Origin of the sequence: Kitasatospora griseola, from assembly GCF_014648555.1 — a bacterium.
Classification (GTDB): Bacteria; Actinomycetota; Actinomycetes; order Streptomycetales; family Streptomycetaceae; genus Kitasatospora; species Kitasatospora griseola.
This window is the reverse complement of sequence record NZ_BMRI01000007.1, coordinates 52,156-97,625: the sequence shown is the minus strand read 5'-3', so window position 1 is coordinate 97,625 and position 45,470 is coordinate 52,156. Positions and strand designations below refer to the sequence as shown.

At 73.8% G+C, this 45,470-nt stretch carries 40 protein-coding genes; 10 read left to right on the top strand and 30 right to left on the bottom strand.

Translation table 11 applies throughout. The features are described from left to right. The 20 genes from IEZ12_RS11435 to IEZ12_RS11340 form a co-directional block, all read right to left on the bottom strand. Positions 1-1,822, bottom strand: a 1,822-nt coding sequence (locus tag IEZ12_RS11435) for a LamG domain-containing protein (protein WP_189271936.1), incomplete at its 3' end; no start/stop codon positions are given. Beyond that, a complete protein-coding gene (locus IEZ12_RS11430) occupies positions 1,819-3,186 on the bottom strand; it encodes a baseplate J/gp47 family protein (RefSeq protein WP_189271935.1) in 1,368 nt (455 codons plus the stop codon). The genes IEZ12_RS11435 and IEZ12_RS11430, both read right to left, overlap by 4 nt. Continuing rightward, complete coding sequence (locus IEZ12_RS11425) at positions 3,179-3,805, bottom strand: hypothetical protein (RefSeq protein ID WP_189271934.1); 627 nt, start codon at positions 3,803-3,805, stop codon at positions 3,179-3,181. The genes IEZ12_RS11430 and IEZ12_RS11425 overlap by 8 nt, the downstream gene beginning before the upstream one ends. A 1-nt stretch (position 3,806) precedes the next feature. Next, the gene (locus IEZ12_RS11420) at positions 3,807-4,184 is read right to left on the bottom strand and encodes a hypothetical protein (RefSeq protein WP_189271933.1); all 378 of its coding nucleotides are present in this window, start codon (positions 4,182-4,184) and stop codon (positions 3,807-3,809) included. After that, the gene (locus IEZ12_RS11415) at positions 4,184-6,067 is read right to left on the bottom strand and encodes a hypothetical protein (protein WP_189271932.1); all 1,884 of its coding nucleotides are present in this window, start codon (positions 6,065-6,067) and stop codon (positions 4,184-4,186) included. The genes IEZ12_RS11420 and IEZ12_RS11415 overlap by 1 nt, the downstream gene beginning before the upstream one ends. After that, positions 6,058-6,486 (bottom strand): hypothetical protein, encoded by a 429-nt coding sequence (locus IEZ12_RS11410; RefSeq protein ID WP_189271931.1) that lies wholly within the window; start codon positions 6,484-6,486, stop codon positions 6,058-6,060. The genes IEZ12_RS11415 and IEZ12_RS11410 overlap by 10 nt, the downstream gene beginning before the upstream one ends. Next, positions 6,483-6,992: a hypothetical protein gene (locus IEZ12_RS11405; RefSeq protein WP_189271930.1), complete on the bottom strand. Its 510-nt coding sequence runs from the start codon at positions 6,990-6,992 to the stop codon at positions 6,483-6,485. The genes IEZ12_RS11410 and IEZ12_RS11405 overlap by 4 nt, the downstream gene beginning before the upstream one ends. A 7-nt stretch (positions 6,993-6,999) precedes the next feature. Continuing rightward, a complete protein-coding gene (locus IEZ12_RS11400; RefSeq protein WP_189271929.1) occupies positions 7,000-10,470 on the bottom strand; it encodes a hypothetical protein in 3,471 nt (1,156 codons plus the stop codon). Next, entirely contained in the window at positions 10,467-10,706 is a 240-nt protein-coding gene (locus tag IEZ12_RS11395; RefSeq protein WP_189271928.1) for a hypothetical protein, read from the bottom strand. The genes IEZ12_RS11400 and IEZ12_RS11395 overlap by 4 nt, the downstream gene beginning before the upstream one ends. Before the next feature lie 30 nt (positions 10,707-10,736). Next, a complete protein-coding gene (locus tag IEZ12_RS11390; RefSeq protein ID WP_189271927.1) occupies positions 10,737-10,976 on the bottom strand; it encodes a hypothetical protein in 240 nt (79 codons plus the stop codon). A 31-nt stretch (positions 10,977-11,007) separates the two neighbouring features. Continuing rightward, positions 11,008-11,412, bottom strand: a complete 405-nt coding sequence (locus IEZ12_RS11385) for a hypothetical protein (RefSeq protein ID WP_189271926.1) — start codon at positions 11,410-11,412, stop codon at positions 11,008-11,010. A gap of 32 nt (positions 11,413-11,444) precedes the next feature. Beyond that, positions 11,445-12,782 carry a hypothetical protein gene (locus IEZ12_RS11380; RefSeq protein ID WP_189271925.1) on the bottom strand — a complete coding sequence of 446 codons (1,338 nt, stop codon included), beginning with the start codon at positions 12,780-12,782 and terminating at the stop codon, positions 11,445-11,447. A gap of 148 nt (positions 12,783-12,930) precedes the next feature. Beyond that, on the bottom strand, positions 12,931-13,734 hold the full coding sequence (locus tag IEZ12_RS11375; RefSeq protein WP_189271924.1) for a hypothetical protein: 804 nt from the start codon (positions 13,732-13,734) through the stop codon (positions 12,931-12,933). 204 nt (positions 13,735-13,938) lie between these two features. Then, positions 13,939-15,369, bottom strand: coding sequence for a DUF2252 domain-containing protein (locus IEZ12_RS11370; protein WP_189271923.1), 1,431 nt, complete (start codon positions 15,367-15,369; stop codon positions 13,939-13,941). Between the two features lie 381 nt (positions 15,370-15,750). After that, positions 15,751-16,602, bottom strand: a complete 852-nt coding sequence (locus IEZ12_RS11365) for a PaaX family transcriptional regulator (RefSeq protein WP_229847441.1) — start codon at positions 16,600-16,602, stop codon at positions 15,751-15,753. 46 nt (positions 16,603-16,648) lie between these two features. Beyond that, on the bottom strand, positions 16,649-19,021 hold the full coding sequence (locus IEZ12_RS11360) for a bifunctional salicylyl-CoA 5-hydroxylase/oxidoreductase (RefSeq protein ID WP_189271922.1): 2,373 nt from the start codon (positions 19,019-19,021) through the stop codon (positions 16,649-16,651). After that, positions 19,018-20,691, bottom strand: coding sequence for an AMP-binding protein (locus IEZ12_RS11355; protein WP_189271921.1), 1,674 nt, complete (start codon positions 20,689-20,691; stop codon positions 19,018-19,020). The genes IEZ12_RS11360 and IEZ12_RS11355 overlap by 4 nt, the downstream gene beginning before the upstream one ends. After that, positions 20,688-21,614: an acyl-CoA thioesterase gene (locus IEZ12_RS11350; RefSeq protein WP_189271920.1), complete on the bottom strand. Its 927-nt coding sequence runs from the start codon at positions 21,612-21,614 to the stop codon at positions 20,688-20,690. The genes IEZ12_RS11355 and IEZ12_RS11350 overlap by 4 nt, the downstream gene beginning before the upstream one ends. Beyond that, positions 21,614-22,117 (bottom strand): cupin domain-containing protein, encoded by a 504-nt coding sequence (locus IEZ12_RS11345; protein ID WP_043907673.1) that lies wholly within the window; start codon positions 22,115-22,117, stop codon positions 21,614-21,616. Before IEZ12_RS11345 ends, IEZ12_RS11350 begins: the two co-directional genes overlap by 1 nt. Before the next feature lie 104 nt (positions 22,118-22,221). Beyond that, entirely contained in the window at positions 22,222-23,028 is an 807-nt protein-coding gene (locus IEZ12_RS11340; protein WP_189271919.1) for a fumarylacetoacetate hydrolase family protein, read from the bottom strand. A 138-nt stretch (positions 23,029-23,166) separates the two neighbouring features. Here IEZ12_RS11340 and IEZ12_RS11335 point away from each other — a divergent pair, with 138 nt between their 5' ends. After that, complete coding sequence (locus IEZ12_RS11335; protein WP_189271918.1) at positions 23,167-23,601, top strand: RidA family protein; 435 nt, start codon at positions 23,167-23,169, stop codon at positions 23,599-23,601. Positions 23,602-23,714: 113 nt separating this feature from the next. Here the strand turns inward: IEZ12_RS11335 and IEZ12_RS11330 are convergent, their stop codons facing one another. Beyond that, positions 23,715-24,953: a S53 family peptidase gene (locus tag IEZ12_RS11330; protein ID WP_189271917.1), complete on the bottom strand. Its 1,239-nt coding sequence runs from the start codon at positions 24,951-24,953 to the stop codon at positions 23,715-23,717. 319 nt (positions 24,954-25,272) lie between these two features. Between IEZ12_RS11330 and IEZ12_RS11325 the strand changes: the two genes are divergently transcribed. Then, entirely contained in the window at positions 25,273-26,361 is a 1,089-nt protein-coding gene (locus tag IEZ12_RS11325) for a hypothetical protein (protein ID WP_189271916.1), read from the top strand. A 57-nt stretch (positions 26,362-26,418) separates the two neighbouring features. On the opposite strand, the gene IEZ12_RS11320 is transcribed toward IEZ12_RS11325, so the two are convergent. The 5 genes from IEZ12_RS11320 to IEZ12_RS11300 form a co-directional block, all read right to left on the bottom strand. Further along, on the bottom strand, positions 26,419-27,384 hold the full coding sequence (locus tag IEZ12_RS11320; protein ID WP_229847440.1) for a serine hydrolase domain-containing protein: 966 nt from the start codon (positions 27,382-27,384) through the stop codon (positions 26,419-26,421). A gap of 50 nt (positions 27,385-27,434) precedes the next feature. Continuing rightward, positions 27,435-28,346, bottom strand: a complete 912-nt coding sequence (locus IEZ12_RS11315; RefSeq protein WP_043907665.1) for a DUF6895 family protein — start codon at positions 28,344-28,346, stop codon at positions 27,435-27,437. Next, positions 28,343-29,023, bottom strand: coding sequence for a hypothetical protein (locus tag IEZ12_RS11310; RefSeq protein ID WP_189271915.1), 681 nt, complete (start codon positions 29,021-29,023; stop codon positions 28,343-28,345). The genes IEZ12_RS11315 and IEZ12_RS11310 overlap by 4 nt, the downstream gene beginning before the upstream one ends. Before the next feature lie 48 nt (positions 29,024-29,071). Continuing rightward, a complete protein-coding gene (locus IEZ12_RS11305; RefSeq protein WP_043907663.1) occupies positions 29,072-29,254 on the bottom strand; it encodes a hypothetical protein in 183 nt (60 codons plus the stop codon). Positions 29,255-29,648: 394 nt separating this feature from the next. Further along, the gene (locus tag IEZ12_RS11300; RefSeq protein WP_189271914.1) at positions 29,649-30,005 is read right to left on the bottom strand and encodes a YciI family protein; all 357 of its coding nucleotides are present in this window, start codon (positions 30,003-30,005) and stop codon (positions 29,649-29,651) included. Between the two features lie 192 nt (positions 30,006-30,197). Between IEZ12_RS11300 and IEZ12_RS11295 the strand changes: the two genes are divergently transcribed. Beyond that, positions 30,198-31,691, top strand: a complete 1,494-nt coding sequence (locus tag IEZ12_RS11295; RefSeq protein ID WP_189271913.1) for an MFS transporter — start codon at positions 30,198-30,200, stop codon at positions 31,689-31,691. A 59-nt stretch (positions 31,692-31,750) separates the two neighbouring features. Here IEZ12_RS11295 and IEZ12_RS11290 read toward each other — a convergent pair whose 3' ends face one another. Both IEZ12_RS11290 and IEZ12_RS11285 read right to left on the bottom strand, forming a co-directional pair. Then, complete coding sequence (locus IEZ12_RS11290) at positions 31,751-33,310, bottom strand: PLL family lectin (RefSeq protein WP_189271912.1); 1,560 nt, start codon at positions 33,308-33,310, stop codon at positions 31,751-31,753. Between the two features lie 168 nt (positions 33,311-33,478). Then, entirely contained in the window at positions 33,479-33,757 is a 279-nt protein-coding gene (locus IEZ12_RS11285) for a hypothetical protein (protein ID WP_189271911.1), read from the bottom strand. Between the two features lie 343 nt (positions 33,758-34,100). Between IEZ12_RS11285 and IEZ12_RS11280 the strand changes: the two genes are divergently transcribed. After that, a complete protein-coding gene (locus tag IEZ12_RS11280) occupies positions 34,101-35,081 on the top strand; it encodes a helix-turn-helix transcriptional regulator (protein WP_189271910.1) in 981 nt (326 codons plus the stop codon). Between the two features lie 24 nt (positions 35,082-35,105). Here IEZ12_RS11280 and IEZ12_RS11275 read toward each other — a convergent pair whose 3' ends face one another. After that, a complete protein-coding gene (locus IEZ12_RS11275; protein ID WP_189271909.1) occupies positions 35,106-36,128 on the bottom strand; it encodes a zinc-dependent alcohol dehydrogenase family protein in 1,023 nt (340 codons plus the stop codon). Positions 36,129-36,292: 164 nt separating this feature from the next. Here IEZ12_RS11275 and IEZ12_RS11270 point away from each other — a divergent pair, with 164 nt between their 5' ends. Continuing rightward, the gene (locus IEZ12_RS11270; protein WP_444542890.1) at positions 36,293-36,868 is read left to right on the top strand and encodes an Rv1733c family protein; all 576 of its coding nucleotides are present in this window, start codon (positions 36,293-36,295) and stop codon (positions 36,866-36,868) included. 169 nt (positions 36,869-37,037) lie between these two features. Continuing rightward, entirely contained in the window at positions 37,038-38,453 is a 1,416-nt protein-coding gene (locus IEZ12_RS11265) for an MBL fold metallo-hydrolase RNA specificity domain-containing protein (RefSeq protein ID WP_229847439.1), read from the top strand. 30 nt (positions 38,454-38,483) lie between these two features. Here IEZ12_RS11265 and IEZ12_RS11260 read toward each other — a convergent pair whose 3' ends face one another. Then, the gene (locus tag IEZ12_RS11260) at positions 38,484-39,527 is read right to left on the bottom strand and encodes a zinc-dependent alcohol dehydrogenase family protein (RefSeq protein ID WP_189271907.1); all 1,044 of its coding nucleotides are present in this window, start codon (positions 39,525-39,527) and stop codon (positions 38,484-38,486) included. A gap of 190 nt (positions 39,528-39,717) precedes the next feature. Here IEZ12_RS11260 and IEZ12_RS11255 point away from each other — a divergent pair, with 190 nt between their 5' ends. From IEZ12_RS11255 to IEZ12_RS38205, 4 genes are all read left to right on the top strand, one after another. Beyond that, a complete protein-coding gene (locus IEZ12_RS11255) occupies positions 39,718-42,093 on the top strand; it encodes a glycoside hydrolase family 65 protein (protein WP_189272088.1) in 2,376 nt (791 codons plus the stop codon). Between the two features lie 172 nt (positions 42,094-42,265). Next, positions 42,266-43,573, top strand: coding sequence for a cytochrome P450 (locus IEZ12_RS11250; RefSeq protein ID WP_189271906.1), 1,308 nt, complete (start codon positions 42,266-42,268; stop codon positions 43,571-43,573). A 49-nt stretch (positions 43,574-43,622) separates the two neighbouring features. Further along, positions 43,623-44,753 (top strand): acyl-CoA dehydrogenase family protein, encoded by a 1,131-nt coding sequence (locus IEZ12_RS11245; RefSeq protein ID WP_189271905.1) that lies wholly within the window; start codon positions 43,623-43,625, stop codon positions 44,751-44,753. Positions 44,754-44,757: 4 nt separating this feature from the next. Further along, positions 44,758-45,470: GNAT family N-acetyltransferase (locus IEZ12_RS38205; protein ID WP_505744211.1), on the top strand; the 713-nt coding region annotated here is incomplete at its 3' end.

The following is a 45,470-nucleotide window of genomic DNA, read 5'->3' as shown; positions in this document are numbered from 1 at the left end:
CCGGCCCGCAGGAGACCCAGCCGAAGCCGGCGGCGTGCGCGTGCACACCGAGTTCGGCGGTCGGGACGGTGCTGTGGTGCAGGCTCAGGGCCCGGCCGACGGCGTGCAGTCCGGGGCCGGCCGGGTCGTAGGCGTGCAGCACGGTCAGCTCGTCGCCAGGCGCCTTGGGCAGCCGGGCGAGCAAGGCGTCCAGTGCCTGCCGGGTGGTGAGCTGCATCAGCCGGTTGTCGTCGTTCCCGTCGAAGCCGAGACCGGGCGCGTTCCCGTGGGGCGAGATCCACAGCGGGTCGAAGTCGGGCTCGTCCGCGGCGGTGCCGACGGCCTGCTCCTCGGTGGGCAGCGGGTCGCCGTCGGCGGCGATCCGCCGGCCGGGGGTGAGCCGGGGCGGCAGCACCCGCAGCACGGCGGAGCCGGAGGCGATCCGGGCGGTGGTCTCGTCGACCACCAGGAGGTCGGAGCCGTCGCCCGCGAGCCGGTTGAGGGCGTTCTGGAGGTTGTCGGGGGTGGGGAGCAGCCAGCTCTGGAAGATGGCGAGCCGGTCGCGGTACTGCTCGTCGCTCTCGCCGGTGACGGGGGCGAACGAGGTGCGGGCGAGGTCGGAGATCCGGACTTCCTCGACCAGCCCGAGGTAGGGCACGTCGGCCGGGACGCCCCCGGGGGGCTGGTGGGCGGCGCCGATCACCAGGGGCTGCCCGGAGGTGAGCGGTCCGAGCTTCTTGATCAGGGCCCGGTCCACCTCGGCGCCGTCGAGGTACAGCCTGGCGTCGGCTCCGGGGCCGGTGCGGCGCAGGGTGGCGGCGAGGTGGTGGAAGCGGCCGTCGGCCAGGTCGAGGTCGGCGAAGAGATCGGTTTCGGCGGCGCCGTCGGAGACGGTGAAGCGCAGGTTGTGGTCGATGCCGCGCCACTTGCCGAGGGTGAGCGTCCAACCGGTGGGCGGGGCGGACGCGTTGGGCGGATCGCGGCGGGCCAGCACGGTGCCGGGGTCGGCGGCGGTCCGGTCGGGGCGGACGACGGCTTCGGCGGTGAAGTCGGCGGTGAGGTCGGGCAGGTCGGCGACGGTGATGGCGCCGCCGGGCGGTTCGAAGCCGAAGGCGGGCCCGAACCGCCCGGCCCGGTCGGGCCGGGCGCTGCCGGTGACGGTGCTGTGGGCCGGGTCCAGGTGCCCGCTCGCGTCGACGGGGGCGGGTTCGTCGAGGTGGAGGAGTGCGAGGGTGTGCTCGTCCGGCTCGTGCCGCTGCGGTGGGAAGCGGGGCGCGCCGAGGTCCTGGCCGAGCAGGTCGAGTCCGGCGCCGCGGGCGTGCTGGGCGAAGCGCTGGCGGGCGACGTCGGCGCTGCGGCGGTCGAGGTCCTGGTAGTCGCGGCCGATCGTCCACAGCAGCCGGGCGAGGGTGCCGAGCAGCGCGGTCAGCTGCCAGTCGTCCGGGTCGGTCGGCGCCGGCGGCTGCGGGGCGAGACCGGTGATCCGCAGGCCGGGTCCGAACTCGGCTGCGGCGCCGGGGAGTTCGACGGCCAGCTGGTCGCCGGCGGGCCAGCCGGCGGGGAAGGTGACGTCGGCGCTCTCCGCCGTCGCGCCGGGGCCGGTGGTGCGGGTGAAGGTGACGCGGACGGTCAGCGGTTCGGCGGAGGTGTGCGCGGGGGCGAGCAGGTGGCGCGGGGCGTCCGGGTCGCGGCCCCAGCGGGCCCGGTAGGCGGAGAGACCGTCGTACTGCGGTGTCAGGACGCCGTCGGCGCCGGCAGTGAGGGGCAGGGCGAGGCGCTCCAGGCCCCGGGCGTAGGCGGGCGTGAGGCCGCCGGCCATCACGTCCAGGAAGTCGGCGGTCATGCCCTCACCACCTGGAGGTCGATCAGCGGGCTGTCGAGGTCGAAGGCGGCGATCTCGTCGGCGGCCAGGGCGAGGTTCTCGCCCACGGACAGCTCCTGGGCGTCGCCGTAGACCGCGCCGCCGTGGCCGACCTCGCCGAAGACGGGGGCGCCGCGGCGCAGGCGCAGGTTCTGCACGTCGGCGACCCCGGCGACCGCCCGGGCGGTGAGCACCAGGTCCGAGTGGAGCAGGCCGTGGCCCAGGCGCAGCCGCCCGACGGCGGTGTGGACGGCGTCCAGGATCTCGCCGCGGATGGCGTCGGCGTCGTGGCCGGGCTCGACCACCAGGGTGGCGCGCAGGCCGACGTCGACCTGGTTGGCGGGCCTGAGGTCGGGGAAGATCGAGACCGGCCGCCACTGGCGGACCACGTCGACCACGGCGGGGCGGACGGCCGGGACGTCGCCGTCCTCGGGGAGCCAGGGCCAGCCCGGTTCGACGGCGACGACGATGTCGAAGAAGTACGGGGAGCCGGTCTGCCGTCCGGCGGTGAACTGGTGCTGCCCGAACGCGTAGGTGTTGAAGGCGGCGCTCGACGTGTCGATGCCGCCGAGCGGGTCGAACAGGGCGGCGTCGCGCACCCCGGGGATGTCGAGGAGCTCGCTGAGCACCGCGTCCTGGGTCCACACCGTCCGGGGCACGCCGAGCAGCCGGGCGCGGTGGGCGTCGTCGGGCTCGTCCAGTTCGCCGCCGGTGATCGGCCCCTGGGCGGTGACGGTGACGGTGGCCGGGCCGAGGGCGAGGTGGACCTCGGCCCAGTGCGGCTCCAGTTCGAGGTCCGCCCCGTCGGGCGGGTTGCCGCCGGGCCCGCGCTCCACCGCGCGGACGCCGACGGTGGCGGTGGGGGAGGCGGCGTCGAGGGTGGCGGAGGCGGTGGTGCGGAGCTCGACGAGGGGCTTCCCGGCGGCGGGGACGGTGCGGACGGCGGCGCCCTGGGGGACGACGACGGCGCGGTCCGGGCCCTGGTCCTGCACGGCCAGGACGACTTCGCCGGTGGCCCACAGCTGCCGCCGGGGCCGGCCGAGGTCGAGGCCGAGCAGGGTGAGCGCCTCGCCCTGCGCGGTGGTGACGAAGTTGGCGTAGTACTGGTTCTCCAGCGCGCGCCAGAGTTCGTGGACGTGGACGGCGGCGGCGTCGAGCACCTTGCGCAGTGCCGAGCCGGAACTCAGGTCGACGTCGCTGCCGAACATGGCGCGGGCGCGGGCCTGCTGGTCGGCGACGATCCGGTCGATGCCCTTGAGGACGAAGCCGTCCGCGGTCACGCCGTAGCCGTCGTCGGCGGGGGGGTCAGGGCCGACCGGTCGGGTGGGAGGGGTCTGGTCAGTCAAGGCGTCCCCCTGAGGTGAGGGTCAGCGTGGAGCCGGCGACGGTGTCGAGGATCGCGTGGACGGTGTACCGGCGGCTCGCCCTGGCCGCCTCGACGATCTGCTGGAAGGCGGCCGGGTCGAGGTCGGGCCGCAGTTCGAGGAACCGCGGGTCGTCCTCGAAGAACACCTCCCGGACGTCGGCGACCCGGCGGTCGGCGCCCAGGCAGCGGACGAGTTCCATCCGCAGGTACTCCTTGCGGGCCGGGAGGTCGAGCGCGTAGCGGCCGAGGGCGAGCCGGTCGAAGCCGAAGCCGGTGTTGAGCCGGTCGCTGCCGAGCTGGGTGTCGACGGCCAGCAGCAGCGCCTGGACGAGGGCGTCGGGGCCCGCGTTCTCGGCGGGGCCGCCGGTCGCCGGGTCGGTGACGAGATCGCCGTCGTCGAGGGCGAGGCCGTGGCCGAGGCTGGGCGCGCCGGAGCCGTCCGTCGGCGTCGCACCCGGCAGGCCGGGGTAGCGGGCGGCGAGCACGGCGGGGTCGGTCAGCACGCCCGGGTCGGCGAGGACGGCCGGGTCGGCGAGGATGCCCGGGTCGGCGAGGATGCCTGGGTCGACCGGGCCGGTCGGGTCGCCGGGGAACGTCATGTCAGCTCGCCTCCAGGATCTGCTGGCCCGCGTCCGTGATCGTCCAGGCGCCCTTTCCGGTGCCGCTCACGGTGTCGCCGGTCGCGGTGTCGAGCAGCGCCGGCTGCCCGGCGACGGTGAGCTTCACGGTGAGGCCCACCGGCCGGGTGGGTGTGGTGACGCAGGGCTGCGGCTGCCCGTTCGGGAGGGCGGCGGGGCAGGGCGTGATCATGCCCGGGACGGGTGCGGCGGCGCTCCCGAAGGCGAATCCCGCCTCCGCGCCGGCCAGCAGGACGCCCGCCTTGCTCACGGTGAGCGCGGTGCTGCCCGGCCCGGGCAGTCGGCACGCACCGCCGTGCACACAGGTGATGACTGCTCCTTCGACCAGGACGAATGACATCAGCCGATCGCCACCTTCCCTTTCTTCAGCGTCAGGCCGACTCCGCCGGCGCTGACGCTCGCCTGTTCTGCGGTCACGTTCAGTCGGGACGGCCCGACGGCCACCTGCACCTGGTCGGCGGAGACCGTGACGGAGGTCTGGCCCGCCGTCACCGTCACCTCGGCGCCGGCCGCGGCGGTGAGGTCGACGTCGCCGCCCGGGCCGATCCGCAGCTCGGTGCCGGAGGCGTGCGAGAGCTGGAACTCCGCGGCGTCGCCCTCGGCGGGCCGGTCCCCGACGGCGGAGCAGGCGGCGGCGCCGACCACCACCTTCAGCCCGGCCGCCTCGATCACCCGGCGGCCGTCCGCCGCGGTGAGGTCGTTGGCGCCCTTGCCGATCGGGCGCGGGTCCGGGCCGGGCGAGACCTCGGTGGGCAGGCACAGCCACCAGTCGCCGGCCTTCGCGGCCGGACGGGCCATCGCCGGTTCGTTGCTCCACAGGAATCCGCCGACCACCGTGTCGGCCCGGGAACCGCGGACGCCGTGCAGCAGCGCGCGCATGCCCGGGTACACGGGGACGCTCAGGCCGGTGTTGTACCAGGCGAACGGCGCCGCCACCGGCTTGCCGTGCAGCACCGGACCGCCGGGGGCCACGGCGAGGTCCACGCTCGGCGCGGCCGCCAGCGGGCCCGCGCCCTGCCCGTACCGGAGATCGGCGACCCGCCGGTCGGGCTTGGCGGCGGAGACCTCGCCGACGTCGACCGACGGCGAGACGGCGCGGGCGTCGCGGATGCGCTGCGAGATCGCCTCGACGACCGCGGTCGGGCTGCCCCGGCGGGCCGCCTCGGTGTTCCGCCGGTTCGCGCCGTCGCCCCCGCCGCCGGTGCCGAGGCCGATGCCGCCCGGTGCGGCGGTGAAGGAGGCCGCCCGGCCGGTGCAGACGTAGCCCTCGCGGGAGGAGGAATGGGTCAGCTCGATGATCCGGTAGCCCCGCAGCGGGTTCTCGAACCCGGCCACGCCCGCCGCGACCAGCTGGCCGGTCCGCAGCTCCGGCGTGCCCAGCACGGTGAAGTCGAACGCCGCCACCGAGACGTCGTCGGGCAGGTCGCCCGCGACCCGCAGGGTGGTGGCGGTGGCGGCCCGGACCGGCCGGAACGACGCCAGCCGGGCGACCGTTCCGGTCGCGGGCGCGATCAGCGCGTCCTCGCCGGCCAGCGCCGACAGCGCGGCCGACGGGTCGGCCGGGACGGACGGGCCCGGCCCGCTCGGCGGGTGGGTGACGGCCGTGCCGAACTGCACGGTGCCGTCCTGCACCAGGAACTCCGCCCCGCAGTCCCGGGCCAGGTCCGTCAGCAGCTCGAAGTCGTTGGGGCCGTCCAGGTTGAAGTCCTGCGGATCCCCGGCCGGGGAGGCGCCGGTCGCGAGGGCGCCGCCGCTGCGCTCGACGATGGCCTTGGCGGCGGCGGCCGGCGTGGTCTGCACGGAGTGGTAGTGCACGAGCCCGTCCCCGTCGGCCGCGCCGGTGGCGGCGAGCAGCCGGTGCGCGGCCTCCTCGTCGCCGGTCAGGCACACGCCCAGCGGCGGGAACCGGGGCGAGACGCCGATCCCGGTCACCCGGCCCCGCAGCACGGCCTGCCGGGAGCCCGGCGTGTCCAGGTACCCGAGGGTGATCACTGTCGGGACGCCGCCGCCCGCCTCGCCGCGCTTGTCGTCCAGCGCGCCCGACAGCGCCCGGTGGGCGGCCAACGGCAGGGTGGCCAGCTCGACGGTGAAGCCGCCGGCCTGGCTGAGCGCGTGGTCCACGGTGATCGCCGCGTCGCTCAGGATGCCCGCCGACGTGGCGTCGTTGGACACCGTGAGGCCCAGCGTCGGGAACGCCACCCGGTACCAGAGGATCACGCCCATCGCTGCGCCACCCCGATCACGATCTCGGTGCCGTAGTGGCCGGGCCCGTTGAGGTTGCCCCGGGCCACCTTGGCGGTCAGCAGGCGGATCGCCAACTGTCCTGCGGTGTGGACGAGTTCGGGTTCGACGACGAGCTTGCGCAGGAACACCGTGCGCGGCCCGGCCGCCCCCTGGCGGACCACCCGGAGCACCAGGTAGCCCGGCGGCGCCACCGCTGTGGGCGCCGGGGCGGGGGCCGCCAGGTCGTACAGCGTCTCCGGCGGGTCGGAATCGGGCGCGGCCAGCTCGGCGTACAGGCCGAAGTCGTAGACGGTGGCGCCGACCGGGCAGCTGAACGCCTGCGGAAGACCCTCGTCGGGCTCCACCGGCAGCCGCTCGAACTCCAGGGCCGGGACGGTCGGAACGGCGGACGTGGTCACAGCTTGCCTCCCAGCTGGCGGCGGACGGGAATCATGTCGCTGACGGTGGGCACGGCCGCGATGCCGGCCGCGAGCAGCATGTCGGCGGCCTCGCCGATCAGCGCGGACAGGCTGGACCGCGGGACCTGCTCCAGGGTGATGTTGGCGTCGATCGCGTCGCGCTTCTGGTTGGACTGGGTGAACCGCAGGCCGGTGATCTGCATGTCGAGGCTGATCGTCATCCCGCACACCACCGGGAGCCCGGCCAGGTTCATCAGCGGCGCGGTGGCGGGCGCCAGGGCCCGCGAGGTCAGCGCCAGCGCCTCCAGGCCCTTCTTCATCAGCAGCCTGGTCCGGCCGACCAGCACCGCCTCGACCGTGATGGTCCTGGTGGTCGGGGAGACCAGCTGCGCCAGCCGGCTGCCCGCGATCTGGGCCACCTGGTAGCCCTCGTCGACGGTCAGGCTGGTGACGGTCAGCAGCGGCACCGGGCCGATCAGCACGGGGACGTTCAAGCCGGACAGCATGACGGGCCTACCTCTCCGGTTTCGGTACGGCGCGGCGGCGCAGCGGCGGCTGCTGGGCCGGGGCCTCGACGGGCTCGTCCGGCAGCGGCTCCGCCTCCGTGTGGATCCGGGTCTGCGCGGGCTCCGTATGGATCCGGGCCTGCCCGGGCGGCGGCGCGTCCACGTCCGTCGGGGCTCGCAGCTGCGGCCCGGCGACCGGCCGGCGGTTCTTGACCCTGGTCCGGATCCAGGTCTGCATCTCCTCGATCAGCTCCGCCTCCAGGGCCTGCGACCTCGCGAGGTCCGCGGCATCGGGGTAGTAGTACCGGGCGTTCGGCCAGGTCGCGAAGGTGTGCTCGCCCTTGGACGCGTTGGCGGACGCGTCCATCAGGCGGAGGTTCTTCCGTCGGACGGCGAGGCTGTTCTGCTCGGCGGCGGTCAGCAGCTCGAAGCCCTCCATCCGGGTGATCCGGCTCAGCGAGACGACGTGGTCCACCTCCAGCCGGCCGGAGGAGACGCCCAGCGTGCCGACCTGGTCGACCTCGCCGGAGGCGACGACCTCGGCCCGCTCCCGGGACGCGTTGAAGACCTGCCGCATCCGGACGAGCGGATCCACCCGGAGGGCGATCACGACCTCCTCGGCCTGCGCCATCGCGCGGTGCGCCTCGGCGATCTCGCCCTTCCCGGCGACCCGCTCCCGCACGCCGCCCGGGCGCGTCACGAACTCGCCGGAGAGTTTGTCGAGTTCCGCCTCGATCTCCGCGATCCGGGCGTCGTCCCGGGCCCCCGTCGGGGTCTTCGGCCGGGCCCGCAGCTCCCGCAGCAGCGCGTCCCGTTCCGCGTACAGCGCCCGCAGGCGTTCGCTCGCCTCGGCCAGCGCCTTCCCGGCCCGGAGCTGCTCCGGGGTGGGCGGGCGCCAGGCGTGCAGCTCGGCCACGATCTCCTCGAACACCGCCGCCGACCGCTCCGCGGCGAGCCGGTCGACGTACCGCATCGCCACGGCGTCGTCGATACCGCGCTCCTCGGCGATCTTGACGATCTCCTTCACCCGGGCGTACGCGGTGGTGATCGCCTCCTGCTCCGCCGGGCTCAACCGCGTGATGTCGCCGAGGAGTTCGGCGATCCGGGCCTCGCCGCGCAGGGCTTCGACGGTGGCCACGTGCTTCTTGGCGAGGTAGTACATCGCCTCCATCGGCCCGGTCGGGTCGACCAGGAAACCGCCGTGGAGCCGGCCGGCGAACTCGCCCAGGACGCGCTTCAGGCCCTGCTCCGCCGCAGCCCGCGCCTTCAGCACCTCCGCGAGCCTCGGCTCCAGGCCCTCGACCTCGTCGATCTTCGTGAGCAGGTCCCGGTAGCGGGCCGTCGCCGTCGCGGCGTCCTTCGCCTCGCCGAACTCGTGCAACTCGTTCCGGAGCGAGAACAGGCCCTTGGCGTTCGCCCCCCGCTTCAGCAGGGCGACCGCGGACACGTGGAGTTCCAGGGCCACCGAGGCCACGGCGAGGGCGACCCAGAGCAGCGAGGGCTCGTTCGCGATGAACCTCAGGTCGTACTCGGCGGACGCCTCCTGGTACTCCTCGATCGCCCGCACCGCCTGAGCGGTGGTGATCGCGAGGTTCGCCAGCACGGCGGCCGCGGCGACCCAGCCGCCGACCGGCACCAGCGCCGCGAGCAGCAGCGTGATGGCGACGACGGCGGCCTCGGTGAACACGTGGAACCTGGCGATGCCCTCGATGTGGTCGTCGACGATCCAGGCGTAGACCGTCCTGTCCTTGACGCCCAGGCTGCGCTTGGTCGCCTCCACCAGGCCCGGCTGGCTGAAGACGCGTTCGGGATCCTGCGCCAGCTCCTGCCGGACGGTCTCCCCGTCGGCCTGCCGCCGGTCCGCGACCTCCAGCAGGTAGGCCCGGGCGGCGTCCGCGTCGAGGTGGGAGAGCTTCGCGCGGTCGGTGCCCCGGCCCAGCCGCTCGGGGTCGACCAGCAGGTCGTGGCCGGAGGCGATCGCGGTCTCCCGGTCGGCCCGGGCGCGCAACTCGGCGGCCTCGATCCGGTTCAGGCCCTCCTTCGGGACGTAATCGCCGAGGGCAGGGTTGTATTCGACCTCGCCCTCCAGGTGGACGGCCCGGGTGTACTCGGCGGGGGCGGACGTCCGCGCGATCGCGGCGACCATCGTCTCGACGTACCCGGGGGTGCGCAGCCTGCGCCGCTCCTCCTGGAGCTGGTGGTCGATGTGGGCGAGGATGTCGAGCGCGATCCGCACCGCCTCGGCGCGGAACTGCCCCAGGTAGGCGTTGACCGAGGCCTCGAACGCCTCCTCGGTGAGGCTGCACCGGGCGAGCGCCTCGGTCAGGCGCCGGTGGGCCTCCAGCTGCTCGTCGGAGGGCGGCGGGGGGTGCTCGGCCATGCCGAAGGACTGCTGCTCGTCGAGGTTCTTCGAGGTCCGCCACAGCAGGTAGAGCTCCTCCCGGCCGAACAGCGGGGCCGCCGCTGCCGCGGTCCGGGCGGTCTCGGCGGCGCGGGCGCGCTCGTCCGCCAGGAACCGGTCGACCGAGGCGTCCAGCTCCGTCCAACTCCCCGGCTCGGCGGTGACGGTGTCCAGGTAGGCGGCGCGCTGCTCCGGCGTCATCGCCGCGAGCCTGCGCCCCAGCCGCACGGACGCGGTGAGGTCCGGCACGGACAGCGGCCGGTCGCCCACCAGCAGGGCCCGCCGGACGTCCTCGGGCAGGTCCGCGACCTCCCGGCGCAGATGCTCCTCGACGACATCCGCCTGCACGCCGCGCCGGCGGGCCGCCGCCTCCGGGCCGGTGCCGGCCTTCGTGCCCGCCGGCAGGCCCATCGCCTGCCGGAGCCGCTCCTCCGTCTCCGCCTCGATCCGCTCCCGCTCGGCCTCGGGCAGCAGCGCCGTCTCGGTCTCGGTGGCGTCGGTGACGGTCAGGTCGAGGTAGCGGCGGTCGGCGTCCTGCTTGGTGACGGACCGCCCGCGCTTGTCCGTCCAGTGCCACCAGGCCAGCCGCCGTTCCACCTCCTGCGGGTCCGTGATCCGGTAGTACTGGCGGACGAACTCGCGCAGCAGGTCGTCCTGGTCCATCTCGTGGTCCACCCGCACCCGGAACCGCAGCCGGGTGGGCCCGCGCATTGCACCCGCCGACGTCCGGCGCTTCGCACCGGACCCGGCCCGGTCGGCGGTCCGCTCCCGCCGCGGCAGCCGGTCGGGCGGCGGCGGGGGAGCAGCGGCGGTCTCCGTGCCCTGGTCCGCCGCCGACTCCGACAGCGAGAACGCCAGCAGCGGGCCGCCGCCGGCCGGCGGGCCGGCCATCGGCGCGGGCGGCGCGGGGGCTGCGGCGGCCAGCAGGTTCGCCCCGGCCAGTGCCCGGCCGACCGCCTCCAGCAGGACCTGCTCCACCTCCCGCGCCACGTCCGGGGGCAGCTGCGCCGGACCGGCGTCGAAGACCACCGCCTCCGGGGGGTGGACCCGGACCCGCCGCAGCTCGGCGCCGCTCATGGCTCCTGCTCCCACTGCGGCAGCCGGCCCGCCAGTTCGGGCTGCTCCTCGGGCTCCGGCTGCGCCGGCTCGCACGGCGGGCGGTTCACCCGGTTCGCCGCCAGCAGCTCCCCGGCCTGGCGGAGCCGGGCGGCGAGCGCCTCCTCGACCGCCCGGCCGAGCTCGGCCAGCCGGTCCGGCGACGGCGTGCCGACGACCGTCACGGTGATCGGGAACTCCCACTCGATCCGGGGCATGCGCTCGGCTCTCCTTCGTCCCCGGAGGGCTCAACTCAGCGCCCGGTAGAGGGCGTCGTAGACGGTGTTGGCCGCGACAGCTCCGGTCGCCCGGCCGGTGCCGCCGACCAGCACCACGTGGATCGGGAAGACGTAGTGGATGTCGGCGCCCCCGGTCGCCTCGTCCGGTCCGGCCGCCCGGATCGCTCCGGCCGCCCCGTTCGCTCCGGGCGGCGCGGCGGCCTGCCCGCCGTCCGGTTCGGGCATGGTGCCCTGGTACCCGTCCGACATGGGATCCTCCTTCCGCGCGACTGACGGCCGGTCAGCCCGGCAGGGCCGGAACGGCCTGCAGGCAGACGCAGTTGAACGTGGTGGTGGGCACGCCGTCGATCACGATGGTGGTGGCGACCGAGGTGATGTAGCAGTCGTTGAAGGCGATGCTGTTGAACGTCCAGTCGTTCCCCTTGGCCTCCTGCACGGCGATGGTGAACGCGGCGCTGTTCAGCGCCATCGTGGTGAGGGTCGCCACCGCCGTGCCGATCGCCTTGACCGCCATGGTGAAGGTGAACGCCTGCGGCTGGACGATGTGCGCGACGTTGTCCGCCTCCAGCGAATGCAACGGCTGGACGGGCACGTTGAAGGTCGGGTTGAACGAGTCGATCGGCGTCACCGCGACGCCGTTCAGCATCACCGTCAGCCGGGTGTCCCATTTCAGGGCGTCGGGCATGGTGTCTCACTCCTTCTGGTGTTCCTGCTCGCTCAGCCCTTGAGCACGAGGTCGATCGTCAGCCGGTGGATCGCTCCCGCGTAGACCACCTCGACGCTCATGTCGACGGACCGGTTCGCCCGGGCGGTGCTGATCTCCTCGGCCTCGACGGGGATGAGGTCCGCCGTGTCCTTGTCCAGCAGTGCCAGCAGCGGGATGACGACGCCGAATCCGTCGATGACCTGCCGCGCCACCAGTGGCGACAGCACCGCCTGCACGACCGTCTCGACGGTGCGGAGCCCGACCCGGGACAGGCGCACGTTGCCGAGCGCCGGGATCAGGGCGGCCTTGATCCGGAAGTTGATGTCGTCGAGGACGCGGACGATGTCGACGTACTTCTTGTCGTGGCTCCAGTCCGAGGTGTAGCCCTCGCCGAGGTACAGGGCCTGGCCCGGCAGCAGCACCGGCTTGGTGATCCAGTTGACCCCGACCTGGTTGAAGGCGTCGATCTCGTTGTCCGAGAACACGTCGGGCATCGCGACGCTGATCGGCTTGAGCAGCAGCGAGATGTGCGGCTCGCAGCCCGCGATGACGCCGGCCAGTGCCGCGGCGACGTCGTCCGGAGACTTGTGGGCGATCAGCACCATCCGCTCGTCGATGAGCGGCGGGACGACGAGGGTGGCCAGCTCGTCGGTGCTCACGCCCTGATCGAGCATGGCCACGCCGATCCGCTCCTTGCCGTCGCCGAGATCGGCCGTCACGTGGTTCTTCAGCTTCGTGAGGGCGTCCGTGTTGTCCGAGCTGTTCGAGGCGAGCGGGGTGCGGGCGAGCAGCACGATCTGGACGTCGAGCTTGTCGACCTCGGTCAGGCCGTCCTCCCACTTGGGGGAGTCCGGCGCCAGCGGGACGCCCCAGACCACGGTCGGGGGCGGGGTCTGCGCGAACGCCGTGCGGATCGCCGTCGCCAGGTCGCTGTCGCTCTCCTGGGTGACTTTCGTTCCGACGCTGTAAGTGGCGCTCAGCTCGCTGTCCAGGGTGAGATCGAAAGTGGCAGCGGCCCCCGTGGACGGCGTGCTCACGGCGGTCACCGTGTGGACCTCCGACTGGACGTGGCCGGCCTGCGTGGCGTCGGTGAACCGCACCAGCACCGGTGCCGGAACCTTCGCTGCCACGGTGGCCTTTTTGTCTCCCTTGGTCGCCTGCGCCGTCAAGGTGGTCCCGCCGAGGGACTTGAGCTTCTCCGCGGCCGAGACCGGCGAGGTGAACCGCACCGGGTCCGTGGTCGGCGTACCGAATCCGGCCCGGCCGACGATGGCGATGTTGCCGAACGCCCGCACCGCCGGTGCGAACAGTTCGCTGCGGGTGTTGACCGTGATGTATTTGACCGGCATCGACCGCTCCCTACGTGATGCGGTGACGGCGCGTCGGTCCGGGCCGATCCTGGGCCGGACGAGAACTCGTCCGGGGCGGTCCCGGCCGACAGGCTTCGAAGGTGGTCTGCAGGTTTCGGGTCTTCAGGTTCCAGGGGCGCCCTCTCGCTCAGGTCGTGGTCTCGAATGCGGCTACGAAGCCGTCCGTGGCCAGCAGGTCGGTCACCTGCTGCTCCAGGCCGGCGGGTTCGGGGTTCGGAAACGTCGCAGCCCTGGGGAAGACCGCCAGCCATGCGCCGGCGGCCAGCACCGCCCCGCCGTCGTACTCGTCGGGGTGCGGACGGGACTCGTCCAGCGCCTGCCGGCTCTGCACCAGGCGGCGCAGCGCGCCGGCGAGGTCGTCCAGGTCGGGGAAGACCAGCGCCGAGATGTGCAGTCGGAAGGTGCGGCCGGGCGCGGCGGGGTCGAAGGGCGGGGGCTGCGCGTAGTGCAGCCGGTAGAGCCGGGGGAAATCCGCCTGGAGTTCCTGGTAGTCGGCCACGTGGGCACGGCGCATCAGGTCGGCGAGGTCGAGGAACGCGAACCGGGCGGCGAACTCCTGCTGGGAGAGCCCGGTGAGGTCCTCGGAGGCGAGGGCGTCCAGCGCGCCACTGGTCAGCGCGACCTGGGCGGTGACCCGGGTGTCCAGCGCGACGTCGATCCAGAGCGGCGGGCCGGTGCGAGGGATCTCCAGGACGGCCCGCGCCTGGGCGGTGTCGGGCAGCAGCTTCTCCCAGTTCGCCCGTACCGTCAGCGGGTCGTCGAGCGGAACCTGGAACTGCGTCGTCAGGACGTGGGGGGCCTCCAGGACCCGCACTTCCAGGGTGCTGGGCTCGTACACGGACGCCAGCAGCGAGCGCAGCCGGTTCTTGTCGGGGTCGTCGGCGGGTACCAGCAGGTCCTGGATCCGGGGCGGATCCAGGTATCGGATCATCAGCTGATCGCAGAATGTGTTCATGCCAAATCCCGCGTGCGTCGCGCACTGTGCATGGTGAATCGCGCGGACCGTCCGTCACGAAGCGCACGGGGGGTGTCGCTTCGGACCGGACGCTCGGTTCACGGCCACCCTACGCCGCCCCTTTTCGACCGGACAGCCCTGACGGTCAGTGGCTCCCGCGCCCGGCGTCCGGTCCGGGCGCTAGTGCTCCGGCAGTTCCTGGGCAGGCAGTCGGCCGGCCCGGACGGCGTCGACCAGCGCCCGGTGGTCGCGTTCGTTCCGGTCGGCGTACGCCTCGGCGAACGGCACCAGGGCGCGGTCGAACGCGTCGCCGTTGCCCAGGTACGCGGCGATGGCGATCCGGTCGCCGGAGCGGGCGTGGGCGCGGGCCAGGGTGAAGCCGCAGATCTCGCCGAACGCCTTCATGCCGGCCGGCAGCAGGTCCTCGGCGACCACGATGCCCTTCCAGTCGCGCAGTTGGCGGACGTAGAAGTCGCGGCGCCGGCCGTCGATGCCCAGCGCCCGCTCCCAGCCCAGGAAGATGTCGCTGGCGGCCTGCATCAGCCGCTGGCCGGAGACCACCCGTTCGCCCTGGTTGTCGTACTCGCCGGAGCCGAGGTGGGCGGCCAGGACGGACTGGTCGGCCTCCTTGGCCTGGAGGAACAGCGGGTCGCGGCCGTCGCGGCCGAGCAGCAGGAAGATCCAGCAACGGGTGCCGACACTGCCGACGCCGACCACCTTGCGGGCCACGTCGACCAGCCGGTAGTCGGCCAGCAGGGTGCGCCGGTCGGAGGCGAGGGTGCGGCCGTAGCGCTCGATCATGCCGTGGAACTCCTGCTCCAGCGCGGCGCGTTCGATCTCCGGCAGCAGTTCGTCGATGGGCACCAGCAGCGGCGGGTCGGGGGCGATCCGCACCTCCCCGTCGATCACCCGGGTGAGCTTGTCGAAGACCTGGAGGCTGTCGCGGGTACGGGCCTTCGCCATGCTGCGGTCCAGCGCCTTCCGGCCGCGCTTGCGGAGGTGCTCGGTGGCCAGCGCCCGGAGCCGGTCGGCGTCCATCCGGCTGTACCAGACGTCGAGGTTGCGCATGCCGGCGAAGCGGATCATCGACTCGCGGTAGGCGCGGACGGTCGCCCGGACGATGCCGGCCCGCACTCCGTCGTCGAAGTCGTTGGCGCGTCCAGCGATCACCAGGCTGGCCGCCAGCCGCTTCACGTCCCACTCCCAGGGGCCGGGCAGCGTTTCGTCGAAGTCGTTGATGTCGAACAGCAGTTGACGCTCCGGCGAGGCCAGCAGTCGGAAGTTCAGCAGGTGGGCGTCACCGCACAGCTGGGCCCGGATGCCGGAGTCGGGCGAGCCGGCCAGGTCCGAGGCCATGATCGCGGCGGCGCCCCGGTAGAACCGGAACGGCGACTCCGTCATCCGGGCGTACCGGATCGGCACCAGCTCCGGCACCCGGGTCGCCGACTGCGCCTGAAGGATCTTCAGCGGGTCCGGACGGTTCTTCCCGGGCCGGAACTCCGCGTGGCTCGAACGCGGGGCACGGCGCCGGGCCGCCCGCCCGAGCGCCGCCCGCTCCTCGGGCGTCGCGCCCGGCACGGCCCGGATCGCCGTGGTCGACTCCTGTGCCATCAGAGGCCTCCTCGCGGTTCTTGCGGCCGCCGTTCTCGATGCCCGGCGGGCGCCCACCCCCGATCATCTCGGCACCGGCCGGATCCGGCCTGTCGGAGTGGTGCGGCTGTGTCGGTCGCGCCCGGTGACCGGCGGCCCGCGACGAGGGGGACGCGACCGACAGCGCGCCGCCGAGGGCGCCGAGGGCGACGGGCCGTCCGGTCCGCGCGAGTTGGGCCCGGACGAGGCGGGCCGGCCGGCGCTCGCGCGGCTCCGCAGCCACTCGGCGGGCGGCCGGGCGGTGACTCACTGTGTCGAGCGCCGCCGGCAGGCAGTTCGGACACCGTGCGACACCCGGGGCCACCCGCCCGTCCGGCCGCTGCCCGCGCTCACTTCGGCGGCTCAGCGCCCCCTGACGGACCAGTAGGGTGCGGCGTGCGCCAGGGCGCGGCCCTCCAGGGCGGCGACCAGGCGTTCGAAGAGGTGGAGGGCGGCAGGGCCGGACCAGTCCGGCGGCAGGACCTGCGGGGGCAGGCCGGGGTCGCGGAACGGGAGCTTGCGCCAGTCGTCGACCACCGACAGGTAGCCGACGAAGGCGTCCCGGCCGTCCACGAACGCGGCGGTGGCCAGCAGGTCGGCCTCGGCGGTCCGGTCGGTGAGGAACTCCCGGTAGCGGCGGTCGATCTCGGCCAGGTCCCAGCCCTTGCGGACCATTCCGGCGAGGTCCTGCCCGCCCACGTGGTCGCCGGTGAAGACGGCGCACTGGTCGGTCAGGTCGAGTTCGGCGATGGCCCGGACGGCGGCGGGGAGCATCCGGGCGGGAGCGATCCACACCGCCGCGCCGATGTTGCCGAAGCCGAGCGCGGCCAGGTGCGCGGTCAGCTGGTGGCGCTTGGCCCGGGCGGACTCCGGCACCGAGAAGTTGACGAGGCACCAGCCGTCGGCGAGGTCGGCGGGCTGCCGGGCGTGCCAGATCACCTCGTCGCCGGCGGCCAGCGCCTCCAGCGCGGCGGGCGTCAGCGCGTAGCCGCGCACCCCGGAGCGGGTCTGCGGCTCCAGCCAGCCGCGCTGCTTGAGGCGGAACACCGCGGTGCGGACGCTGGAGGCGTCCAGGCCGGCCTGGGTGAGCAGCTCGACGGTGCCGGCGATCGGCATCCAGTTGCCCAGCTTGCGGACGACGGCGCCGAGGAAGGTCACCAGCACGGTCCGGGAACGGCGCGCCGCGGCGGGCCGGGCCTCCATCGTCTCGCTCATCCCACCGAGTATGGCGGACGCCGAACCGATGATCGGACCGCGCTGGTCATGCGGACACCTCGATCCGGCCCGGCGTCCACCGCAGGTGCACCGTCCCGGGAGCGCCGTCGCGCAGCAGCGACAGCCGCGGCGGGATCCGGTCGGTGCGCGAGGTGGGCGGCCGGCGGCGACCGGCCCGCCACTGCACCGGCCACTCGGCGCCCGCGCCCCGGTAGTCCTGTTCGGCGGCCGCGTGCAGCGTCCACTGCGGGTCGTACAGCTGGGTGCGGCCCAGCGCGCACAGGTCGGCGCGCCCGGCCAGCAGGATCGAGTTGACGTCGTCCCAGGAGGAGATCGCGCCCACCGCGATCACCTGCACCCCGGCCGGGGCGGCCACCCGGTGGCGGATCCGGTCGGCGAACGGCGTCTGGTAGGAGCGCCCGTAGGCCGGCCGCTCGTCCTTGGCGACCTGCCCGGAGGAGACGTCGATCGCTGCCGCGCCGTGCTCGACGAAGGCCCGGGCGATCTCCACCGCATCCTCCGCGGTGGTGCCGTCCGGCAGCCAGTCGGTCGCCGAGATGCGCACCGTCACCGGGATCCGCTCCGGCACGGCCCGCCGGACCGCGTCGAACACCTCCAGCGGGAAGCGCAGCCGCCGCTGCAGGCTCCCGCCGTACTCGTCGGTGCGGCGGTTGGCGACGGGGGAGAGGAAGGAGGAGAGCAGGTAGCCGTGCGCGGCGTGCACCTCGATCAGGTCGAAGCCCGCGTCCACCCCGCGTCGGGCGGCTGCCTCGAAGTCGGCGACCACCCGGTCCAGATCGGCCCGGGTCGCCTCGCGCGGCACGTGGCAGCCCGGCCCGTACGGCAGCGCGGACGGGCCGATCACCTCCCAGTTGCCGTCCGGCAGCGGCTCGTCGATGCCCTCCCACATCAGCCTGGTCGAGCCCTTGCGGCCGGAGTGTCCGAGCTGCAGGCCGATCTTCGCCGAACTGCGCTCGTGGACGAAGGAGGTGACGCGCCGCCAGGCCTCGCGCTGCCCGTCGTCCCACAGGCCCGCGCAGCCCGGGGTGATCCGGCCCTCGGGGGAGACGCAGACCATCTCGGTCATCACCAGGCCCGCGCCGCCGAGCGCCTTGGAGCCCAGGTGCACCAGGTGGAAGTCGCCGGGCACGCCGTCCGTCGCGGAGTACATGTCCACCGGCGAGACGATGATCCGATTGTTCAGTTCCAGTGCGCCGATCCGCACCGGCTGGAACATCGCCGGGGCCGCCGCCGTCCCCTGCCGTGCGGCGAACTCGCCCTCCACCAGGGCCGCGAACTCCGCGTCCCGCTCCTTCAGGTTCTCGAAGGTGATCCGGCGCGAGCGGGTCAGCAGGTTGAAGACGAACTGGGCCGGCTCCTGGTCGGCGTACATGCCGATGTTCTCGAACCACTCCAGCGAGGCCTGCGCGGCCCGCTGCGTCGACTCCACCACCGGCTTGCGCTCCGCCTGGTACGCGGCCAGCGCCTCGGGCACGGACGGCTGCTCGTGCAGGCAGGCCGCCAGCGCCAGGGCGTCCTCCATGGCGAGCTTGGTGCCGGAGCCGATCGAGAAGTGCGCGGTGTGCGCGGCGTCGCCCAGCAGCACCACCTCGCCGTCGTACCAGCGTTCGTTGCGGACGGTGGTGAAGTTCAGCCAGCGCGAGCGGTTGGACAGGACCTGATGGCCCTTCAGCTCCTCGGCGAAGATCTCGGCGATCCGGGAGACCGCGTGCTCGTCCGACTCGCCCGGCCCGAACTCCCGCCCGTCGGTGCGGTCGAAACCGGCCCGCCGCCACACCTCCTCGTGCATCTCCACGATGAACGTCGAACCCGCCTCCGAGTACGGGTAGCCGTGGATCTGCATGGTGCCCCACTGCGTCTGCTTGACGAAGAACTGGAACGCCTCGAAGACCAGGTCGGTGCCGAGCCAGATGTACTTGTTGCGCCGGCGGTCCAGCGACGGGCGGAACACCTCGGCGCGCTCGGCCCGCACCGCGGAGTGCACCCCGTCCGCGGCCAGCACCAGGTCGTGCCCGGCCCGCAGCTCCTCGACGCCCGGCGCCGTAGTGCGGTAGTGGACGCGCACGCCGAGCTCCGCCGCCCGCTGCTGGAGGATCCGCAGCAGCTCCTTCCGGCCCATCGCGGCGAAGCCCTGCCCGCCGACGGTGAACCGGTGGCCGCGGAAGTCGACGTCGATGTCGGTCCAGCGGGCGAAGCCGCGCTCCATCGCGGCGTGCACCGTCTCGTCCGCGCCCGCGATGCCGGTCAGCGTCTCGTCGGAGAACACCACGCCGAAGCCGAAGGTGTCCTCGGGGGCGTTGCGCTCCCACACCGTCACCCGGTGCGCCGGGTCCAACTGCTTCATCAGCGAGGCGAAGTACAGCCCACCGGGCCCGCCGCCGACCACCGCGATCCTCATGCCGTGCCCTCCACTGCCGTACCGTCGCCCGCCGTGCCCGCCGCCGAGTCCCCGACGAGCCGGCGGAGCCGGAAATGCTGGAGCTTGCCGCTCGGATTGCGCGGCAGCGCCTCGACGAACCGCACCTCGCGCGGGTACTTGTACGGCGCGAGCTGCTGCTTCACGTGGTCCTGGATGCTCCGGGCGGTCGCCGCGTCCGCCGCCACGCCCGCCCGCAGCACCACGAACGCGCAGACCACCGAGCCGCGTTCGGCATCGGGCGCGGCCACCACCGCCGACTCCAGCACGTCCGGGTGGGTGTCCACGGCGGCCTCCACCTCCGGGCCCGCGATGTTGTAGCCGGACGAGACGATCATGTTGTCGCTGCGCGCCCGGTACCAGAAATAGCCGTCCTCGTCGCGGACGAAGGTGTCCCCGGTGACGTTCCAGCCGTTGACGACGTAGTCCGCCTGCCGCTCGTCGTCCAGGTAGCGGCAGCCGACCGGGCCGATCACCGCCAGCCGGCCCTCGACGCCCGGGCCGAGCTCCTCGCCGTCCGGGCCCAGCACCGCGGCCCGGAACCCCGGCACCGGCCGGCCCGTCGCACCGGGACGGATCTCGTCCCCGGCCGCCGAGACGAAGATGTGCAGCAGCTCCGTCGCCCCGATGCCGTCCACCACCCGCAGACCGGTCTCCGCCCGCAGCCGCTCCCACACCTCCCGGGGAATGTGCTCACCCGCGCTCACCGCGACCCGCAATCCCGAAAGCCGCTGCGCCAGACCGGACTTGACGATCTGCCGGTACGCGGTCGGCGCCGTCGCCAGCACCGTCACCCCGTGCTCCGCGACCAGCGCCGCCAGCTCCGCCGGCGTCGCCGACTCGGTCAGGAACGCGCACGCCCCCGCCCGCAGCGGGAACACCACCAGCATCCCCAGCCCGAAGGTGAACGCCAGCGGCGCCGTGCACGCCACCAGGTCGTCCGGCCGCAGCCGCAGCGTGCACCGGCCGAAGGTGTTGTCGATCGACAGCAGATCGCGGTGGAAGTGCACCGTGACCTTCGGGACGCCGGTGGTCCCCGAGGTCGGCCCGAACAGCGCCACGTCGTCCGCCGCCGTGTCCGCCGCCGCGAACCGGCCGGCCTTCCCGGCCGCCCGCCGCACCAGGTCGTCCGCCGCGTCGCCGCCGACCGCCACCACCGCGAGGCCGGGCAGACCGCGCACCTCGTCCAGGCCTCTCACCTCGTCCAAGAAACGGTGGTCGACCAGCGCCACCGCCGGCCGGGTCTTCGCCACGATCGGCCCCAACTCCCGCGCACGCAACGCCGCCATGGTCGCCACCGCGATCCCGCCGGCCCGCAGCACGCCCAGCCAGGCCGCCACCGCCCACGGATTGTTCGGCGAACGCAGCAGCACCCGGTTGCCCGGCACCAGCCCCAGATCCTCGGTCAGCACCTGCGCGACCTGCGCCGACCGCGACTGCAACTCGCCGTACGTCCACACCTCCCCGCCCGGCGTGCGCAGCGCCGGCCGGTCCGGACCGAACTCCGCCACCTGACGGTCCAGCAACTCGACTGCGGCGTTCAGCCGTTCGGGATACTTCAGCAGCTCGGTGGTGAACTCCAGCACCGGCCACTGCCCGACCGGCGGCAGGTGGTCGCGCGCGAAGGTGTCACGGAAACCGGACTCCGTCATCTGCCGTCCCCCGCCCGGATCATGCCCTCCTGGACCACCGTCGCCAGATGGACCCCGTCCGGCGTGAAGAACCGCCCCTCGCCGAGGCCCCGGCCCGACTCCGCCGCCACCGCCTGCTGCGCGTACAGCAGCCACCCGTCCAACACCCCCGGGCGCGGCGGACGGTGGAACCACATCGCATGGTCCAGGCTCGCCGTCACCAGCCCCGGCCGGGCCCACGCCAGGCCCAGCACCCGCAGCACCGGCTCCAGCACCGTGTAGTCGCAGACGTACGCCAGCGCCGCCGCGTCCCGCTGCGCCTCGCTCAACCCCTCCACCGGCCGCAGCGCGTCGAACGGCCGCACCCAGACCGCCTGGTGCGGCGCCCGCCCGCCGTCCACCGACAGGTACACCGGGCCGGGCACGTGCCGCAGGTCGAAGCTGCGCCCGGCCGACCAGTAGTCCCTGGAGGCCTCGGTCATCGTCCCGCCCTCGCGCTCCGCCAAGTACGCGGCGGAGCCCGGCAGTTCCTCGGGCCCGGGCAGACCGTCGGCGGCCCAGTCGGGCAGCGCGGCGGCGAAGCTGCCGCCGCCCTCGCCCGCCGCGAAGTTGGCCAGGCACACGTACAGCGCCTTGCCGCGCTGGTAGGCGCGCACCTGCCGGGTCGCGTAGCCGCGGCCGTCGCGCAGCAGCTCCACCTCGTGGCGCACCGGTTCGCCGATCTCGGCGGGCCGCATGAAGTAGGAGTGCATCGAGTGCAGAACCTTGCCGTCCTCGACCGACCGCATGGCCGCGGCCGCCGCCTGCGCGACCAGGTCGCCGCCGTACGCCTTGGGCCACGGGCAGGGCTGGGTGACGGCGGTGAACGCGAGGTCGAAGTGCTCGGGCGCGACGGGCTCCAGGGCGACGGCCGCGCCGAAGAACTCCGAGGTGGTGTCGGCCATCAGGGCCGGTCCAGCCAGTCGGGCAGCTCCGCGTCCGGCACCTCGGGCAGGTTGACCACGATGTTCTCCGGGGTGCGGGTGGTCATCCAGGTCAGCGGGCGGTTGCGGTCGACGTTGCACTCCACGTGCGGCATGAACGGCGGGACGAACACCCAGTCGCCCTCCGCCAGGTCGACGTAGTCGGCGAACTTCGCGCCGAAGTAGATCCGGCCCCGGCCGGACAGCACGTAGCCGCCGGTCTCCGCCTCGCCGTGGTGGTGCGGCACCGACCGGTAGCCCGGCTCGTTGCCGACCTTGCCGAACCACAGGCGGGTGGCCGGGGTGTGCTGGATGCTGATGCCGGAGATCCGGGTGGCGCCGGCCGACTGCCCGGTGTCCCCGGGCTCGTCGCCCGCCCTGGTCACCACCGGGACCACCAGGCCGCTCTCGGTGGCGTACATCGAGTTGTCGCCGTCGAGCAGGTACGAGCTGTAGTCGGGGGAGTTGCCGGGGGTGGGGTCCATGGGAAGCTCCTCGTCGTGGCTGGGGGTCGGTTCGAGAGGGTTCGCTCTGATGGATCGTCGGCTCTGCCGTGGCCGGCGGCGGTGCGGCTCGCCGGTCGCGGCGGTCAATCGGTGAGGCGCACCGTGTTGCGCAGCGCGCCGATGCCTTCGATCGACGTCTCCAGCACGTCGCCGTCGGCCAGGAAACGCTGAGGGTCGCGGGCCGCGCCGACGCCGCCGGGCGTGCCGGTCAGCACCAGGTCGCCCGGGCGTAGCAGGGTGAACGAGGAGACGTACGCCAGCAGGTCGGCGGCGTCGAAGACCAGCGTCCTGGTGCTGGCGCGCTGCACCTGCTCGCCGTTGACCCGGCAGACCACCGCCAGCCCGGCCGCCGGGTCCACCTCGTCCGGGGTGACCACCTCCGGGCCGACCGGGCAGGACCCGTCCCAGGCCTTGCCCTGCAACCACTGCGTCGTCCGGTTCTGCCAGTCCCGCACCGAGACGTCGTTCGCCACCGTGTAGCCGGCGATCCCGGCCAGCGCCGTCGTCCGGTCGGCGCGGTGCAGTGGCGCGCCGACCACCACCGCGAGCTCCGCCTCCCAGTCGACCTGCAGGCCGCGCGGCAGCACCAGGTCGTCCTGCGGGCCGGTCAGGGTGTCGGCGAACTTCGCGAACAGCGTGGGGTGGGCCGGGAGTTCACGCCCCATCTCGCGGATGTGCTCGGTGTAGTTCAGCCCGCAGCAGAGCACCTTGGCGGGCGTGGGCAGCGGCAGCACCGGGACGGCGCCGGGGATCTCCGCGCCGGCCCGCACCGGGGCGCCGGCGCGGAGGAACGCCGACAGGTCGGGGGCCGGCAGCGCGTGCCAGACCTCCCCGTGCCGGACGGCGGCGCTGGTGCCGCCGCCCGGGCGGCCGACCGTTGCGAGACGCATGGGAGAGACCTCCACTTCGGCACCGCTGTCCGCCACCCGGTGCCGGGCGCGTTGTTTCAATGGTTCTGCGACCGTCACAGAACTGTCAATAGCTGCTACGGTGACGCACCGACGGCACCCGACCCGCAGGAGTCCTCCATGGCGAGCTACTCGGCCCCCGTTCCGGTCAACCCCGCGTCGCTGCCCGAGCCGCGCGGTTACTCGCACGGCACGCTCTGCGGCAACACCCTGCACCTCGGTGGCCAGACCGCCCTGGACCGGAACATGCGGATCGTCCCCGGCGGCATCGTCGAACAGTTCCGGCAGGCCTTCGGCAACGTCCTCGCCACCCTCGCCGAGGCGGGCGGCCGTCCGCAGGACCTGGTCAGCATCACCCTCTACCTCACCGACATCCCCGACTACCAGGCGCACGGCAAGCAGATCGGCGAGGTCTGGCGCGAGCTCGCCGGCCCGGTCTACCCGGCGATGGCCGGCATCGGCACCACCGCGCTGTGGCAGCCCGAGGCGGTGATCGAGATCCTCGGCGTCGCGGTGATCCCGGACGAGCGGCTGATCCGCCCGGAGTCGTCCTGATCTGTCACGGTCGATCGATATTCGGGACACGGCAACGCCGAAGGGCGGTGGCGCGCAGGGGAGGGGATTCCCTGCGCGCCACCGCCCTCCGGCGGGTCGCGGGTGGAGCGTCGTCAGCCGGCGAAGGCCGCCGTGCCGTGCGGGGTGCCAAGCCCGGTCGGGCCGTCGTAGCCGGTGGTGGCGGTGCACAGGTAGCTCGGCGAGCAGCTGCCGTTGGAGCCGGTGGTGACGTCGTACAGGGAGCCGGTGTGCGCGTACGGGAACGAGGACGGGTAGGAGCCGGTGGACGGCGTCCCCGCCAGCGCGTACACGCTCGCGATGATCGGCGAGGAGGCGCTGGTACCGCCGTACACCGCCCAGCCGCTGCCGCCGTACGTCTGGTAGACGGCGACGCCGGTGGCCGGGTCGGCGACCGCCGAGACGTCGGCTATGGCGCGCTTGGCGCAGCCGGTGTCCTTCTGCCAGGTCGGCTTGGCGTCGTAGGCCGAGCAGCCGGATCCGGTGCCCTCGGTGGAGCTGGTGTACCAGACCGACTCGCCCCAGCCGCGGGTGCTGGAGTTGCGGCTCAGCGAGGTGCCGCCGACCGCGGTGACGTACTTCGAGGCGGCCGGGTACTGCGCGCCGTACGCGCTGTCGCCGGAGGAGACCGTGATGGCCACGCCCGGGTGGTTGAAGTACGAGCTGTCGTACGAGGTGTCGGACGAGGACTCGCCGCCGCCGTAGCTGTTGGACACGTACTTGGCGCCCAGCGCGACCGCCTCGTTCACCGACTTGCCGAGGTTGGCCATGGTCGCGCTGGTCGCCTCGACCAGGATGACGCGCGCGTTCGGCGCGACCGCCGAGACCATGTCCAGGTCGAGCGAAATCTCGCCCGCCCAGCCGGAGTTGGGGCTCGGCAGCGAGGAGCCGCCGGTCTGGTTGACCTTCTTGAAGCAGCCGTTCGCGGTGGTGCAGGCCGGCAGGCCGTACTGTGCGCGGTAGACCGCCATGTCGGCCTCGGCGTTCGGGTCGTCGTACGCGTCGACGATCGCGATGGTGGCGCCCGCGCCACCGTTCGCCGGCAGGTTGTACGCACTCGTCAGGTCCGACGGGCCGTAGCCGGACGGGGTCGCGTTCGGCGTGACGCCGAGGGCGTGGACGTGCTGGGCCGCGTTGGTGACCTTCAGCGCGTGGCAGCCCATGGTGTCGCCCTTGGCGAGCGTGTCGCACGCCCGCACCCAGGACACCCCGCCCTTGCTGTACGTGGTGGGCGCGGACCGGGCGTCGGCCGGCGAGGCCGCGGCCAGGCCGGTGAACGCGGTGAGGGCGAGCGCGGCGGCACTGATGAGGGTGGGCGCGGTGGGGGTACGCAAGGAACTGCCTCCAGGGGTCGGAGCACAACGGAGAGGCCGCCGGCGGCGGACGGGCCGAACACGCGGCGGGGCAGGCAGGAGCGGCAGCATGACTGGGGGCACCGGGGCTCCTGCACCGGGGGTGATCGCACGGTTGAGCCGTCACCGACGCTAGTGATGGTGTCCCGTCAACTGCAATGAGCGGCAAGGAGATTGGACCCGTCCTTTACCGCTCGGGGGTCCCAGGTGACGGTTCCTCCATACACAGAACCGCGGAGGTAAAGGACGCCTGTGTTTCTCATCCGGGAACTGGAGCTCCACCGACGGCCGGGCGCTGCTGATGGTCACCCCGGACAAGTCCCCCACCCCGGTCGAGTACACCCTCCAGGGCCTGGCCGGGAACTCGGCGACCGGCCAAGCCGGCACCCTGGTGCCGGCCGTGATCCGGGGCACCGGCCTGACGGTGGGCAGACGGATCAACCTGGAGAACAGCTCCACGAGCAGCCGGAATCCGGTCTGGCCGCAGTCGGTGAACGCCGACGGCACCGCACTGAACGTGCTGGTCGACACCAGGAACCTGGCACCCGGCCACTACGACCTGGTGCGCGACGGCATGGGCTACACCCAGGGCCAGCCCTCGCCGGGCTACGTCCCGAACGCGTTCGAGGTCACCGCGGCCGACAACCCCGCCAAGTCCCGCTTCGTGCCACTCGACCCGGCCCGTCTGCTGGACACCCGTGACGGCACCGGCGCCCCCAAGGCCCGGGTCGGCGCGGGCCAGAGCGTCGGCCTGCGGGTGGCGGGCGTCAAGGGCGTCCCGGCGGACGGCGTCACCGCCGTGGTGATGAACCTGACGGCCGCGTCGCCGACGGCGACCGGCTGGATCACCGTTCACGCCGACGGACGGCCGCTGCCCGCCACGTCGAACCTCAACTTCACCGCGGGCCGGACCGTCGCCAACCTGGTGACCGTCCCCGTGGTGAACGGCAAGGTCGACCTGCGCAACAGCGCCGGCACCGTCGACCTGATCGCCGACGTCGCCGGCTACTACTCGGCGACCGGCACCAGCACGTTCTCCCCGGCCACCCCGCAGCGGCTGCTCGACACCCGCGACGGGACCGGCGCCCGGCAGGGCGCCGTCGGCGCGGGCGGCCTCGTCAGCGTCCAGGTCGGCGGCGTCGGCGGCGTCCCGTACGGCGCGACCGCCGTGCTGCTGAACGTCACGGTCACCAACCCGACCGACACCGGCTACCTGACCGCCTACCCGCACGGCACCGACCGCCCCGGCACCTCCAGCCTCAACTGGACGCCGGGCCAGACGGTTTCGCACCAGGTCCTGGTCCCGGTGGTCGACGGCCGGGTGGTGTTCTACAACTCCACCGGGACGGTGAACGTCACCGCCGACCTGACCGGCTGGTTCACCGCCTGACCGACCGACAGCACCCCGCGGGCCGCCGACGCACCCAGCGCCGGCGGCCCGTGGGCGTTACAGGTCCCGGAAGATCCGGTAGCCGGTCTGGATGAAGCGGCCGTCCAGCCGGGGGCCCGCGTTGGTCAACGCGGCCAGGGCGGTGCCGCGCCGGGGGCAGAAGGCGATGAAGGAGGTGCAGCCGCGGGTGCCGCCGGAGTGGAAGAGGACATCGCCGTCGGGGGTCGGGCGCAGGTTCCAGACCAGGCAGATCCGGTCCGTGGAGCGGGGTTTGACCAGGCGGGGCCGCTGGACGTCGCGCAGCGCGGCGGTCAGGGCAGTGGTGGGGGCGGCGGCCGGGTCGAGGTGGACGGTGAGGTAGCGCAGCAGGTCCCGGGCGGTGGAGCGGACGGCGCCGGCGCCCGGCAGGGCGGGGATCTGCCAGGGTGGCAGGGGGCGTTGGCGGAAGTGCCCGACGGCGGCGCCGGGTTCGCAGTCGGTGCCGGTGAGTCCGAGCGGGGCGCTGATCCGGGAGGTGAGCAGCGCCGGGTACGAAGTGCCGGCCCGTTCGGCGAGCGTCCGGCCGAGCAGGCCCACGCCGTAGTTGGAGTAGTGCACCCGGTCACCGGGCGGATTGCGCAGGCGGGTTCGGTCCATCGCCCGGTCCAACTCGGCGACGGAATACGCCGCGTACGGGTTGGTGAACCAGGCGGGCAGCGCCGAGCGCCGCAGGCCGGGCGGCAGGCGGGGGAGTCCGGAGGTGTGGGTGGCCAGGTGGAGGAAGGTGAGCGGCACGTCCGCGACGGTGACGGTGTCCCGGTGCCGGACCTCGCCGCGGGCGGCCAGTTCGGCGAGCAGCAGGGCGGTGAACGTCTTGCTCACCGAGCCGAGTTCGAAGCCGGTGTCCGGTGTCACGGGCTCGCCGGAGCTGCCGTCGGTCCGGCCGTGGCAGAGCAGCCGCTCGCCGTCGGGGCAGACGACGGCGAGGGCGACGGCCGCGCCGCGCGGCACGGTGCGGGTCAGGGTGGCGAGCTGCGGATCCACCGGGCGCACCGGACTCGCCGGGTTCACCGGACTCACCGGGTTCACCGCGCTCACCGGAGCGCGCGGGCGAGAGTGAGGGTGCCGGCCAGCACGCCGACCACGGCGGTGTGCTCGTTGTCCTTGAACGCCCGCTCGGGGTCCTCGTCGACCGGGTCCAGGTCGCGCGGCAGCAGACCGTCCGCGCGCTGGGCGGCGACCAGCTGCTCCCAGTTCTGCGGGTCGCAGACCGGCTCGGGCAGGCAGGCGTCCACGATCAGCAGTTCGCCGAGCAGGTCCCACTGCCCGGTCTCCCGCCAGATGTCGGCCCACACCGGCAGCCAGGCGGCCAGGTACTCGCGCAGCGGTGCGGGCAGCCGTTCGGGCAGCGCACCCCAGTCGGTGAGGTGGAAGACGGTGTGGGTGACGCTGTAGCCGGTCGTCCAGTCGATCGCCCAGGGTTCGGGGCGGGCGCCCAGCCAGGTCGCCGCGGCGAGCGCGTCCCAGTCGGGGCGGCTCCCCAGCCCGATCACGTGCCGGGCGTTGGCGATGGCCAGGCGCCGGTTCGGCATCGTCTCCACGGCGTGCGTGGCGCGCAGCCCGTCGAGGCCGGACAGCAGTTCGTCCAGCGCCGGGTGCCGGTAGCCGGAACGGTGGAAGTGCAGGTACGTCTCCAGCGGGTCGCTGAGCAGCATGTGCCGGAACTGCCGTTCGTACAGCAGCTCGCCCTGGCGCAGCTGCTGCCAGCCGAAGTCCAGCAGCACCCGGGCGCGTTCGCGTTCGGTGGGGCCGGAGACGGTCTCGCGCAGCACCAGGGAGGCGGCCAGGGCGCATTCGCCGATCGGCTTGTACGCGTTGTCGGGGTCGGAGAGGTCGGCGCCCCCGTCGGGCGGCAGGGCGCCGTGGCCCTGCTCGTGCGCGGTGTGCAGCCACTCCAGCGCGCGGGTGGCCAACCGGTGGGCGTCCCCGAGCACGGCCGGGTTCATCCGGCGGCCAGGTGTGCGGCGACGGTGAGGTCGAGGGCGCTGCGCGCGGTGCCGTCGCCGGTCAGCGCCAACTGGCGCAGCAGCGGCGGGAGTTCCAGCGTGGACGGGGTGCCGGTGCGGTGCAGCCAGGCCAGCCAGCGGACCAGTCGGGCGGAGGTGCGGTGGTCGCGCCGCAGCACGGCGCGGGCGGCGCCGCGGGCGAGCGCGAGCGGGTGCTCCCGGGCGCGTTGGTGCACCGGGCCGTCCAGGGTCGGCAGGGCCAGGCAGGAGAGCTGCGCCATCCGCACCGACCAGTGCTGCCAGCCGTCCTCGCCGGGGTCGGGGGGCGGGGGCGGGGTGGGGGCCGACACGGGGTAGCCGGCCCGGGTGAGGAGCTCGGCGGTGGCCCGGTCGCGCCAGGTGTGGATCCCGGACTCGTCGGAGGGGAATACCCGGAACGCCTCGGCGACGATCTCGGTGGTCTCCGGCGGGGTCGGGGCGCCGGTGAGCAGGGCCGGGGCGAAGACGTCCGGGCCCAGCACGCGGACGCCGGCCAGCAGGGCCTGCGGCTCCGGCGCGGCGGGAGCAGGGGTGGGAGGAGCCGCGCCCTCGGCGCCGGTGAGGGCGTCGAGGGTGCGGCCTGCCGCCCACTCGGTCGCGGCAGCGAACTCCCGCTGGGGCGATTCGGCGAACGGCATAGGTGGACCACTTTCTTCCGATGATTCCGATCTGATGCCGGGTCGGTGCTACTTCTTCTCCTTGGGACCCTTCGGGGAGAGCAACAGGGCGAGCAGCAGCAGGCCGATGGCCTCGGGGCGGTACAGCGGCGCGTCGCTGACCGGCGACTCGTCCTCGGTCATCAGCGCCTTGACGGTGCCGAGTTCGGGCGCCGTGGCGCGGTGCGGAGCAAGCACGGTCTGGGCAAGCATCGGATACGCCTCCTTGGGGAAGGACGGACGTCATCGTCGGATCGACGATGTCCTTCCCCCACGCTAGGCGGGCTCCTGGAGCGACGCATGTGGAGTCCTGGCCGCCCGGAAGTGTCATGTCCGGGGCATGATTATGTGTCATGGTCGCGGCAAGCGGGAGGGTGGCCGTCGGGCGGGCGATCGGGGGAGCGGTCGCCCCCTCGTCGCCCGGGATTCCAGGCGACGCTGCTCGTGCTCGGCGCGGCTCGCCGTCGCCCGCGCATCCCGGCGGGCGTGGGTCGGCAGCATCGGCGCCGACCGGCCCGTCACGGCCGGCGGACCGGCGTGCCGAGGGCCTGCGGCGCGAGTGCGCGCAGCAGGCCCTCGAAGTCGGGTGCTGTCCTGTCGCCAAGTGTCAGTCGGAGAACAGCACTTGACGCACCTCCACGCCCAGGCCGGGAATCGCGGCGTCCGGGATCTGCGCCGCCAGCTCGACCGCCCGCTCCTCGTTCTCGCAGTCCACCAGGTAGAAGCCGCCCAGGAACTCCTTCGCCGCCAGGAACGGACCGTCCGTCACCACCGGCTGCCCGCCCCGCACCGACACCACCACCGACTGCGACGGGTCCGCCAGCGCCTGGGTGAGGATCAGCTCGCCGGAGTCCTTCAGCGCCTGGATGAACCGGCCGTGGCCGCTGCCGAGCCCGGCCTTCTCCTCGTCCGTCAGCGCGTCCAGCACCGCCGGGTCGATGTGCAGGCCGATCAGGAACTTCATCTCGCACTCCTCGTCGCTCGCGGGCCCCGGCCGGGGCCCCGCCCGTTGGTCGGAGCCGCCGACGCCGTCCTGACATCCCCGCCGGGAAAACTCCGCGAGATTTCCGGCTCCCTCCGGCGGCGGGATGTCAAGAACCGCGCCTCCGCTCCGACCGGACGACGGAACAGTCGAGAGAAAGAGGAGCGTTCGAACATGCGAGTCGACCGGGCACGGTGGGGGCTGGCCCTGCTCATGCTGCCGACACTGATCGTCGCGATGGACGTGACGGCACTGCTACTCGCCCTCCCGCGGCTCAGCGCCGACCTGGGGGCGGACAACGTCGAACAGCTGTGGATCAGCGACAGCTACGGACTTGTGGTGGCCGGCCTGGTCATCACCATGGGCACCCTCGGCGACCGGATCGGCCGCCGGCGGCTGCTGCTCACCGGCGCGGCCGCGTTCGCCGTGCTCTCGGTGGTGGCCGCGTTCGCCGTCGATCCGCTGATGCTGATCGTGGTCCGGGCCCTGCTGGGCGTCGCCGGCGCGACGCTCGCCCCGTCCACGCTGTCGCTGATCACCAACATGTTCCGCGACGAGCGGGAACGCGGCCGGGCCATCGCGGTCTGGGCCACCGGCCAGTTCGCCGGCGGCGCGCTCGGGCCGGTGCTCGCCGGAGTGCTGCTCCAGCACTTCTGGTGGGGCTCGGTGTTCCTGATCGCCGTCCCGCCGATGGTGCTGCTGCTGGCCGCCGGGCCCGCGCTGCTCCCGGAGTTCCGCAGCGACCGGGCCGGCCGGCTGGACCCGGTCGGCGTCGGGCTGTCGCTGGCCGCGATGCTGCTGCTGGTGTACGGCGTCAAGCAGCTGGCCGTGGACGGCATCGCGGGCGGCTCGTCGCTCGGGCCGGCGGTCGCGCTGCTCGTCGGCGCGGTGCTCGGGCTGCTCTTCGTCCGCCGCCAACTACGGGTCGAGGAACCGCTGTTGGACCTGCGACTGCTGCGCAGCCGGCCGTTCGCGGCCGTCCTGGTCGGGCTGGTGCTGGCCGGTGTCGCGATGGCCGGCACCGGCCTGCTGGTCACCCAGTACCTGCAGAACGTGCTGGACCACTCGCCGGCCGTCTCGGCTGCGCTGTTCGCGCCCATGGGCCTCGGCGTCGCCGTCGGCACCATGACCGCGCCCGCGCTGGCCCGCCGGATGAAGCAGACCACCGCGATCGCCGGCGGCCTGGCCTGCTCCGCGCTCGGCGGGCTGCTGCTGGCCGCCGTCGACGGCTCGCTGGTGCTGGTGATGACCGGCATCACCGTGCTGGCCCTCGGCACCGGCCCGCTGTTCGCCCTCGGCACCGGCCTGGTCCTCGGCTCCGTCCCGCCGGAGCGGGCCGGCTCGGCGGCCTCGATGTCGGAGACCGGCAACTACCTCGGCGGTTCGCTCGGCTTCGCCCTGCTGGGCGTGCTGGCCGCCGTCGTCTACCGCCACCGCATGGACGGCGCCTCCGACTCGTTGGCCGGCGCGGTGGTCACGGCCCGCGAACTCCCCGCCGAGCAGGGCGCGGTGTTCCTCCAGCACGCCAGGGAGGCCTTCACCGGCGCGCTGCACGTCACCGGGTTCGCGGCCGCCGGGATCTTCGCCGTGCTGGTCGTTCTGGTTCTGACTATGCGTCAATCCAAGGTAGTGGCACCGGAGATGGAGTTGGAAGCGAGTCGCGGGTAACGCGAGGCGCCGGGCAGTCGGCTTCGACTGCCCGGCACCGGTTGGGCGGCGCTGCGCGGCTACAGGTCCCGGAAGGTGCTGAAGGCGGAGGCGATACGGCTCTGGAAGGCGTGGGTGACGGTGCCGGAGGCGGTCTTGCCGAAGACCTCCAGCCGGCCGTCCTGGCTCTCGCCCGCCACCGGGTTCGTCGCCAGTGCGCCGCCGAGCGAGCTCCAGGAGGTGGTCCAGGTGCTGTTCGGCGCCACCTGGTGGAGGTTCCACACGGTGCCGTCGGCCTTGCGGGCGAACATCTCCAGGTTGCCGTTGCGGCAGAGCACGACGGCGGGGTCGCCGACGAAGCCGTCGCCGGCGAAGGTCGCCCAGTTCGACCAGGTGCTGTTCGGCGCGACCTGCCAGCTGGTGGTGATCCGGCCGTCGGCGGTGCGGGCGAAGATCTCCTGGGAGCCGTTCTGGCCGATCCCGATCACCGGGTCGGAGACGACGTTGCCGCCGTGGTCGAACCAGCTCGTCGTGAAGGTGCTGTTCGGCTTCACCTGCCACCGGGACATGATGTGCCCGTTCGTGGTGCGGGCGTACACCTCAAGGCTGCCGTTGGCGCCGTAGGCCACGGTGGGGTTGCCGACGAAGTCGGCGCCGTCGAAGGTCAGCCAGTCGTGCCAGGCGCCGTTCGGCGTGTCCTGCCAGCTGGTGGTGATCCGGCCGTCGGGGGTGCGGCCGAAGATCTGCTGGCGGCCGTCCTCGTTGGCGGCGACCGCGAGTTCGGAGGCGACGTTGCCGCCGTGGTTGAACCAGCCGGACCAGGTGCTGTTCGGCTTCACCTGCCACCTGGACACGACGCTGCCGTCCGTGGTGCGGGCGAAGATCTCCTGGGCGCCGTTGGTGCCGCGGCCCAGCACCGGGGTGCCCGCCACGTTCGCCGCGTTCGGGATGGCGGTCCAGTTCGACCAGGTGCTGTTCGGGTTCACCTGGTACTTGGTCCGCACCCCGCCGTTGCCGTCGTTGTCGATGAACTCCAGCGTCTGGTTGGCGTTCATGCCGAGGTGGGGCCGGCCGATCAGCTGGCGCTCGTAGTTGGTCACCGGGCTGTCGACGATCTTGTTGTAGCGGCGGGCCTGGTAGTTGCTGTTGGGCCAGCCGTCGATCGTCCCGTCGTTGATGGAGGCGTTCGTCACCTTCTTCACCGGGTCGGTACCGAAGGAGTAGTAGCTGAAGTGGATGTGGTCGCTCGCCCAGGCGTTGAAGATGATGACGTGGTTCGTGGTGTCGAGGAGGATGTCGCCGGGCAACAGGTCCTGGCGGTCGATCGAGGTGGACAGCTGCGACAGGGTCCTGGTCGAGTCGTCGCTGTTGAGGTGCCACGCCATGTCGACGTAGCCGGAGCAGTCACGGCGGTAGTTCCGGTCGCCGGTGGGGCCGGGCGAGTAGCCGCCCTGGTCGTAGGGGCCGGGCTGGTTGTCGACCCAGTACTGGGCCCGTTCGATCACCTCGGAGCGGCTGATGGGGCCGCCGAGGTCGGAGACGAACGCGGCCTGGGCGGGCCCGGAGACGGTGATCAGCAGGCCGGCGGTCACGGCGGTGACGGCGAGCAGACTGAGGAGGCGTCGGAGCAACCTGATCATGACGAGAGAGCTCTCTTCCGTTTCTTCGAAGGACTCGTGGGGGCAGCGCGGCCGCACCGACGGGCCGGGACCCGAACGGGGCATGCGCGGAACAGCGGCCCTGCGGAACGCAGGCCGTGCGAGAGGAAGGAAGGACGGGGCGCGGCAGGCAGGCGCGCAGGCCCGTCGCTACTCGGCGAGGCGCCAGTCGCGCAGCTCGTCCGAGGTGTCGAGTGCCCGCGCGCAGATGGATCGTGCGCTCCGGCGGGCGGCGGTCTCCTCGGCGGCGAGGAGGAACAGAGCCACGCCGATCCGGCCGGGTGCGACCCGCACCCGCACGTGCTCCAGGCGGTCGTCCGCCAGGGCCTGGCGCCACAGGTGGCCGGTAAGCCACTGGGGAGCGACCACCAGGGCGGACGGACCGACGAGTTGACTCAGCGTCAGGCGCAGGATCGGCTTGTCGGTCATCAGCCCCAGCCGAACCCGTTGTCGGAGTCGCCGGAACCGGCGCGGAGCGCGAGCGAACCGACGGTGGCGGGGGACAGCTGGGCGACGCTGGACATGGACGGACTCCATTCATGGGTGCGGTGGACGGACGTCGGACGATCGCGACTCCCGGCCCCGGATCCCCGGGGCGGCGCTTCCGACATGCATCAGCCTGCCGAACCGGCGCCGCGCTGTCAGCGGTCCGCGCCTGGCCCCAACGGGCCTGACCCCAACGGGACAGGCATGGGGCAGTCTTGCCCGGGGCTTTACCGCTGGGCAGACTGGTCCGACAATGGTTTGAGCACCTACCGCGGGGGGCGGCAGAATGCTTGAGTTACTCGGTCTCTCCGGCCTGGCCGAGCGTCTCTACCAGGCGGTCCTCACCGATCCGGCGCGCAGCGTGGCCATGCTGGCCCACGACACCGGAATGACGGACCGGCAGATACGCTCCGCGCTCGACGAGTTGGCGGACCTGGCGCTGGTCAGACCCTCCGCCGCCGCGGACGGGACGCTGCGGCCGGTCAGCCCGGCGGTCGGCCTGTCGGCGCTGCTGGCCGCCGCCGAGGACGAGGCCGCCGCCCGGCAGCGGCAGATCGAGGCGACCCGGGCGGCGATCGCCGCACTCGCGGCCGAGCACGAGGAGCAGCGCCAGCACCGCGCGGAGCCGGCGGTCCGACTCGACGGGATCGACGCCGTCCGGGGCCGCCTGGAGGAGCTCGCCGCGAACGCCGTGACGGAGTGCCTGTCGCTCAACCCGGGCGGCGCGGACCGGCCCGACGCGCGGGCGGCCTCCGCGCAGCTCAACGAACAGGCGCTGCGCCGGGGCGTCGGCATCAGGGCGATCTGCCGGGAGAGCTTCCGCAACGACCCCGACACGCTGGCCCACGCGCGCTGGCTGACGGACCTCGGCGGCGAGATGCGGACCGTCCCGATCGTGCCGACACCGCTGGTGATCGTCGACCGCAGGGTCGTCATCGTCCCGCTCGACCCGGCCGACCCGCGGCAGGGCGCGCTGGAGCTGGACAGCCCCGGCATGCTGTCCGTCGCCTGCGCGCTGTTCGACCAACTCTGGTCCGCGGCAACCCCGTTCGGCTCCTCCGTCACGGTGGACGGGCAGGGCCTCACTTCGGCCGAGCGCACCCTGCTGGAGCTGGCCGCGGCCGGCCACACCGACGAGGCGGCCGGCCGCAAGCTCGGCGTCTCCGGCCGCACCGTCAAACGCCAGATGGCCGACCTGATGGCCCGGTTGGACGCCGACAGCCGCTTCCAGGCCGGAGTGCGGGCCGCCCACCGCGGCTGGCTCTGAGCGGCGGAAGCGTGCCGTGGCGGTTCACTCCGCCAGCAGGACGGCGACGCCGGTGACCCGGTCCGCGGCGAGGTCCGCGAGGGCGGCGTCGGCGCGGTGCATCGGATAGCGGTTGACCCGGACGGTCGGGCGGACGTGCGCCGCCTCGGTGAGGAACGCGTGGCCGTCGGCGCGGGTGTTGGCGGTGACGCTGCGCAAGGTGCGCTCCTGGAACAGATGTTGCTGGTAGTTCAGGGCGGGGATGTCGGTGAGGTGGATGCCGGCGACCGAGAGGGTGCCGCCGCGGTCAAGTGCCGCCAGGGCGACCGGCACCAGCTCGCCGACCGGGGCGAACAGGATCGCGGCGTCCAGCGGCTCGGGCGGCGGGTCGTAGGAGTCGCCGGCGAAGCCCGCGCCCAGCTCCCGGGCCAGCTCGCGCGCCGCCGCGCCGCGGGTGAACACCGCCAGCCGGGCGCCCCGGGCCAGCGCCAGCTGGGCCGTCAGGTGGGCGGACGCGCCGAAACCGTAGATGCCGAGGAGACCGCCCGGCGGCAACTCGGCCCGGGCCAGGGCGCGGTGGCCGATGATCCCCGCGCACAGCAGCGGCGCGAGCTCCTCGGCGGGCGGGCCCTCCGGCAGGCGGTAGGCGAAACGGGCGTCCGCCGTGACGAACCCCGCGTAGCCGCCGTGCCGGTCCCAGCCGGTGTACGTCGACCCCGGGCACAGGTTCTCCCGCCCGCTGCGGCAGTACCGGCAGCGCCCGCACACCCCGGCCAGCCAGGCCACCCCCGCCCGGTCGCCGACCGCGAACTCCCGTACCCCCGCACCCGCCGACGTCACCCGGCCCACCACCTCGTGGCCGGGCGTGCAGCGCGGCACCCTCGGCGGCAGGTCCCCCTCGGCGAGGTGCAGGTCCGTCCGGCACACCCCGCACGCCTCCACCTCGACCAGGATCTCCGTCTCGCCGGGGACGGGCGGCGGCCGCCGCTCCCACACCAGCGGCCCGGGCCCGGCGTCCACCGGCCCCGGGCGGGCCACCACCCAGGCGCCGTCCCGCACGGTACGCATGCGTCCTCCCGGCTGTCGGATCCTCCCTTCAGCGTGCTCCGACCCCGCGGAGGGGACGAGTCGGCCCGGCGACCCGGGCCTGTTGTCGGGCCGAATAGGGCCGACCGGACCATGCGGCGGCACCACCGTCCCCGAAAAGCTGGGGGAGAACAGGGCCAGGACGTGTGGCGAGGAGGCGGGCGGCATTGCATGCGCATCCGCAGCAACGGAAGAACCCACTGAGGCGGAGCAGTGACCGCCTGCAATGGTGGGCGGCGCGAACGCTGCTGCTGGTGGCGATCGGCGGAGTCCCCGCGGCGATCGCCGTCGGCCTCGCGGTCCACCAGGACCAGGCCCGGGTCGTCCGGGAGGAGAGCACCGACCGGCACCCGGTGACGGCACAACTCGTCGCGGACGTCCCGGCCGCGGTCGGCATCACCACGACCCGCGCCGCCGTCGCCTGGAACTCCGACGGCGCCGACCACCTGGCGAGCGCGGTCGTCCCCTCCGGGCAGCGGGCCGGCACCCCGGTGCAGATCTGGGTGGACGACCGCAGCCGGGTCGTCCCGCAACCGGCCGGCACCGGCGAAGCGATCGCGGTCGCGGCGACCGCCGCACTCCTCACCGTCACCGCCGTACCGCTGCTCAGCATGCTCACCTGGAAGGGCACCCTGCACCTCCTGAACCGCCGCCGCTACGCGGGCTGGGACGCGGAGTGGCAGCAGATCGAACCGCAGTGGACGCGACGCCAGCCGAGTTGACTGCCCGGTGGGGCGGTGGCGTCGGCCGAGCCGAGCTGATCCGCTCGGGCATGCGCGGCAGTGGCGTCGACCGGCGAGGTGGCCCGGGGCGGGTTGCAGGGCGTTCGGTCGGCTGTGCCCGTGGGGTGGGGTGGGCGGATGCTGGGAGGCGGAGCTTTGGGAGGCCGTCATGGAGAATCAGCCCGCCCCGATGCCGCGGCCGGGGTTGCTCACGTTTCTGGGCGGGGTCGGTACCGTCACCGGGAGCAAGTTCCTGGTGGAGACCGACCATGCCCGGGTCATGATCGACTGCGGGCTGTTCCAGGGGTTGGCCGAGCTGCGGCGGCGCAACCGGCGGTCGCTGCCGCTCGATCCCAGGGACGTGCACTGCGTGGTGCTCACGCATGCGCACCTGGACCACTGCGGCTACCTGCCCAGGCTGGTCGCGGACGGGTTCCGGGGGCCGGTCTTCACCACCCCGTACACGGCCCGGATCGCCGAGCTGATCCTGCGGGACAGCGCCCACCTGCTGCAGGAGGACGCCGACCACGCCAACCGGCACGGCTGGTCCAAGCACCGGCCCGCGCTGCCGCTGTACACCGAGGAGGACGTGGAGCGGGCGCTGGCGCTGTTCGACCCCGTCGCGCACCACGCGGAGATCGAGATCGCGGACCGGACGGTGCTGCGCCTGCACCCCGCCGGGCACATCCTCGGCTCGTCCTGGGTGCACCTCACCCTGGAGGACGGCCACACCCTCGCGGCCAGCGGCGACCTCGGCCGCCCCGTCCACCCGCTGCTGAACCCGCCCGACCCGTTCACCGGCGCCGACGTGCTGCTGATGGAGTCCACCTACGGCAACCGTCGGCACGAGGAGACCGCCGCCCGCGCGCAGTTCGCCAACGCGCTCGACCGGACGCTGGCCCGCGGCGGCACCGTCGTCATCCCGTCCTTCGCCGTCGACCGCACCGAAGTGGTGCTGCACCAGCTCGCCGAACTCCGCCGCGCCGGGCGGCTGCCGATCAGCGCCCCCGTGCACGTGGACAGCCCGATGGCGCTCGCCACGCTGCGGATCTACCAGGACGCGTTCGCCGACCGGGCCCCCGAGTTGCGGCCCGAGGTGCTCGCCCGCGGTGAGGCCGCGATCAGCCCGGAGCCGTTCCGGCCGGTCCGCTCGCCGGCGGAGTCGCGGCAGCTGGAGCAGTCGCACCTGCCGTCGATCCTGGTGTCGGCGTCCGGCATGGCCACCGGCGGGCGCGTCGTGCACCACCTGCACCGGCTGCTGCCCGACCCCCGCAACACCGTGGTCGTGGTCGGCTACGCCGCCGCGGGCACCCGCGCCCGCGACCTGGTCGACGGGGCCCGGGTGCTGAAGATGTACGGCGGTTACGTGCCCGTCCGGGCGGAGGTCGTCGACGTCCCCGCGTTCTCGGCGCACGCGGACGCCGCCGAGATCGTCGACTGGCTGCGCCCGGCCCCCGCGCCGTCCGCGACCTACCTGGTGCACGGCGAACCCGAGGGCGCGCAGGCGCTGCGCGACCGGATCGACCGCGAACTCGGGTGGACGGCCGTGGTGCCGCGCTCGGGCGAACGGGTGCTGGTGCGCTGAGACTCGCTCCCCGGCGGGGCGGGCCGCGGGTCAGGGCCGGAACAGGGCGACCTTGAGCGCGCCGGTGCCCGCCGCGTCGGCGAACACGTCGTACGCCTCCGGCATCTGGTCCAGGGCGAAGCGGTGCGTGACCAGTCCGCCCGTCGCCAGTCGGCCGGCCGCGAGCAGGTCCAGCAGCAGCGGGGTGGTGCGGGTGTCGACCAGGCCCGTGGTGACGGTGACGTTCCTGATCCACAGCTCCTCCAGGTGCAGCACGGCGGGCCTGCCGTGCACTCCGACGTTGGCCACCCGGCCGCCCGGACGCACCAGCCGGGTGCACAGCTCGAAGGTGTCGGGGACGCCGACCGCCTCGATCGCCACGTCGACGCCGAGCCCGTCGGGGGAGAGCGCGCGCACCGGCTGCTCCGCGCCGTCCTCGGCGTGCAGCACCTCGTCCGCGCCGGCCCGTTCGGCCGCGGCCAGCCGGCTCGCCACCAGGTCGACGGCGACGATCCGGCGCGGGCTGTACAGCCGCGCGGTGGCGATCGCGGCCAGCCCGATCGGGCCTGCGCCGACGATCGCGACGGTGTCGCCGGGGCCCACCCGGCCGTTCAGCACGCCGACCTCGTACGCGGTCGGCAGGATGTCGGCGAACATCAGCGCCGTCTCGTCGTCGACGCCGTCCGGCAGCCTGTGCAGCGAGCTGTCGGCGAACGGGGTGCGCACGTACTCGGCCTGGGTGCCGTCGACCAGGTGCCCGAGGATCCACCCGCCGCCGCCCGTGCACTGGCCGTACGTGCCGTGCCGGCAGTACCCGCAGCGGCCGCAGGCGGAGATGCACGAGACCAGCACCCGGTCGCCCACGGCGATCGTGCGCACCGCGCTGCCGGTCTCGACGACCGTGCCGACCGCCTCGTGTCCGAGCACCCGGCCCTCGGTGACCTCGGGCACGTCGCCCCCCAGGATGTGCAGGTCGGTGCCGCAGATGGTGACGGCGTCCACCCGGACCACCGCGTCCTCGGGGTCGCGGACCACCGGATCGGGGACCTCGTCCCAGGTGCGGCGGCCGGGCCCGTGGTAGGTCAGCGCCTTCATCGCTCTCACTCCCTGCGCGGTTTCGGCTCCGTCCACCAGCCTCCCCGGTGTCCGCCCGCCCCGCCGCCCGGCGCGACAGCGGCGGCCGGTCGGTGGGCACACTGGAGAACGGGCCCCGGCGCGCGAACGGAGGTGAGCCGTGGAACCCGACCCTCCCCACCGGCCGTCCGACGCCGCCCGCGGCTGTCCGATGCCCGATCCGTGGCGGCTGCGCTACACCGGGTACGCGCCCGCCGAGGAAGGGCTACGGGAGGCATTGTGCGCCGTCGGCAACGGCTACCTGGTCACCCGGGGCGCGGCCCCCGAGGCGGTGGCGGGCGGCGAGCACTACCCCGGCACCTACCTGGCGGGCTGCTACGACCGCGCCGACTCCGAGGTCGGCGGGCGGGTGTTCACCCACGAGGACCTGGTGAACTGCCCGAACTGGCTGCCCGTCACCTTCCGCTGCGAGGGCGCCGAGTGGTTCACCGGGCCGCCCGTCGAGCAGGAACTCGAACTCGACCTGCGGCAGGGCGTGTTGACCCGCCGGGCGGTGTGCGTGGACGGCGTCGGGCGGCGCACCCGGCTGGTCCAGCGCCGGATCGCCAGCCAGGCCAGCCCGCACCTCGCCGCGCTGGAGACCGTGCTCACCGCCGAGAACTGGTCCGGCCGGCTCGAAGTCCGCTCCGCCCTCGACGGCACCGTCACCAACGCGGGCGTGCCCCGGTACGCCGGCCTGGCCGACCGCCACCTCACCCCGCTGCGCCAGGAGGCCTGCCCGGACGGAGAGTTGTGGCTGGAGGTGGCCACCGGGCCCGGCCGGCGGATCGCGCTCGCCGCCCGGCACCGGGTGCGGGCCGGCGGCCGGCCCGTCGAGGCCGAGGTCCGGACGCGGGCCCGCCCGGGCCTGGTGACGCAGACCCTGGCGCTGGACGTCACCCCGGGCCGGCCCGTCACCGTCGACAAGGTGGTCGCCGTCCACACCTCGCACGACCCGGCCACCGGCGACCCGCTGGAGGCCGCCCGGCAACTCGCCGCCGAGGCCGCGGACTTCGACCGGCTGCTGGCCGAACACGCGCTGCGCTGGGAGCAGTTGTGGGAGCGCCTGAGGATCGACGCCGACTTCCCCGGCCTCGGCCCGCTGCACCTCGACCTGTTCCACCTGCTGCAGACCTGCTCCGAGCACTCCGCCGACCTCGACGTCGGCATCCCCGCCCGCGGCCTGCACGGCGAGGCGTACCGCGGCCACGTCTTCTGGGACGAGCTGTTCGTGCTGCGGGTGCTGAACCTGCGCCTCCCCGAACTCGCCCGCGCGGTGCTGCGCTACCGCCGGCGTCGGCTCGACGCCGCCCGGCGGGCCGCCCGCGCCGAGGGCCGGCGCGGCGCGAGCTACCCGTGGCAGAGCGGGAGCGACGGGCAGGAGCAGTCGCCGCAGGTCCACCTCAACCCGCTGTCCGGTCGCTGGCTGCCCGACCACACCCACTTGCAGCGGCACATCGGCTCGGCGGTCGCCTACAACATCTGGGAGTACTACCGGGCCACCGGCGACCTCGACTTCCTCGCCGATGCCGGCGCCGAACCCCTGCTGGAGATCGCCCGCTACTGGGCCTCGGCCGCCGCCCACGACCCGGGCCGCGACCGCTGGTCGATCCGCGGCGTCCTCGGACCGGACGAGTACCACGACGCCTACCCGTGGGCGCAGGGGCCCGGGCTGGACGACAACGCCTACACCAACGTGCTCGCCTCCTGGGTGCTGGCCCGCGCCCGGGACGCGCTGCGCGTCCTGCCCGAGCGCCGGCGCGGCGAACTGACCGAGCGCCTCGCGCTGGACGCCGCGGAGCCGGAGCGCTGGCAGGAGATCGGCCGCCGGCTGCACGTGCCGTTCCACGACGGGGTGATCAGCCAGTTCGACGGCTACCAGCGGCTCGCCGAACTCGACTGGGAGACCTACCGCCGGCGCTACCCGGACCTGCGCCGCCTCGACCGGATCCTGGAGGCCGAGGGCGACACCGTCAACCGGTACCGGGCGTCCAAGCAGGCCGACGTGCTGATGCTCTGGTACCTGTTCTCCGCCGGTGAGGTGCGCGACCTGCTGCGCCGCCTCGGCCACCCCGCGGGGTACGAGCTGATGCGCCGCACCGTCTCCTACTACCTGGACCGCACCGTGCACGGCTCGACGCTCAGCTCCGTGGTGCACGCCTGGGTGCTGACCCGCTGCGACCGCCGGGCCTCCTGGCGGCACTTCCGCGACGCGCTCACCGCCGACCTGGTGGACGCCCAGGGCGGCACCACCCGGGAGGGCGTCCACCTCGGGGCGATGGCCGGCGCCGCCGACCTGCTGCAACGCTGCTACACCGGGCTGGAGTTGCGCGAGGACGCGCTGTGGCTGGACCCGCAGCTGCCGTGCGCGCTCGGCAGCCTCGACCTGGACGTGCGCTACCGCGGCCACCGGGACGTGCGGATCCGCGTCGACCGGCACAGCGTCACCGTCGCCCTGGGCGCCGACGCCGAGCGGCCGGTGCGGGTCGGGGTGCGCAGCACCGCCGTCGCGCTGCGGCCGGGGGAGAGCCACAAATTCGCCCTCTGACTTTCCGTGAATGATCTGACGGGTAGTAATTCCTATCGCAGGATGGCCACTTCAATTCTGAACGGCTATTTCCGGGATTCCCTTTCCGGTACTCTCTGTCCGAACGGCGTGGAATTCACGAGTCGATTCGACAGGCCTGCCCGCGTCCGGGCGGGCGAAGGTGGGCGAGCGCATGAACGCTTCCGCGGCTGGGCAGACGCAGGCGGGCGACCGGACGACGAATGCGGGCGGAATCCTGCTGTCGGTCTTCGCGCCGGAGGCCCGCGAGAACCCGTACGCCCCGCTGGCCGAACTGCGCCGCCTCGCGCCGGTGCTCCACCACGAGGAGCTGGACACCCGCTTCCTGACCGGGTTCGCCGACTGCCAGGCCGCCCTGTCGAGCCCGGCCTTCGCGGTGCCCGACCGGCAGTGGCTGGAGCGGGAGCGCCCCGAGTGGCTGGCCCACCCGGCGGCGGACTACTTCTACACCTCGCTGCTCGGCACCAACGGCCCCGCCCACGAACGGCTGCGCGGCCCGCTGGTGCGGGCGTTCGGCCCCCGGCGGATGGGCGCGCTGTCGGCGGCGGTGGAGAAGACCGTCGACGAACTGCTGGACCGTTTCGCCGACGCGACCTCCGACGGCGGCGCCGCGGACTTCCAGGACCTGGTCGGATATCCGCTGCCGGTCGCCGTGGTGGGTGGACTGATCGGAGTGCCGCCCGCCGATCAGGAACACTTCCACCGGCTCGGACGCGACGCCGCGCGCCTGCTGGAACCGGTGCGCTCCGACGAGGACTGGCGGCTCGCCGACCGGGCGGTGACGGCGCTGCGAGAGTACTTCGCCCGCCTGCTGGACGAACGGCGCGCCCGACCGGCCGAGGACCTCGCCACCGCGCTGCTCGCCCAGGCCGCCGCCGGAAAAGCCGAATCCGCCGAAGCCACCGAAACCGCCGTGAACGCCGAACGCCCGCTCACCGAACAGGAGTTGGCGGACACCCTGGTGCTGGTCTTCGTCGCCGGGTTCGAGACCACCGCCGGACTGCTCGGCCTCTCGGTGCACGCCCTGCTCACCCACCCCGAGCAGGCGGCGCAGCTCCGCGCCGACCCCGGCCTGCTGCCCGGAGCGGTCGAGGAGTCGCTGCGCTGGGACGGGCCGGTGCTGATGACCGAACGGCTCGCCACCCGGCCGACCGAGGTCGGCGGTGTCACCGTCCCCGCCGGAGGCAGCGTCACCACCGTGCTCGGCGCCGCCAACCGCGACCCTCGGCGCTACCCGGACCCGGACGCGTTCCTGGTCCGCCGACCCGAGCGCCACGTGCTGAGCTTCGGCGCCGGTCCGCACTACTGCTTCGGCGCGGCACTGGCCAGGCTCGAAGGCGCGGCGCTGCTGGGCCGGCTGCTCACCCGCTTCCCCCGGCTCGCCCAGGCCGGGCCGCCGGTGCGGCGCGCCTCGGCCTGCCTGCGCTCGTTCGACGCGCTGCCGCTGGCGGCGACCGGCTGACGGCCGCCCGCCGAACGCGCCGTACCGCCCCTCCCCGAAGGACGTGCCCGTGAACTTCCTGCACCGCGAACGCGCCGAACTCGAGTCGCTCATGCCCGGGTTGGACCAGGCGCTCGCCCGCCACCCGCTGGCGGCGCTGGAACAGACGCCCAGCCCGGCGATCGAGGAGTTCAAGATCGCCGGCGGCCCCGGGCTGCTGGTGCCCGCCGCCCACTGCGGCGCGGGCGCGAGCGCCCTGCAGGCCGTCCGGGTGCAGCGCGCCGTCGGCGCCCGCTGCCCCTCCCTTGCGGTGGCCACCACCATGCACCACTTCTCCATCGCGGGCCTGGTCGAGGCCGCCAAGTACGGCAACGGCCTGGAAGGGCTGCTGCTGGAGGCCATCGCCAAGGAGCGGATGCTGGTGGCGTCCGGCTTCGCCGAGGGCCGGCCCGGCCAGAACATCCTCACCCCGCACATCACCGCCGAGCGGCGCGGCGACCGGATCGTGCTGAACGGCAGCAAGATGCCGTGCAGCCTGTCCCGCTCGATGGACCTGCTGACAGCCTCCGTCGCCCTCACCGGCCCGGACGGCGTCGAGCGGCTGGCCGTCGCGCTGATCCCCGCCGCCAGCCCCGGCGTCACCGTCCGCCCGTTCTGGGGCACGCCCATCCTGGCCGGCGCCGAGAGCGACGAAGTCCGGCTCACCGACGTCGAGTTGGACCCGAGCATGGTGGTGGCGACCGAGGTCACCGCCGACGCCGTGCCCGACGCGCTCAACGTGGCGGGCTTCCTCTGGTTCGAAGTGCTGCTGACCGCCGGCTACCTCGGCATGGCGAGCGCCCTGGTCGAACGGGTCCTGCAACGCCAGGGCGGCGGCGAGGACGACCCGACGCCCTACCTCGTCCCCGTCGAGGCCGCGATGCTCGCCGTCGAGGCCGTCGCCCGGGCCATGGCCGACGAGGACTGGGACGAGGCCCTGCTGGTCCAGGCGCTGACCGCCCGGTACGCCGCGCAGGACGCCATCGCCCGCACCACCCGGGCCTGCCTCGCGGCGCTCGGCGGCATGGCCTTCATCGGCTCGCCCGACGGCTCCTACCTCGCCTCCGCCGCCGTCGGCCTGACCTTCCACCCACCGGCCCGCACCAGGATGGCCCGCCCACTGCGGGAGTTCCTGGACGGCCGCGCGCTGCGGATCGGCTGAGCCGATGGCACCGGCGGACGACGGCTACCGGGCCGAAGTACTGCGCAGCATCGACGAGTTGCCGCCCGGAGCCTGGGAGCGACTCACCCCCGCGGACGACCCGATGTGGTCCCGCGGCGTGTTCACCGCACTCGAACGCGGCCGGGTCGGGCCCGCGGGCTACGCCTACCTGACCCTCCGCAGGGAGGACGACGTGGTGGCCGTCCTGCCGCTCTGCCTGTTCCGCGACCTGATGCTCGACCGGATCGTCGGCCCCCACGAACGCCGCCTGCTCACCCCGCTGCGCCGCCTCGCGCCCCGACTGCTGCGGATGCCGATGCTGTTCTGCGGCCACCTGCTCGGCCAGGGCCACCTGCTGACCGCCCGCCCGCTCGACGCCCCGGCCGGCCGGGTGCTGGTCGACGCGGTGCTCGACTTCGCACGCCGCGAACGCCTGGGCACCGTGGTGTTCAAGGACTTCGCCGCCCCCGACCTCGGCCCGCTGCGCGCACCGCTCAGCGCCGCCGGCTTCTTCCTCGCCCCCGGCCTGCCCGACACCGAACTCGCTCTGACCGCCCGCACCTTCGACGACTACCTGACCGCCCTCCCCGCCAAGCCGCGGCGCAACGCCCGGGCCAAGATCCGCCGCTTCCGGGCCCACCCCGACCTGCGCATCGAAGTCCTCGCCGACTACACCCACCTGCTGCCCCAACTGCTCGGCCTCTACCGGCAGGTGAT

Coding starts and splice junctions, on each gene's coding strand:
- IEZ12_RS11290 (WP_189271912.1), bottom strand. CDS start 33,310: ATGATCAGGTTGCTCCGACGCCTCCTCAGTCTGCTCGCCGTCACCGCC.
- IEZ12_RS11415 (WP_189271932.1), bottom strand. CDS start 6,067: ATGGGCGTGATCCTCTGGTACCGGGTGGCGTTCCCGACGCTGGGCCTC.
- IEZ12_RS11335 (WP_189271918.1), top strand. CDS start 23,167: ATGGCGAGCTACTCGGCCCCCGTTCCGGTCAACCCCGCGTCGCTGCCC.
- IEZ12_RS11420 (WP_189271933.1), bottom strand. CDS start 4,184: ATGTCATTCGTCCTGGTCGAAGGAGCAGTCATCACCTGTGTGCACGGC.
- IEZ12_RS11305 (WP_043907663.1), bottom strand. CDS start 29,254: ATGCTTGCCCAGACCGTGCTTGCTCCGCACCGCGCCACGGCGCCCGAA.
- IEZ12_RS11265 (WP_229847439.1), top strand. CDS start 37,038: ATGGAGAATCAGCCCGCCCCGATGCCGCGGCCGGGGTTGCTCACGTTT.
- IEZ12_RS11355 (WP_189271921.1), bottom strand. CDS start 20,691: ATGACGGAGTCCGGTTTCCGTGACACCTTCGCGCGCGACCACCTGCCG.
- IEZ12_RS11340 (WP_189271919.1), bottom strand. CDS start 23,028: ATGCGTCTCGCAACGGTCGGCCGCCCGGGCGGCGGCACCAGCGCCGCC.
- IEZ12_RS11375 (WP_189271924.1), bottom strand. CDS start 13,734: ATGATCCGATACCTGGATCCGCCCCGGATCCAGGACCTGCTGGTACCC.
- IEZ12_RS11380 (WP_189271925.1), bottom strand. CDS start 12,782: ATGCCGGTCAAATACATCACGGTCAACACCCGCAGCGAACTGTTCGCA.
- IEZ12_RS11390 (WP_189271927.1), bottom strand. CDS start 10,976: ATGTCGGACGGGTACCAGGGCACCATGCCCGAACCGGACGGCGGGCAG.
- IEZ12_RS11325 (WP_189271916.1), top strand. CDS start 25,273: ATGGTCACCCCGGACAAGTCCCCCACCCCGGTCGAGTACACCCTCCAG.
- IEZ12_RS11395 (WP_189271928.1), bottom strand. CDS start 10,706: ATGCCCCGGATCGAGTGGGAGTTCCCGATCACCGTGACGGTCGTCGGC.
- IEZ12_RS11360 (WP_189271922.1), bottom strand. CDS start 19,021: ATGAGGATCGCGGTGGTCGGCGGCGGGCCCGGTGGGCTGTACTTCGCC.
- IEZ12_RS11365 (WP_229847441.1), bottom strand. CDS start 16,602: ATGAGCGAGACGATGGAGGCCCGGCCCGCCGCGGCGCGCCGTTCCCGG.
- IEZ12_RS11255 (WP_189272088.1), top strand. CDS start 39,718: ATGCCCGATCCGTGGCGGCTGCGCTACACCGGGTACGCGCCCGCCGAG.
- IEZ12_RS11295 (WP_189271913.1), top strand. CDS start 30,198: ATGCGAGTCGACCGGGCACGGTGGGGGCTGGCCCTGCTCATGCTGCCG.
- IEZ12_RS11370 (WP_189271923.1), bottom strand. CDS start 15,369: ATGGCACAGGAGTCGACCACGGCGATCCGGGCCGTGCCGGGCGCGACG.
- IEZ12_RS11350 (WP_189271920.1), bottom strand. CDS start 21,614: ATGGCCGACACCACCTCGGAGTTCTTCGGCGCGGCCGTCGCCCTGGAG.
- IEZ12_RS11285 (WP_189271911.1), bottom strand. CDS start 33,757: ATGACCGACAAGCCGATCCTGCGCCTGACGCTGAGTCAACTCGTCGGT.
- IEZ12_RS11400 (WP_189271929.1), bottom strand. CDS start 10,470: ATGAGCGGCGCCGAGCTGCGGCGGGTCCGGGTCCACCCCCCGGAGGCG.
- IEZ12_RS11300 (WP_189271914.1), bottom strand. CDS start 30,005: ATGAAGTTCCTGATCGGCCTGCACATCGACCCGGCGGTGCTGGACGCG.
- IEZ12_RS11275 (WP_189271909.1), bottom strand. CDS start 36,128: ATGCGTACCGTGCGGGACGGCGCCTGGGTGGTGGCCCGCCCGGGGCCG.
- IEZ12_RS11260 (WP_189271907.1), bottom strand. CDS start 39,527: ATGAAGGCGCTGACCTACCACGGGCCCGGCCGCCGCACCTGGGACGAG.
- IEZ12_RS11345 (WP_043907673.1), bottom strand. CDS start 22,117: ATGGACCCCACCCCCGGCAACTCCCCCGACTACAGCTCGTACCTGCTC.
- IEZ12_RS11315 (WP_043907665.1), bottom strand. CDS start 28,346: ATGAACCCGGCCGTGCTCGGGGACGCCCACCGGTTGGCCACCCGCGCG.
- IEZ12_RS11250 (WP_189271906.1), top strand. CDS start 42,266: ATGAACGCTTCCGCGGCTGGGCAGACGCAGGCGGGCGACCGGACGACG.
- IEZ12_RS11280 (WP_189271910.1), top strand. CDS start 34,101: ATGCTTGAGTTACTCGGTCTCTCCGGCCTGGCCGAGCGTCTCTACCAG.
- IEZ12_RS11425 (WP_189271934.1), bottom strand. CDS start 3,805: ATGACGTTCCCCGGCGACCCGACCGGCCCGGTCGACCCAGGCATCCTC.
- IEZ12_RS11310 (WP_189271915.1), bottom strand. CDS start 29,023: ATGCCGTTCGCCGAATCGCCCCAGCGGGAGTTCGCTGCCGCGACCGAG.
- IEZ12_RS11405 (WP_189271930.1), bottom strand. CDS start 6,992: ATGCTGTCCGGCTTGAACGTCCCCGTGCTGATCGGCCCGGTGCCGCTG.
- IEZ12_RS11385 (WP_189271926.1), bottom strand. CDS start 11,412: ATGCCCGACGCCCTGAAATGGGACACCCGGCTGACGGTGATGCTGAAC.